At 35.0% G+C, this 57,536-nt stretch carries 55 protein-coding genes and 1 pseudogene; 48 read left to right on the forward strand and 8 right to left on the reverse strand.

What is annotated here, in order from left to right; translation table 11 throughout:
* The first annotated feature begins 230 nt into the window (after positions 1-230).
* Positions 231-1,637 (forward strand): APC family permease, encoded by a 1,407-nt coding sequence (locus EKM03_RS05850; RefSeq protein ID WP_126456055.1) that lies wholly within the window; start codon positions 231-233, stop codon positions 1,635-1,637.
* A gap of 350 nt (positions 1,638-1,987) precedes the next feature.
* Here the strand turns inward: EKM03_RS05850 and EKM03_RS05855 are convergent, their stop codons facing one another.
* Together EKM03_RS05855 and EKM03_RS05860 are read right to left on the reverse strand one after the other, a co-directional pair.
* Positions 1,988-3,436, reverse strand: coding sequence for a glyceraldehyde-3-phosphate dehydrogenase (locus EKM03_RS05855; RefSeq protein ID WP_126461404.1), 1,449 nt, complete (start codon positions 3,434-3,436; stop codon positions 1,988-1,990).
* Between the two features lie 160 nt (positions 3,437-3,596).
* The gene (locus EKM03_RS05860) at positions 3,597-4,997 is read right to left on the reverse strand and encodes a trypsin-like peptidase domain-containing protein (protein WP_126740014.1); all 1,401 of its coding nucleotides are present in this window, start codon (positions 4,995-4,997) and stop codon (positions 3,597-3,599) included.
* 225 nt (positions 4,998-5,222) lie between these two features.
* Between EKM03_RS05860 and dapF the strand changes: the two genes are divergently transcribed.
* The 6 genes from dapF to EKM03_RS05890 all read left to right on the forward strand — a co-directional run bounded on the left by dapF (position 5,223) and on the right by EKM03_RS05890 (position 9,937).
* Positions 5,223-6,026, forward strand: coding sequence for a diaminopimelate epimerase (gene dapF / locus EKM03_RS05865; RefSeq protein ID WP_126740015.1), 804 nt, complete (start codon positions 5,223-5,225; stop codon positions 6,024-6,026).
* 66 nt (positions 6,027-6,092) lie between these two features.
* Positions 6,093-6,617: an ORF6N domain-containing protein gene (locus tag EKM03_RS05870; RefSeq protein WP_126461395.1), complete on the forward strand. Its 525-nt coding sequence runs from the start codon at positions 6,093-6,095 to the stop codon at positions 6,615-6,617.
* Positions 6,618-6,636: 19 nt separating this feature from the next.
* A complete protein-coding gene (locus EKM03_RS05875) occupies positions 6,637-7,170 on the forward strand; it encodes a GNAT family N-acetyltransferase (RefSeq protein ID WP_126456048.1) in 534 nt (177 codons plus the stop codon).
* A gap of 73 nt (positions 7,171-7,243) precedes the next feature.
* Positions 7,244-8,284, forward strand: a complete 1,041-nt coding sequence (mltG, locus tag EKM03_RS05880) for an endolytic transglycosylase MltG (RefSeq protein ID WP_126740016.1) — start codon at positions 7,244-7,246, stop codon at positions 8,282-8,284.
* Entirely contained in the window at positions 8,254-9,198 is a 945-nt protein-coding gene (locus EKM03_RS05885) for a DUF2279 domain-containing protein (RefSeq protein ID WP_370273048.1), read from the forward strand. The genes mltG and EKM03_RS05885 overlap by 31 nt, the downstream gene beginning before the upstream one ends.
* A gap of 97 nt (positions 9,199-9,295) precedes the next feature.
* Positions 9,296-9,937, forward strand: a complete 642-nt coding sequence (locus EKM03_RS05890; protein ID WP_126740018.1) for a peptidoglycan-binding protein LysM — start codon at positions 9,296-9,298, stop codon at positions 9,935-9,937.
* A 326-nt stretch (positions 9,938-10,263) separates the two neighbouring features.
* Here the strand turns inward: EKM03_RS05890 and scpA are convergent, their stop codons facing one another.
* From scpA to udk, 6 genes are all read right to left on the reverse strand, one after another.
* Complete coding sequence (gene scpA / locus EKM03_RS05895; protein ID WP_126461387.1) at positions 10,264-12,402, reverse strand: methylmalonyl-CoA mutase; 2,139 nt, start codon at positions 12,400-12,402, stop codon at positions 10,264-10,266.
* A 34-nt stretch (positions 12,403-12,436) separates the two neighbouring features.
* Entirely contained in the window at positions 12,437-12,733 is a 297-nt protein-coding gene (locus tag EKM03_RS05900) for a type II toxin-antitoxin system RelE/ParE family toxin (RefSeq protein WP_126461385.1), read from the reverse strand.
* Entirely contained in the window at positions 12,723-12,956 is a 234-nt protein-coding gene (locus EKM03_RS05905) for a hypothetical protein (protein ID WP_126461382.1), read from the reverse strand. The genes EKM03_RS05900 and EKM03_RS05905 overlap by 11 nt, the downstream gene beginning before the upstream one ends.
* Positions 12,957-13,028: 72 nt before the next feature.
* Positions 13,029-14,393, reverse strand: a complete 1,365-nt coding sequence (locus EKM03_RS05910) for a methylmalonyl-CoA mutase subunit beta (RefSeq protein WP_126740019.1) — start codon at positions 14,391-14,393, stop codon at positions 13,029-13,031.
* 127 nt (positions 14,394-14,520) lie between these two features.
* The gene (locus EKM03_RS05915; RefSeq protein WP_126456033.1) at positions 14,521-14,841 is read right to left on the reverse strand and encodes a septum formation initiator family protein; all 321 of its coding nucleotides are present in this window, start codon (positions 14,839-14,841) and stop codon (positions 14,521-14,523) included.
* Between the two features lie 142 nt (positions 14,842-14,983).
* Entirely contained in the window at positions 14,984-15,592 is a 609-nt protein-coding gene (gene udk / locus EKM03_RS05920) for a uridine kinase (RefSeq protein WP_126461373.1), read from the reverse strand.
* 149 nt (positions 15,593-15,741) lie between these two features.
* Here udk and EKM03_RS05925 point away from each other — a divergent pair, with 149 nt between their 5' ends.
* The 41 genes and pseudogenes from EKM03_RS05925 (at position 15,742) to rfbA (ending at position 57,230) form a co-directional block, all read left to right on the forward strand.
* Positions 15,742-16,323 carry a Crp/Fnr family transcriptional regulator gene (locus EKM03_RS05925; protein ID WP_126740020.1) on the forward strand — a complete coding sequence of 194 codons (582 nt, stop codon included), beginning with the start codon at positions 15,742-15,744 and terminating at the stop codon, positions 16,321-16,323.
* 90 nt (positions 16,324-16,413) lie between these two features.
* Positions 16,414-17,166 (forward strand): pirin family protein, encoded by a 753-nt coding sequence (locus EKM03_RS05930; RefSeq protein ID WP_126461367.1) that lies wholly within the window; start codon positions 16,414-16,416, stop codon positions 17,164-17,166.
* 238 nt (positions 17,167-17,404) lie between these two features.
* Positions 17,405-17,626 carry a hypothetical protein gene (locus EKM03_RS05935; protein ID WP_126555360.1) on the forward strand — a complete coding sequence of 74 codons (222 nt, stop codon included), beginning with the start codon at positions 17,405-17,407 and terminating at the stop codon, positions 17,624-17,626.
* A gap of 51 nt (positions 17,627-17,677) precedes the next feature.
* A complete protein-coding gene (locus EKM03_RS05940; protein ID WP_126461360.1) occupies positions 17,678-18,547 on the forward strand; it encodes an ABC transporter permease in 870 nt (289 codons plus the stop codon).
* Between the two features lie 678 nt (positions 18,548-19,225).
* Positions 19,226-20,554 (forward strand): nucleotide sugar dehydrogenase, encoded by a 1,329-nt coding sequence (locus EKM03_RS05945; protein WP_199741555.1) that lies wholly within the window; start codon positions 19,226-19,228, stop codon positions 20,552-20,554.
* Between the two features lie 38 nt (positions 20,555-20,592).
* Positions 20,593-21,018, forward strand: coding sequence for an adenylyltransferase/cytidyltransferase family protein (locus tag EKM03_RS05950; RefSeq protein ID WP_126461356.1), 426 nt, complete (start codon positions 20,593-20,595; stop codon positions 21,016-21,018).
* A gap of 327 nt (positions 21,019-21,345) precedes the next feature.
* The gene (locus EKM03_RS05955) at positions 21,346-22,353 is read left to right on the forward strand and encodes a mannose-1-phosphate guanylyltransferase (protein WP_126568169.1); all 1,008 of its coding nucleotides are present in this window, start codon (positions 21,346-21,348) and stop codon (positions 22,351-22,353) included.
* A 141-nt stretch (positions 22,354-22,494) separates the two neighbouring features.
* Positions 22,495-22,629, forward strand: a pseudogene (locus EKM03_RS15235) (GDP-L-fucose synthase); the annotation flags it as partial.
* Between the two features lie 289 nt (positions 22,630-22,918).
* A complete protein-coding gene (locus EKM03_RS05970; RefSeq protein WP_126555351.1) occupies positions 22,919-23,527 on the forward strand; it encodes a virulence RhuM family protein in 609 nt (202 codons plus the stop codon).
* A 96-nt stretch (positions 23,528-23,623) separates the two neighbouring features.
* Positions 23,624-24,463, forward strand: coding sequence for a RhuM family protein (gene rhuM, locus EKM03_RS05975; RefSeq protein ID WP_199741556.1), 840 nt, complete (start codon positions 23,624-23,626; stop codon positions 24,461-24,463).
* 289 nt (positions 24,464-24,752) lie between these two features.
* Positions 24,753-25,091 (forward strand): type II toxin-antitoxin system RelE/ParE family toxin, encoded by a 339-nt coding sequence (locus tag EKM03_RS05980; RefSeq protein WP_126461342.1) that lies wholly within the window; start codon positions 24,753-24,755, stop codon positions 25,089-25,091.
* A gap of 2 nt (positions 25,092-25,093) precedes the next feature.
* A complete protein-coding gene (locus EKM03_RS05985; RefSeq protein ID WP_126461339.1) occupies positions 25,094-25,393 on the forward strand; it encodes a helix-turn-helix domain-containing protein in 300 nt (99 codons plus the stop codon).
* Between the two features lie 32 nt (positions 25,394-25,425).
* Entirely contained in the window at positions 25,426-25,911 is a 486-nt protein-coding gene (locus tag EKM03_RS05990; RefSeq protein WP_126740022.1) for an ATP-binding protein, read from the forward strand.
* A gap of 139 nt (positions 25,912-26,050) precedes the next feature.
* Complete coding sequence (locus EKM03_RS05995; protein ID WP_126555345.1) at positions 26,051-26,578, forward strand: ORF6N domain-containing protein; 528 nt, start codon at positions 26,051-26,053, stop codon at positions 26,576-26,578.
* Positions 26,579-28,043: 1,465 nt separating this feature from the next.
* Positions 28,044-30,455 (forward strand): SLBB domain-containing protein, encoded by a 2,412-nt coding sequence (locus EKM03_RS06000; RefSeq protein ID WP_126740023.1) that lies wholly within the window; start codon positions 28,044-28,046, stop codon positions 30,453-30,455.
* Positions 30,456-30,671: 216 nt separating this feature from the next.
* Positions 30,672-31,742, forward strand: coding sequence for a Wzz/FepE/Etk N-terminal domain-containing protein (locus tag EKM03_RS06005; RefSeq protein WP_126576446.1), 1,071 nt, complete (start codon positions 30,672-30,674; stop codon positions 31,740-31,742).
* Between the two features lie 106 nt (positions 31,743-31,848).
* Entirely contained in the window at positions 31,849-32,871 is a 1,023-nt protein-coding gene (locus EKM03_RS06010) for a polysaccharide biosynthesis protein (RefSeq protein WP_304983878.1), read from the forward strand.
* A 34-nt stretch (positions 32,872-32,905) separates the two neighbouring features.
* The gene (locus tag EKM03_RS06015) at positions 32,906-33,754 is read left to right on the forward strand and encodes a sugar nucleotide-binding protein (protein WP_126576444.1); all 849 of its coding nucleotides are present in this window, start codon (positions 32,906-32,908) and stop codon (positions 33,752-33,754) included.
* Between the two features lie 75 nt (positions 33,755-33,829).
* Complete coding sequence (locus EKM03_RS06020; protein WP_126576443.1) at positions 33,830-35,341, forward strand: oligosaccharide flippase family protein; 1,512 nt, start codon at positions 33,830-33,832, stop codon at positions 35,339-35,341.
* 222 nt (positions 35,342-35,563) lie between these two features.
* Complete coding sequence (locus EKM03_RS06025; RefSeq protein ID WP_126576442.1) at positions 35,564-36,871, forward strand: glycosyltransferase family A protein; 1,308 nt, start codon at positions 35,564-35,566, stop codon at positions 36,869-36,871.
* A gap of 99 nt (positions 36,872-36,970) precedes the next feature.
* Positions 36,971-38,224, forward strand: coding sequence for an O-antigen polymerase (locus EKM03_RS06030; protein WP_126576441.1), 1,254 nt, complete (start codon positions 36,971-36,973; stop codon positions 38,222-38,224).
* 13 nt (positions 38,225-38,237) lie between these two features.
* Positions 38,238-39,362, forward strand: coding sequence for a non-hydrolyzing UDP-N-acetylglucosamine 2-epimerase (gene wecB / locus EKM03_RS06035; protein WP_126576440.1), 1,125 nt, complete (start codon positions 38,238-38,240; stop codon positions 39,360-39,362).
* 63 nt (positions 39,363-39,425) lie between these two features.
* Positions 39,426-40,505, forward strand: coding sequence for a glycosyltransferase family 1 protein (locus EKM03_RS06040; RefSeq protein ID WP_126576439.1), 1,080 nt, complete (start codon positions 39,426-39,428; stop codon positions 40,503-40,505).
* 33 nt (positions 40,506-40,538) lie between these two features.
* Complete coding sequence (locus EKM03_RS06045; protein ID WP_126576438.1) at positions 40,539-41,555, forward strand: NAD-dependent epimerase/dehydratase family protein; 1,017 nt, start codon at positions 40,539-40,541, stop codon at positions 41,553-41,555.
* A 91-nt stretch (positions 41,556-41,646) separates the two neighbouring features.
* Entirely contained in the window at positions 41,647-42,870 is a 1,224-nt protein-coding gene (locus EKM03_RS06050) for a glycosyltransferase family 4 protein (RefSeq protein ID WP_126576437.1), read from the forward strand.
* A gap of 33 nt (positions 42,871-42,903) precedes the next feature.
* Positions 42,904-43,797 (forward strand): NAD(P)-dependent oxidoreductase, encoded by an 894-nt coding sequence (locus EKM03_RS06055; RefSeq protein ID WP_126576436.1) that lies wholly within the window; start codon positions 42,904-42,906, stop codon positions 43,795-43,797.
* 98 nt (positions 43,798-43,895) lie between these two features.
* Positions 43,896-44,984 carry a mannose-1-phosphate guanylyltransferase gene (locus EKM03_RS06060; RefSeq protein ID WP_199741557.1) on the forward strand — a complete coding sequence of 363 codons (1,089 nt, stop codon included), beginning with the start codon at positions 43,896-43,898 and terminating at the stop codon, positions 44,982-44,984.
* Positions 44,985-45,015: 31 nt separating this feature from the next.
* A complete protein-coding gene (locus EKM03_RS06065) occupies positions 45,016-45,504 on the forward strand; it encodes a phosphoheptose isomerase (RefSeq protein ID WP_126740024.1) in 489 nt (162 codons plus the stop codon).
* A gap of 347 nt (positions 45,505-45,851) precedes the next feature.
* Positions 45,852-46,817, forward strand: a complete 966-nt coding sequence (locus tag EKM03_RS06070; RefSeq protein ID WP_126740025.1) for a glycosyltransferase family 4 protein — start codon at positions 45,852-45,854, stop codon at positions 46,815-46,817.
* A 362-nt stretch (positions 46,818-47,179) separates the two neighbouring features.
* Positions 47,180-47,605 carry a WxcM-like domain-containing protein gene (locus EKM03_RS06075; RefSeq protein ID WP_126740026.1) on the forward strand — a complete coding sequence of 142 codons (426 nt, stop codon included), beginning with the start codon at positions 47,180-47,182 and terminating at the stop codon, positions 47,603-47,605.
* Positions 47,598-48,746, forward strand: coding sequence for a DegT/DnrJ/EryC1/StrS aminotransferase family protein (locus tag EKM03_RS06080; protein ID WP_126740027.1), 1,149 nt, complete (start codon positions 47,598-47,600; stop codon positions 48,744-48,746). The genes EKM03_RS06075 and EKM03_RS06080 overlap by 8 nt, the downstream gene beginning before the upstream one ends.
* 193 nt (positions 48,747-48,939) lie before the next feature.
* Positions 48,940-49,191, forward strand: coding sequence for a type II toxin-antitoxin system Phd/YefM family antitoxin (locus tag EKM03_RS06085; RefSeq protein WP_126461271.1), 252 nt, complete (start codon positions 48,940-48,942; stop codon positions 49,189-49,191).
* 112 nt (positions 49,192-49,303) lie between these two features.
* Positions 49,304-49,582, forward strand: coding sequence for a Txe/YoeB family addiction module toxin (locus EKM03_RS06090; RefSeq protein ID WP_126461268.1), 279 nt, complete (start codon positions 49,304-49,306; stop codon positions 49,580-49,582).
* 551 nt (positions 49,583-50,133) lie between these two features.
* Positions 50,134-51,294 carry an ATP-binding protein gene (locus tag EKM03_RS06100; RefSeq protein WP_126555279.1) on the forward strand — a complete coding sequence of 387 codons (1,161 nt, stop codon included), beginning with the start codon at positions 50,134-50,136 and terminating at the stop codon, positions 51,292-51,294.
* Between the two features lie 57 nt (positions 51,295-51,351).
* Positions 51,352-51,876, forward strand: coding sequence for a hypothetical protein (locus EKM03_RS06105; RefSeq protein WP_126740028.1), 525 nt, complete (start codon positions 51,352-51,354; stop codon positions 51,874-51,876).
* 164 nt (positions 51,877-52,040) lie between these two features.
* Complete coding sequence (rfbC, locus tag EKM03_RS06110; protein WP_126561819.1) at positions 52,041-52,589, forward strand: dTDP-4-dehydrorhamnose 3,5-epimerase; 549 nt, start codon at positions 52,041-52,043, stop codon at positions 52,587-52,589.
* A 207-nt stretch (positions 52,590-52,796) separates the two neighbouring features.
* The gene (locus tag EKM03_RS06115) at positions 52,797-53,192 is read left to right on the forward strand and encodes a nucleotidyltransferase substrate binding protein (RefSeq protein WP_126561820.1); all 396 of its coding nucleotides are present in this window, start codon (positions 52,797-52,799) and stop codon (positions 53,190-53,192) included.
* Position 53,193: 1 nt separating this feature from the next.
* Positions 53,194-53,514, forward strand: a complete 321-nt coding sequence (locus tag EKM03_RS06120) for a nucleotidyltransferase domain-containing protein (protein ID WP_126555269.1) — start codon at positions 53,194-53,196, stop codon at positions 53,512-53,514.
* Positions 53,515-53,762: 248 nt separating this feature from the next.
* Positions 53,763-54,617: a dTDP-4-dehydrorhamnose reductase gene (gene rfbD, locus EKM03_RS06125; protein WP_126740029.1), complete on the forward strand. Its 855-nt coding sequence runs from the start codon at positions 53,763-53,765 to the stop codon at positions 54,615-54,617.
* Positions 54,618-55,130: 513 nt separating this feature from the next.
* The gene (rfbB, locus tag EKM03_RS06130) at positions 55,131-56,177 is read left to right on the forward strand and encodes a dTDP-glucose 4,6-dehydratase (RefSeq protein WP_126461250.1); all 1,047 of its coding nucleotides are present in this window, start codon (positions 55,131-55,133) and stop codon (positions 56,175-56,177) included.
* A gap of 183 nt (positions 56,178-56,360) precedes the next feature.
* Positions 56,361-57,230: a glucose-1-phosphate thymidylyltransferase RfbA gene (gene rfbA, locus EKM03_RS06135; protein ID WP_126461242.1), complete on the forward strand. Its 870-nt coding sequence runs from the start codon at positions 56,361-56,363 to the stop codon at positions 57,228-57,230.
* The last annotated feature ends 306 nt before the right edge of the window (positions 57,231-57,536 follow it).

Here is a 57,536-nt window from a genome sequence, read left to right on the forward strand (position 1 = left end):
AAAACCTAATTTTAAATACAATAAATAGCTGTAAATCAAAACAATAAAACCTTAACTTAATGACATTGGGGTCACGCCCAAAGGAACAACTTCAATCTTGACCACTCACCACTCACTTTTCACGATTCACTTTGTTGTCACTTTCTCTGTCCTTTTTATGAAATTTCCAAAAAAAGTATATCTTTAGCCAATTAAAAACCCAAAACCCAAAACCCAAAACCCAAAAAAACATGGAAGACCATAAACCAGACGATTTTAAAAGAGAATTAGGATTACTCGACGGAACCATGCTTGTGGTGGGTTCTATGATAGGTTCCGGGATATTTATTGTGAGCTCGGATATGGTGCGACAGCTGGGTTCTGCGGGTTGGTTGATTGCCATGTGGGTGCTTACAGGAACGATTACCGTGATTGCTGCCGTGAGTTATGGTGAGTTGAGCGCGATGTTTCCTAAAGCGGGCGGGCAGTATGTGTACATCAAGGAAGCCTACGGGAAACTCGTGGGTTTTTTGTACGGTTGGAGTTTCTTTGCGGTGATACAAACCGGTACCATTGCTGCCGTGGGTGTGGCTTTTGCCAAATTTGCCGCCTATTTATACGCGCCTTTAAGTGATAAGAATATTTTATATGAGATAGGGGATTTTAAACTCAATGCGGCTCAGATTGTGTCTATTTTCACGATAATTTTGTTGAGTTACATCAACAGCCGTGGGGTAAAAAACTCTAAGATTTTACAGACGGTTCTGACGGTTATCAAAATTCTGTCGTTGGCAGGTTTGATTATTTTTGGTTTTATGGCTGCCAAAGCAGAAGTTTGGGACGCGAACTGGAACAATGTCTGGACGTCACAAGCCCTGAATGTGGAAACGGGTTCGTGGTTGCCTATTAGCGGAACGGCGTTGATATCAGGAATTTCGGCAGCACTAGTAGGTTCAATGTTCTCTAGTGTGGCTTGGGAAGGAGTAACTTTTATAGCTGGAGAAATAAAAAATCCAAAACGCAACGTGGGATTGAGTTTGTTTTTAGGAACCTTAATCGTGAGTGTGATTTATATTTTGGCTAACTTGATGTACTTGGCTGTTGTGCCTTTGTATGAAATTGCTACGGCCGAATCAGATCGTGTGGCTGTTGTGGCTTCGCAACGTATTTTTGGTTCGGTGGGAACATTAATAATCGCGGTGATGATTATGATTTCGACTTTTGCCTGTAACAACGGATTGATTATGGCCGGTGCCAGAGTGTATTATACGATGGCGCAAGATGGTGTTTTCTTCAAGAAAGCTGCTGAATTGAATCATGCCAGCGTTCCGGCTTGGTCTATCTGGGCGCAGTGTATCTGGGCTTCGGCGTTGTGTTTGACAGGAAAATATGGGGATTTATTGGATTTTGTGGTCATCATCGTTTTGATATTTTATATTCTGACTATTCTCGGAATATTTATTCTGCGCAAGAAAATGCCAGATGCCGAAAGACCGTATAAAGCTTTTGGATATCCATTTTTACCGGCACTGTATTTAATTATCGCGACAGCAATTTGTATCGCCTTGTTGTATACCAAAACCAGTACAAGCGGTTGGGGTGTTTTGATTATGCTGATTGGTATTCCGGTGTATTATTTGACAAAAGCGAAGGAGTAGTATCTTTTTAGTGAAAAGCGAAAAGTGAATAGTAAGTGGTTTTTAGTGCCTGGTAGGAGGAATGATATATTGATTTTAAGTTTGACTATTTTAAAATCAGTGAAAATCTGCTTAATCCGCGTGATCTGCGTGCTAATTCTTACTTAACAATAATCCTACGTCATCTGCGTTTCAATTCGGGACAATAAAAAAAAACTTAAATAAAAAAATCCGTCTCGTTTTTCCTAACGGGACGGATTTTCTATTGAATTCAGGCTGGGTTGCGGTTGTTCCAAATTTAAAACTAAGGGGACTAAAACTAAAACTAAAAAAAAATTACAATCGCAAATCCACAACCTGTAAACGGCAGGCTAGTAATACGTAAAACGCCTTACTTTGGCAATGTATTTAGCCAATCTAATAACTTGATGGCTGTAGCCGTATTCGTTGTCGTACCAAATGTACAACACAATATTTTTTCCGTCTTTTGAAACAATGGTGGCGTTGCTGTCATAAATGGCAGGCTGCGATGTGCCGACGATATCCGATGAAACCAATTCGTTATTCATCGAATATTTGATTTGCTCGACTAATTCGCCTTCCAATGCATATTTTTTCATGATAGCATTGATTTCTAACAGCGATGTTTCTCTGGATACTTCCAGATTCAAGACGACCAAAGAGCCATTAGGAACCGGTACCCGAATGGCATTCGACGTTAATTTTCCCTCTAATGAAGGCAATGCTTTTGCAACAGCACTTCCGGCCCCCGTTTCGGTAATCACCATATTCAAAGCGGCGGCTCTTCCACGACGGTATTTTTTGTGCATGTTGTCCACAAGATTCTGGTCGTTTGTGTACGCATGGATGGTCTCCAGATGTCCTTTGACAACGCCCAAAGTATCCTCAACAGCTTTCAAGATTGGCGTGATAGCGTTCGTAGTGCACGATGCCGCCGAAAAGATATTGATTTCATCCGGGTTGTATTCGTTGTGGTTTACGCCATGAACAATATTAGGAACTCCTTTTCCTGGAGCGGTAAGTAATACTTTTTCCACACCTTTGGAAACCAAATGGCGGCTTAGTGCTTCGTGCGTGGTAAAAGCACCCGTGTTGTCAATAACCAATGCATTATCGATTCCAAAAAGCGTATAATCAATTTCTTCAGGTCCGTTTGCCGTAATAATGTGTACAGTGGTTCCGTTGATAATCAAAGCATTATTTTCAGGATCAGCCGTTACGGAGCCTTGAAAATCACCATGAATCGAATCGTAACGCAATAAAGAAGCTCTTTTTTCAAGAGAATTAGCATCATTTTTATCGCGTGTTACGATGGCACGCAATCGCAATTGACTTCCTTTTCCGGTTTTCGACATTAATTCTCTGGCTAATAAACGACCAATGCGACCAAAACCATACAGCACCACATCTTTTGGTTGAATCTCCTCTGAGTTTTTGGCATTTTTTAATTTGTCAATGACAAAATACTTGGCGTCAGGATATGTATCTTCTTCTAAACCATATTCGTACGTCAGTTTTCCAATGTCTAATTTTGCAGGCGGTAAATTCAATTCTAAAATCGCTTTTGCAATTTTAACCGAATCAAATACTGAAATGGGTTTGCCTACAAATTCAGCCGCATATTCATGCAGGTTGATAATATCACTAACATTCCTGTCGATTAGCGGGTTTCTAAATAAAACCATCTCAATGGATTTATCATACCATAAATCGCTGATAATTTTAATCAGTTTTACTCCTGCACGTCGCCTGTCGGCTTGAAAAGAAACTTCCTTTTCGTATAAAGTTGTAGTTGCCATGTTGAAAATTTAATGAAAATAAAGGATTGTATTTTTTAAAATTTGGCGCAAAAATACCCATTTCAATCGATTTCGTAAGCTATTTTTGGATTTATTTTAAAAATAAAAAAGCCACCTTGAAATATCAAGATGGCTTTGGTTTTTTTAAAACAGGAATGCGCTAGAGAATTACACGCATGACTTCTCCCTTTTTAGTAATCATTTCGATGCGTATGGTTTGGTTTTCCTCTTTTTTACTTAAAAGTTGGGATACCGTTGCAACATCCGTAGCTTTGACATTGTCAATACTCAAGATAATATTTCCCACCAGCTCGTCTTCGTATTGCTTCAGATTTTGACTGCTTATGGATTTGATTCGCACGCCATAATCGATTTTGAATTTCTGCTTGTCAGCAGCCTCAATATTTTCTAATTCGATGCCTTTAAACTCGGCGCTGAAAAATTCATTTTTGCTAAGCACTACAGGAGCTACTCTTGTTTTTCCATCTCTGATATAGGTAACCTGTATTTTGTCATTGGGTCTTTTCGTATTGATGTATCCGGAAAGATCCGCAAAAGTAGCCACATTTAATTCGTCTAATTTGATGATGACATCTCCTTTTTCAAGTCCTGATTTTTCAGCACCAGAATTTTTGGTGACTTTATTAATGTAAAAGCCTTGTGTTTGATTGATTCCCAGTTCTTTAGAAGTCACGCTATTTAGTTCGCCTCCTTCAACACCAAGAATTCCGCGTTGTACATTCCCGTATTCCATGAGATCCTCAATGATTTTTCGGGCAATATTCGAAGGAACTGCAAACGAATAGCCTACATAAGAACCGGTCATGGAGGAAATCATCGTGTTGATTCCGATCAGTTCACCACGCGTGTTCACTAAGGCACCACCACTATTTCCGGGGTTTACCGCAGCATCTGTTTGTATGAAAGACTGAATTCCGCTGGTGCCTAAATCTCTGGCTTTCGCCGAAACAATTCCGGCTGTTACCGTAGAGGTTAAATTATACGGATTTCCGACAGCCAAAACCCATTCACCCACTTTCACCGAATCAGAATTGGCAAAAACAGTATACGGTAATTTTTCATTCGCATCAATTTTCAATAAAGCAATATCCATTTTAGAGTCGGTTCCAATAAGTTTTGCCATGTATGATTTTTTGTTGTTTAAGGTAATTTCAATTTCTGATGCGCCTTTGATGACGTGATTATTGGTCACTATATAACCGTCCTCAGAAATGATTACTCCGGAACCCGTTCCTACTTGTTCCTGGGATTGTCCGCCTTTATACCCATAAAAATATTCTAAAATGGGATTGGTAATCGTTCTGCGGGAGACGTTTTTTACGTGTACCACCGTATGAATTGTTTTTTCTGCAGCCTCGGTAAAATCAAGAATCTCGGGAGACAGTCCTACTTTCGTTTCATACGAATCAGATGCAGCTGTTACCAAGGCATTTTTTTCACTGGAAAAATACCCATTGGTGTCAAATAATAATTTGTAAGCGCCAAGTGTGACTCCCCCACTCAACAACGAAACCAAAAAAAGAGTTGAAATTTTTTTCATATGTAGATAATATTTGTTTTTTATAGGAATATGGTATCGCCAGATCTTCATTGGTGTTTGCGACAGCTTCTGTCATGGCGATTTCATAATTAAATTCGTTTATTAAGATATTTACTTGTAAAATTAAAAATAAAATAGCTTCCTAAAATACAGTTTAACGCTCTTTAACAATGATTAACATTTCATTAATAGTTCGTACTTTTGTAGCACACAATAGAAATTAAAATGCAACTACAATTTTATAAATACCAAGGAACAGGAAATGATTTTGTCCTGATTGATAATCGTTCGAATTTTTTCCCAAAAGAGAATACACAACACATTGCGCACTTGTGCGACAGACGTTTTGGAATAGGTGGTGATGGTCTTATTTTATTGGAAAACGACACGATTGCTTCGAATCTCGCAACGACCACCGATTTCAAAATGGTTTATTACAATTCCGATGGAAACCAAAGTTCCATGTGTGGCAATGGTGGACGCTGTTTAGTGGCTTTCGCCAAAAAGCTGCAGGTAATTGAGAATAAAGCTACTTTCATAGCCACAGATGGTTTGCATCACGCCACAATTGACGATGACGGATTGGTATCATTACAAATGATTGATGTTGATGCCGTAAAAGTCAGTACAGATCATGTGTTTCTAAATACGGGATCGCCGCATCATGTACAACTGGTAGACGATCTGGAAAATTACAATATCAAGGAAAACGGAGCTGCTATTCGATACGGAGATTTGTACGGGAAAGCAGGAAGTAACATCAATTTTGTCAAACAAATTGACCAGGCCACTTTCTCTATGCGAACGTATGAAAGAGGCGTAGAGGATGAAACACTTTCTTGCGGAACAGGCGCAACAGCAGTAGCAATTGCAATGAACGTTATTGGAAAAACAAATGCTACTTCGATCGATTTAAATGTAGAAGGTGGAAAATTAGTCGTTTCTTTCGAAAAAAAGGAAGGACAATTTTCCAAAGTCTTCCTTAAAGGGCCAGCTGAATTTGTATTTAAAGGAACAATTATTATTTAATTAGGAAGCTAAAGGATTTAATTTTTATTCAGTTAAAAAATAATTTTCACGAACAAAGTAGAAAATATGGTTAAAGCAATTATGATTCCGGATGATATTATCAGCAGTAAAATTTATTTGATAAGAGATCAAAAAGTTATGTTAGATAAAGATTTGTCGGAACTTTATGCGGTAGAAAACAAACAACTCAAGCGGCAGGTTCGTAGGAACATAGAACGCTTTCCAGAAGATTTTATGTTTGAACTTAATCAGTTAGAATTCGATAATTTGAGGAGCCAAATTGGCACCTCAAGTTGGGGAGGAACAAGGTATATGCCTATGGCATTCACAGAACAAGGTGTCGCAATGTTGTCAAGTGTACTTAACAGCACTACTGCTATAAAAGTAAATATTCAAATTATACGTGTTTTCACAAAAATAAGAGCGATGCTTACCGATACTATGAGTATGAAATTAGAAATTGAAGAAATTAAAAAGAAACTCTCCAATCACACTAAAAATATAGAACTTGTGTTTAATTATCTTGATGAACTAATTGACAAAAAAGATAATACCGAACCTAGAAAAAAAATAGGGTATAAAAATAATTAAGTAAAATCTTAATTTTAAAATGAAAACATTAAAAGGAGACAATATCTACATTCGGGCATTAGAGCCCAATGATCTGGAGTTTGTATATGCCATAGAAAACGACCAGAGCATTTGGGAAGTCAGCAATACGCATACGCCATTCAGCCGGTTTTTAGTCAAGCAATATTTAGAAAATGCTCATCAGGATATTTATGAAGCCAAGCAATTGCGATTGGCTATTTGTCAGGATCAGGATTTCCCGGCCCTAGGTTTGATCGATTTATTTGATTTTGATCCAAAGAATAACAGGGCGGGAGTAGGTATTGTCATTCAAAAAAGCAAAAATCGAAAACAGAATATTGGTTCGGAAGCTTTGGAATTATTAATTGAATATGCTTTTTATAATCTAAATTTACACCAGTTATATGCAAATATTGGAACCGAAAATGAAGCTAGTAAAGCACTTTTTACTAAATTTGGATTCAAAATGACAGGCGTCAAAAAGGAGTGGACTTTTGTAAATGGTATTTATAAAGACGAAGCTGTTTTTCAATTGATCAATACTAAATTTTAAAAAATGTAGTTTTAATTCATCATAATTTCAAACTAAAGTTAAAAATACTACTTTTCCAATAAAAATACCATATATGAAATTAAAGAAAATTATTACCATTACCGCTGTTGTTTTAATAGGAATACTGATGCTATACGGATTGGTTATTTTGCGCCAAATTTTTTCTTCTAACACCAAATTCTCAGAGAACGAAGTGTACGTATACGTGCCAACGGATTCCAATTACGAAGAGGTCAAAAAAATAATTGCTCCGTATGTCGAAAACTTGGATCGTTTTGAGATGGTGGCCAATAAACGAGGCTATTCTGATAATGTAATTCCGGGGCGTTTTTTATTCAAAAAGGGAATGAACAGTTATGAACTGGTAAAAACATTGCGTCTTAATTCAGCAGTAAAGTTGGCTTTTAATAATCAGGAACGTATTGAGAATTTAGCCGGGCGTGTAGGTTCACAAATTGAAGCGGATAGCTTGTCATTACTGACTTCCTTCAAAGATTCTATTTTCTTGAAAGAAAACGGGTTCAATGAAGAGACTGTTTTGGTACTGTTTATTCCAAATACATACGAGATTTATTGGAACACTACCGCTGAAAAGTTCCGTGATAAAATGATTAAGGAATACCGTAATTTTTGGAACAAGGAAAGAGTTGCCAAAGCGCAAAAACAGGGACTCACACCCATCGAAGCGACTATTCTGGCTTCAATTGTTCACAAAGAATCCGTAAAAAAAGACGAGAGACCAAGAATAGCCGGCGTGTATCTCAATCGGTTGCGAACGGGAATGCCATTGCAGGCAGATCCAACGGTAATATTTGCGATAAAGAAGAAAGCAAACGATTTTGATCAGGTTATCAAAAGGGTTTTCTACAAAGATTTGACAATGGCACATCCGTATAATACCTATATGAACGTAGGACTGCCTCCTGGACCTATCGCTATGCCTGATATTACAGCCATGGAAGCGGTTTTGGATCCTGAGAAAAACAAGTTTATTTATTTTTGTGCCAGCGTGGAACGTTTTGGATACCATGAGTTTGCTGCCACATTAGAGGAACATAATAAAAATGCCAAAAAATATTCGGATTGGATCAACAGCCAAGGCGTAAAAAGATAGTTTTGGGATTAAAAAAAGGGATTTTATTTTTATTTTTAGTGGGTTTCCAAATTGTATTTGCCCAAGAGCGTGCGGAATCTTTTTTTAAACCCTCCGATTCTTTGAATAGGAAAAAGCAAAAAGGGGTGTTTGTTGCTGAAGGTGCTTTGACCGCAGGAACGCTGATCGGTTTAAACCAACTTTGGTACGCTGATTATCCCAAATCTGATTTTCATTTTATAAATGACAATACTGATTGGCTGCAGATGGACAAATCTGGGCATGTATTTTCTTCGTATCATCTGGGACGTCTTGGTGCCCAAATGCTGCAGTGGAGTGGGGCTTCTAAAAAAAATCAGCTACTATACGGAGCCGGATTGGGCTTTGCATTTCTTACCGCCGTTGAGGTTCTGGATGGATATTCTGCTGCGTGGGGTGCCTCCTATGGCGATATAATTGCCAATGCTTCCGGGACAGCTTTATACGTTTCTCAGGAATTAATCTGGAATGAACAGCGTATTACCCCTAAATTCTCTTTTCATACCACCCAATATGCCAATTACAGACCGGAAGTTTTGGGCAGTTCTTTTACAGAGCAAATTCTAAAAGACTATAATGGACAAACCTATTGGCTTTCTGTTAATTTGCACTCTTTTGCAAAACGCTCCAGGATTCCAAAATGGCTAAATGTAGCTTTGGGTTACGGAGCCGAAGGAATGCTGACCGGAAATAGCGATAATAACGCTTTTTCAACCACAAATCCACAAAGATTCCGACAGTTTTATTTGAGTATTGATGTTGATCTGACGAAAATAAAGACGCAGTCCCATTTTTTAAAGACTGTTTTTTCCGTTCTGAACACGGTTAAAATTCCGGCACCTACAATTGAATTCGTGCGTTTTAACGATATAAAATACCACTTAATTTATTTTTAGAAAAGTTTAAATACTTGATTATCAGACTTGTTATTTTTGTTGTATCTTTGCGCATAGAAATTTCTTAACGGGACAGCGTTTTGAAGAAAAACAATTTATGATTAAGAAGTGGTCTTTTTACACAGGTCTGACTGTGATTACAGTTTTTTTAAGCTCAGGTTTTAAACCGTTTAACCTAGAAACCAGTCCTTGGTTTCTTATTAATGAAGATGAGGGAGCACACTACTTATTTCCTTCTGAAGAACAAAATGAATACACCAAATTAAACATTCCTTTTACCGGAAATTTCTTTATCGGTTTTAAAGAAGCTATTGGATATAGAGAATCCGAAAGTAAATACAAAAAAGTGAACTCCCTCGGGTATATGGGGAAATATCAGTTTGGTATTGAGACACTTAATTCGGTTGGAGTCTATAATCGGTCTGCCTTTTTGAATAGTCCTGAATTACAGGAAAAAGCATTTCTAGCGCTACTGGCGAAAAACAAATGGGAGCTGAAAAGAGAAATTGAAAAATACGAAGGCACTATATTAAACGGAATATTCGTTACCGAATCCGGGATATTAGCGGCAGCTCACCTTGGCGGAGCGGGTTCTGTAAAAAAATATTTTAAAAATAAAGGAAAACGAAATTTTAGAGACGCATATGGTAGCTCTATAAAAAGCTATATGAAAATGTTTGGCGGGTATGATACTTCGTGTATTATTGCGGATAATAATGCAAAGGCAAAAAACATTTAATTCCTTTTTTATCTTAAAAAAAGAGGCTGTCATTATTTGACGGCCTCTTTTCTTTTATCCCATAGTCGAATTATTTAGCCTTAAGGATTTCTCTATTGGGACGCACCACTAAATTGATGGTTTCCTTCTATTTTTGATTTTTGCTTTCTCCGTTTCTTGAACATTTGATACGATTGCAATGCTTAAAAGAATCAAAATAATAAGTGTTTTTTGTTCCGTTTTATAAACGTAGTCCGTTTAGCGGGTAGGCATCTGATTTAAAACAAAAAACACCAACCTTTCGATTGATGTTCTTAAATTTTGAGTCAAAATAATAGGCTGTAGTTTTAGTCGAAACTGTCCATTAAAATGTCTAATATCTTAATAGCCGCTTCACTGATTTTTGTGCCAGGGCCAAAAACGGCAACCGCACCGGCATCAAATAGAAACTGATAATCTTGTGCCGGAATTACGCCACCTACCACGACCATAATATCTTCTCGATCGTATTTTTTAAGTTCTGCAATAACTTGTGGTACCAGCGTTTTGTGTCCTGCCGCCAGTGAGGAAACTCCCAGGATGTGCACATCATTCTCTATCGCTTGTTTGGCCGCTTCAGCTGGTGTTTGAAAAAGGGGGCCAATGTCAACATCAAAACCAACATCAGCATACCCGGTAGCCACCACTTTAGCGCCACGATCGTGCCCGTCTTGTCCCATTTTGGCAATCATGATTCTAGGGCGACGTCCTTCTTTTTTTGCAAATTCATCTGCCAGTTGTTTTGCTTTTTCAAAGCTTTTGTCGTCTTTTATTTCTTTGCTATACACACCGCTAAAGGATTTAATTTGTGCTTTGTATCTTCCAAAAACTGTTTCCAGCGCATCGCTGATTTCACCCAGCGTAGTTCTGTTTCGAGCGGCTTCAACCGCTATTTCCAGTAAATTTCCTTCACCAGTTTGCGCACAAAGGATTAATTTTTTCAGCGATTCCTGCACTTTTTCAGTAGCTCTGGTCGCTTTGATTCGGTCTAATTGTTCCAATTGTTGCTTGCGGACCATTTGATTGTCCACATCCAAAATCTGTAAAGGGTCTTCTTTTTCTAATCTATATTTGTTAACGCCCACAATAATATCCTGCCCGCTGTCTATTCTCGCTTGTTTTCTGGCTGCTGCTTCCTCGATTCTAAGTTTCGGAATTCCGGATTCAATAGCTTTGGTCATACCGCCCAGTTCTTCTACCTCTTGAATGAGTTTCCAGGCACTTTCAGCAATTTCATTTGTCAGACTTTCTACATAATAACTGCCTGCCCAAGGATCAACCGTTTTAGTAATTTTAGTTTCGTCTTGTAAATAAAGTTGCGTGTTTCTGGCAATTCTGGCCGAGAAATCTGTTGGTAACGCAATTGCTTCATCTAAGGCGTTGGTATGCAAAGATTGTGTGCCTCCAAAAGCTGCTGCTGCTGCTTCAATACAGGTTCTTGCCACATTGTTAAAGGGATCTTGCTCGGTTAAACTCCATCCCGAAGTTTGACAATGGGTTCGTAACGCTAATGATTTATCGTCTTTTGGTTCAAATTGCTTTACTAATTTTGCCCAGATCATTCTTCCTGCGCGCATTTTGGCAATTTCCATAAAATGGTTCATTCCAATCGCCCAGAAAAAGGACAGTCGTGGGGCGAATTCATCAATTTTCATTCCGGTTGCTAATCCAGTTCTGATGTATTCCAATCCATCGGCCAGCGTGTACGCCAGTTCAATATCAGCCGTGGCTCCCGCTTCTTGCATGTGGTAGCCAGAAATGGAAATCGAGTTGAATTTGGGCATTTTTTTGCTGGTAAATTCAAAAATATCAGCAATGATTTTCATCGAAGGCGTTGGCGGATAAATATAGGTATTACGGACCATAAACTCTTTGAGAATGTCATTTTGTATCGTACCGGAAAGCAACTCGGGTGCTACGCCTTGTTCTTCGGCGGCGACAATATAGAAAGCCATAATAGGTAAAACAGCGCCATTCATTGTCATAGAAACGGACATTTCATTAAGCGGAATTTGGTCAAATAATACTTTCATGTCTTCCACGGAGTCAATGGCAACTCCTGCTTTCCCCACATCGCCCACTACGCGCTCATGATCGGAATCATAGCCGCGGTGTGTGGGTAAATCAAAAGCAATGGATAGTCCTTTTTGACCCGCAGCCAGATTCCTCCTGTAAAAAGCATTGCTTTCTTCGGCAGTTGAAAATCCGGCATATTGACGCACCGTCCATGGTCGGCGGACGTACATTGTGGTGTATGGGCCGCGTAAATTGGGAGCAAAACCAGCCCCAAAATCAAGATGAGTAAGATTCTTAATATCTTGTTCTGAATACGTAGGTTTTACTTCTATTCCTTCTGCAGTTAGAAATGCATCAGCCACAGCATTTTCATGCCCGACTTTTAGCGCTGTACTTTTTAATTGTATGTGTTGTAAATCTTTTCTTTTCATTTGTTTAGTACAAAGATTATAGTTTTTTGAAATTTTAATTCCTTTCAGTCCATATTTCAGTATTTCTTGAAGTATGAAAAATAGCTGTAATGACAATTGTGTTCTCGTAGCTGTTGAAATGAATTAAGTATGGAAAATTTTCAATTAAAGCTACTCTGGTCTTATCATATATTATTTGAAAAAGTAATGGATTTGACTTAATTATTTTTAAACTTTCCTTGAACGAATTGGAGAACGTATCGCCCAATTTAGGGTGAATGCCTTTGTACCAATCCAAAGCTGTTTTGAAATCAAGTTTAGCTTCCTCTACAATTACAATTTTATAACCCACCGTCAATATCTTTTAGAAAATCATCAATATCTTGAGCTGAAGATGGATTCTTAAGATATTTCTCAGTTCTTTCTCTAACTTGGTCCATTTGCCATTGAGGGATTTCTAAAGTATTCGACTTTGGAAGAATAATCACTTCAACTTCATCAGCATTAAAATCATTCGGCAGTGTGATGCTTATTTTGTGATTTTTCACCTTAACGATTTGTCTTATGGGTTCCATTATTTTATGTTTTTAGCAAAGTAAATATACTCTTTTCCAATGGTATTAAATTAAATAACAGCGTCGGGCTTACTATTCAAGATCCAATCGTTCCTGTTCCGTTTTTTCTGCCAGACGTTTTTCGATTATGGGTGTGATCAAGGTTTTTCTTGGTTTGACTTTTACAAAAGGAAACAATTCTAAATCATGTTTCATTTTATCCTGTTTGTTAGGATGTTTGTTTGTTCCCAATAAAATTTCTTTCCCAGAATCAAATAGTTCCTGCGCGGTATCCGCACTTTCCTGAATTTTTCTTTTGATGATTCCGTCATTAAGTTGTTTCAGGAAACCGCCATTTGCCTCTATGTCTTTGAATAAAGCCAATGCTTTTTCCGCTAGTTGATTGGTTAGGTTTTCGATATAATAACTGCCGTCTGCTGGATTATTGACTTTGTCAAAATAACTTTCATTTTTGAGGATCAACAATTGGTTTCTCGCTATGCGGTCGCCAAATTCGTTGTCTTTGTGGTACAAAGCATCATAAGGTAAATTGGCAATAGCATCCGCTCCTCCAATAATGGCACTCATACATTCAGTTGTGGTGCGCAACATATTTATATTGTAATCGTATAATGTTTTGTTACGTTTGGTAGGCGAAACGATGATGTTGCACGCTAAAGTATGGTTGTATTCCTTGGCGATGAGATTAAAAAGCAACCGCAACGCACGCAGTTTTGCAATTTCAAAAAAGTAATTTGTTCCTACGGCCACTTCAAAAACAATGGGTGTATTTATGGCGTCAATTCTATTGAAATACTCATTGGCTTGTCCTACACTATAAGCAATTTGCTGTACGATAGTGGCACCGGCATTTTGATACAACGCAGCGTTGATACTAAGTAGCGATACCGATGTTGTTGCTGCCGAAAGCAAATTCAGGGTGTCAAAATTGCTTTTTTCTTTCGTTGTAAACCAGTTTCCATCTTTAGCTAATTGTCCTATAGGATCCAGATTACAGAAAATTACAGTGTTGCTTTTCTTGGCGAAAACATCAATTTTTTTGACGAAATCGATTGAAATAAATCCCAGGTTAAAATAAACGGTAACGTTCTCTAAAGGCAATTTTTCCAATAGATCGGTAACGTTAATTGATTCGTTTTCTATTGTAAAGCGCAGGCTGTCTGCCCCGCGATTCAATGTGTCTAATGCCCGTTCTATTGATTTTTCAAGGTCGTAGACAAATATATTTTGGCAAATTCTAAATTCTGTTGCTTTTGTGGAAACGGGGAATACTTTTGTAAACTCCTCTTTGTGGTAAAAAGGTTTTACCTGAATGTCTTCCGGAGAATTCCAAACTACGGTTTCATTGTAATCCGCTCCATTGAGTTCAAATTGGATTTTTTGTTTCCATTGTTTGGAGGAAATGGGGTTGAAATCATCGAAAAGGTTTGTATCCATTTTGTTAGTCATTTTCCTCACTCCAGTCCTCTTCATAGGAGAGGGAACCGAAACTTGGTGTTCTGTTTTTAATAATTACTATAAATTGTACACTCTCTTCCCTTTGGGAATGGTTGGGAATGGGATTTTATTTTTGAATCGTGTCGCCTTCAAATTCGATGATGTAAATGTCTTCACTATCTTTTTTCATATAGTATTTTTCTCGGGCGTATTTTTCTATTTGTTCGGAATTGTTTAATTGTTTGATATTCTCTTTGTCTTTTTTTATTTCGTCTTTGTAATATTCTGCATTGTCTTCCAGATCTTCAATTTGTTTGTCTAAAATGCGATGATCAAAATACGAATAGTTGTCCAGAAAAATCATCCAAGACGAAAAGAACAACAGGACCCAGACATATTTGTTGCTCAGGAATTTAAACCAAGGTTTGTCTTTATATGGATTTGTCATTTTTTTTATTTTTTTTAGCCCCGATTATAGTGGAAATCCTTTTAGTAGGTGATACTGACGAAGGAAGATTCACCTACTAAAAGATTGCAACGGAAAGCGGGAAATAGCTCCTAATACTTATTCTGTTAAAATTACAACTAAATCACAGAATTTTTTGATTTATTACTGCGCGCACCACATCAATGGCTACCGTGTTGTATTTGTCATTTGGAATAATGATGTCCGCAAATGCCTTGGTTGGTTCAATGAACTGCTCGTGCATTGGCTTTAATGTGGTTTGGTATCTGTTAAGGACTTCATTCATATCACGGCCACGTTCCATTATATCGCGTTTCATGCGTCGGATTAATCGTTCGTCAGAATCGGCATGAACGTATATTTTTACATCAAATAATTCTCTTAATTCGGGATTGGCCAAGATTAAAATTCCTTCTACAATCATCACTTTTCTGGGATGAGTAAAAACGGTATCGTCAGACCGGTTGTGGGTTACAAAGGAATAAACGGGTTGGTGAATGTTATTTCCTTCCTTTAATTCTTTGAGGTGGGCCACTAGCAATTCAAAATCAATGGCTCGGGGATGATCAAAATTGATCAATGCTCTTTCATCAAAGGAGAGTCCGTGATTTTCTTTGTAATATGAATCTTGTGAAATAATACCAACTTCTGTCTGTGGTAATTCATTCATAATCTGATGTACAACGGTTGTTTTTCCGCTTCCTGTACCACCTGCAATTCCTATAATGAGCATAAATTTTTTTATTATGTTTTTATTGGAACAAAAATAGGAATTTAATCGAGAGCAGATTTTGTTTTTTGAGGAAATCTTGCTAATTTAATATATTTACGAGTCATTTTTTAAGGGTATTTAGCTATCTTTAAATTCTAAACGAGAAACTATTGTATTCCCAAATTAATAAAAACATAAGTCGTTATGTCACTTTTGAACCCAAAGAATTAGAAATTTTCAATTCTTTGCTGGAATATAAAACCGTTGCTAAGAAAACGGTTTTACTTCAGGAAGGCGAAATGTGTCATTTTGAAGCTTTTGTCATCAAAGGTTGTGTCCGGAAATATTATATTGACGACAATGGTTTTGAAGTTATTCTGCAATTTGCCCTCGAGAATGCGTGGGTGAGCGATATTTCTTTTAGTATATACGAAGATGCACCAAGCCGTGTGTATATCGAAACATTGGAAGATTGTGATTTTTTGCTGTTCAGTCCGGAAGCAAAAGAAGAATTATTTGCCAAAGCACCAAAGTTTGAACGCGCGTTCCGCATCCTGATGCAGCGCAGTCTGGCCGTTACGCAAGACCGTTTGTTTCATACTATTTCTAAAACAGCGACCCAAAAATACATAGAGTTTCTGGAACATTATCCCACACTATCGCAGCGCGTTGCCCAGCATTACATTGCTTCTTATCTAGGGATTTCGGCTGAGTTTTTAAGTAAAGTGAGAGCCAAAATGACAAAACTTTAAAGTCTCATAATTTTTAATTTCTTGTCCTGGTTCAATGCAGCTGCCTTTTTTTTGACGCACCTTTGCATTATATTTTTAAAGAATAGAACAATGGAAAATACAGATAAAAATACAGAAGGAGTACTTACGCATTTTGTTTTGCACAAAGGAAACACGCGGGGTCATGCCAATCACGGTTGGCTGGAATCCTATCATACGTTTAGTTTTGCGAATTATCAAAATCCGGAGCGAATGAATTTTGGCGTATTGCGCGTGCTCAATGATGACAGAGTCAATCAGGGGATGGGTTTTGGGAAACATCCGCATGACAATATGGAAATCATTTCTATTCCGCTCGAAGGCGATTTAGAACACCATGACAGTATGGGCAATACTACCGTAATCAAGGAAGGGGATATTCAGGCCATGAGTGCCGGTACCGGAATTTTTCACAGCGAATACAATAAAAATAAAGACCAGCTGGTTAAATTTTTGCAGATTTGGATTTATCCAAATAAAAAAAATGTAACGCCTCGTTATGATCAAGTTACTTTAGATTTAAACGACCGTCACAATAAACTCCAACAAATTCTATCCCCAAATCCTGAGGATGAAGGTGTTTGGATTCATCAAGATGCGTGGTTTCATATAGGGAAATTCGAAAAGGATTTTGCTGCCACGTATGCATTAAAAAAAACCGGAAACGGAATCTACGCTTTTGTTTTGAAAGGCGATTTTGCCATAGGAAACATTGCTTTAAACGAGCGAGACGGAGTAGGAATCTGGGATACCAATGCTATTAAAATTACCGCTAATTCCGCTAGTGCCGAAATCCTGTTGATGGAAGTACCCATGCAATTGTAATTGATTTTTGATGATCATATTCGTCAGTTCGAGTGATCCCGATTTTGGGCGGGATCGTATCGAGAACAAGAAAATTTTGAATTAAAAACGGTTCTCGATACGCTTCGCACTCGAACTGACGTTTGGTATAATTTAAAACGGTTCTCGATACGCTTCGCACTCGAACTGACGTTTGGTATAATTACACATGATGTTTTCAAACGTTTCTGGTCAATAAATTGCCACCACCGTAATCCGATTGATAAATGCCGTTCCTGCATGGAATGGCGTGGGTGTGTTGCAGGATTCGCAAGCAAAGAAAGTGTTTCTGGAGAACCATTTAAGTGGCGCTACTGTTCCGCACGATTCTGACGCAGCAAAAAAGAATTATGTGAACAAGTTGTTTTTTAAACAATACTTAATGCAAATTATTTATATTTGCTTCGTAAGAATTCAATTGAGTTTAGCAGTAGAAAATTGAGCTTTTTTCGCACGGAAAGAACAACAAAAAGTAGCATTTTAGCATGAACCAATGAACCATTCCGAACAAAAAAACACCACTTGGCTGTTTGAAATAACACCTAAAAATAAATTTTTCTCCCTTAACCTGAAGGAAGTGTGGCAGTATAGAGATTTGCTGCTGCTTTTTGTAAAAAGGGATGTGGTGACCGTCTATAAGCAAACGGTTTTAGGGCCACTTTGGTACCTTATACAACCGCTGTTTACCTCCATTACTTTTACTATTATTTTCAATAATGTTGCGGGCATCAATACCGGAACCGTGCCGCCTTTTTTGTTTAATTTGGCCGGGATTACCGTTTGGAATTACTTCACGGCCTGTCTCAATGGTACCTCGAATACCTTTGGCAGTAATGCAGGTATCTTTGGGAAAGTATATTTCCCTCGCATTATTGTACCGCTGTCTATTGTTGTTTCCAACTTATTGAAGTTTGGAATTCAATTTTTTATATTCATTTGTTTTTACGGCTATTATTATGCCCAAGGAGCTGCCATAGGGATGAATACAGCGACTTTGTTTTTTCCACTACTGATCGTTATGATGGGAGTTTTAGGATTGGGACTGGGAATGTTTATCTCTTCCTTAGTCACTAAATACCGAGATTTTAGTAATTTGGTTGGTTTTGGAGTGCAATTATTGATGTATTTGTCCGCCGTGATGTACCCAATGGCACTAATCAAAGAAAAATTGCCGGATTACGGCTGGCTGATAACCTACAATCCCTTGGCGTATGTGATCGAAACGACACGATATATGCTGCTGGATGTTGGACACATATCTGTTTTGGGATTGGGATATACCTTTTTGATTACGGTACTGGTGTTCTTAGTGGGAGTTTTGATTTTTAACAGAACCGAAAAAAGTTTTATCGATACAGTGTAAAGAACACGGTCCTGATGAAAGGGTTCATTTTAGGATTGATTTTTTAGCCAGTAAGAAAAGTAAGAAAGTTAAGCTGTTGGGTATAATTAATTTTTGATGATAATTTTCCGTCAGTTCGAGTGATCCTGCTTTTGGGCGGGATCGTATCGAGAACAAGAAAATTTTAAATTAAAAACGGTTCTCGATACGCTTCGCACTCGAACTGACGTTTGGTATAATTAAAAACGATTCTCGATACGCTTTGCACTCGAACTGACGTTTGGTATAATTACACGCAACGGGAATAAAAGTAAGTTTTTAAGGGTAACAAACCGTAATGCCTTACTGGTTCAAAAGGAAATATCCGTTCTTATCAAAAAACAAAAAGACGATACATTTATAGTATGGTACGGTATAGTTAAAGTCGGTTTGGTAGGGCGTCTTTTTTTAGTCACTGATTTAGGTGATTTTTCATCTGGGTTTAAATGGATTTCGCAAATGGTTTGTATTGATTGCTAGTTATTTGTGTCTTTTTTTATGTTTTCTTGTGTTTCAGAGGAGAAATAAAAAATAAAACGGCAACATATTCTAGTTATATTTGCCTCTATTATCTATGACTTTTTCAGCTCATTCTTGTGAGTTGGAGTCGCGAAGCGGTAGGTTAAAATGTACAATTCAATTGTAATTGTTTAAAAAAAAATGAATTCAAGTATAAAAATAGCGGTAATTGGATTAGGGTATGTCGGACTTCCATTGGCTCGATTATTTGCAACTCAATATGCTGTTGTGGGATTTGATATCAATGCCTCTCGGGTAGCATCCTTACAATCAGGCACGGATACTACACTGGAGATTTCGGATGAAGTATTACGCAAGGTATTAGTCTCAAGTTTTGTCGACTCGAGCGCAGTCGAGAGGCAGAGCGCAGTCGAAAAATCGTCAGCTACAAACGGATTAATAGTATCTTCAGAAAGCACTGCTATTGCGGATTGCAATTATTACATCATCACGGTGCCAACTCCGGTAGACAAAAATAATCGTCCAGACTTAACGCCTTTGTACAAATCCTCTGAAACGGTGGGAAAGGTTTTAAAAAAAGGCGATATCGTTATCTACGAATCCACTGTTTATCCTGGTGTAACTGAGGAAGAATGTGTGCCTGTATTAGAAAAATTTTCAGGATTAAAATTCAATGTTGATTTTTTTGCCGGCTATTCCCCGGAACGAATTAATCCCGGAGACAAAGAACATACGGTCGAGAAAATTCTGAAAGTGACTTCTGGTTCCACGCCGGAGATCGGAATAAAAGTGAATGAATTATACCAATCTGTTATTACGGCAGGAACACATCTGGCTCCTTGTATAAAAGTAGCCGAAGCCGCCAAAGTAATTGAAAACTCACAGCGTGATATCAATATAGCGTTTGTAAACGAATTGGCCAAGATATTTAATTTAATGAATATTGACACGCATGCCGTTTTGGAAGCAGCGAGCACCAAATGGAATTTTCTGCCTTTCAAACCCGGATTAGTGGGCGGACATTGTATTGGGGTAGATCCCTATTATTTGGCACAACGCGCACAAGAATTTGGATATCATCCTGAAATTATATTAGCAGGAAGACGCCTAAATGACAGTATGGGAGAATATGTAGCGTCTCAAATTGTAAAATTGATGATCAAAAAGGGCATTTCTATAAATGGTGCGGCACTTTTAATGCTGGGCATCACCTTTAAAGAAAACTGTCCCGACGTGCGCAATACCAAAATTGTGGATGTAATCACTGCGTTAGCGGATTATGGCATTGTCATCACCATTTATGATCCCTTGGCAAATCCATCAGAAGTACAACACGAATACCAATTAGAAACAACCGCTACAGTGCCCAATAATAAATTTGATGCCATTGTGTTAGGAGTGGCGCATGCTGCCTTTTTAGCGATAGATTTGTCACAGTTACAAAAAGAAACTAGTGTGTTGTATGATGTAAAAGGAGTTTTAGGGGATGCAGTCGATGGGAGATTGTAAATAGTACCGTTCGGACTCAAACCATAATAGTAGAAAACATGAAAATAGGGATAACATTCAGTGCTTTTGATTTGTTGCATGCCGGACATATCAAAATGTTAGAGGAAGCAAAAGGACAGTGTGACTATTTAATTGCGGGACTGCAAACAGATCCTACTATCGATCGTCCTGAAAAAAACAGGCCTACCCAATCTGTGGTTGAACGCTATATTCAACTCAAAGGCTGTAAGCATGTAGATGAAATAGTTCCTTATGCAACAGAGCAAGATCTGGAGGATATTTTACGTGCGTTCAAAATTGATGTCCGCATCGTAGGAGATGAATATAAAGACAAGAATTTTACGGGACGAAACTACTGTGAAGAAAAAGGGATCGTGCTTTTTTTTAATATACGAGACCATCGCTTTTCAAGTAGCAGCTTGCGAAAAGAAGTCACAGAGAAAGAACTGATGAAAGAGAAGTAGTGTTTTTAGTGAATGGTGAAAAGTAAAAAGTGGAGCTATAGAGGTTAGGGGCGTGTTTCTGTTCTAAAATTCAAACATTTCATCCTCTCACTGTACTCTAAAGTATTCAAGTCATTACAGCAAAGAAGTTTGCGTTTAGTAGTCTTCATACTAAGTTTTTAAGTCATTAACTCGAAACTTTAAAAAAGAAGCGAAAGAAAAAAAGGGAATTTAATTTGATTCCTGTCTAAATAAAAATATAATTAGAATAGTCGCCAATAGGCTGTTTTGTAAACCCCAAATCGAGGCGTCAAATCACTTATAAGCACTAATTGCATAAAAAACACTATGAAAAAACAGCCTGCAGTAACACATGTAATCCTTACCGGAGGAGTGGGAAGCCGATTGTGGCCGCTATCTCGCAAAAGTCAACCCAAACAATATTTAGATTTATTTGAAGGTAAATCGTTATTTGCAATGACCGTGGAGCGCAATCGTACTTTGGTGGACCAGATTATGGTTGTGGGAAATAGTGATAACTGTCATTTAAGTCGGCACGTTCTAGAAAAATCCAATACTCCATATATCGATATTGTTGAATCTACTCCGCGAAATACGGCTGCAGCCATCGCTTTTGCTGCACTAGCTTCTGATCCGGAGGCTGTTTTAATCGTGACGCCCTCGGATCATATTATAGGCGATATGGAACACTATAATAAGGCGATTCAGGAAGCAGTAGAAAAGGCTTCTAACGGTTTTATTGTTACTTTCGGTATTATTCCGACGAAACCAGAAACGGGATACGGGTATATTGAGCGCAAGGGTGAGGATGTGGTTTCCTTCCGGGAAAAACCAAACCAAGTTACCGCGAGGGAATTTATCTCTAAAGGCAATTTTTTATGGAACAGCGGGATGTTTTGTTTCAAAGCAGGCATTTTTCTGGAGGAATTAAAGACCTATAATCCGGAAGTCTATGAAAAATCTAAAATTGCATGGGACAACAACAGCAATGGAAATCTAGATTTGGCTTTATCCATGGATATACCATCCATCAGTATTGATTATGCGGTAATGGAGCGCAGTAAAAAGATAAAAGTGGTCGTGTCTGAATTTTCATGGTCGGACTTGGGTTCTTTCGAATCGGTGTACGACTATTTAGTGGCAACGGGGCATCCTGTTGATCCCAATGGAAATATGGTGATTGGCAATACAAATTATACGGCGTTTGTGGGAATGAAAAACACTATTTTCGTCTATACGGATACTGCTAATTTGATTCTTCAAAAAAATAGTTCTCAAGATGTTAAGAATGTATACAATGCATTGGAACAGGAAAAACCGGAATTATTACAGTAATGGACACCGCCTCAAAAATATATATCGCAGGACACAATGGAATGGTGGGAAGTTCGTGCATCTATCCTAAATTGGCACCACAGCCCTTGAAAGAGGAATACTTGCTCACAGGTCCCTTGGAACCAGCAAACTGGACGGTACCCCAGAAAACTAATGGACATCTCCAAAATGCACGCACTAGGATGGAAACATCAGGTGCAGCTGGAAGAAGGAATCCAGAGAACCTACAATTGGTTTTTGGAGAATGTAAATGCATTTAAGCAAGTTAAGATGTAGGGAAAAGTTTAATCGGTTAAGAAAAGTTTAATCGGTTAGGAAAGGGTTAATCGCTTAATCGGTTAGGAAAGGGTTAATCGGTTAAGAAAAGGTTAATCGTTTAATCTATGAGAAAAAAGTTTAATCGATTAAGAAAGGTTTAATCGATTAACGAAATAGTAAACAATTAACCAGTTAAACACTTAACCCATTAACCATTTAAAGAAAAAAGTATAATCGGTTAACGAAATAGTAAACGATTAAGCAGTTAAACGATTAACCATTTAAAAAACCAAGCAAGCAGAAAATAATGCACAACGAAATAGTTATCTATCAGGCAGAAATGCTGTCAAGCCATATTGAGGTTCGCATAGAAGATGAGACTGTGTGGCTAACTCAATTACAAATGGTAGATTTATTTCAATCAACAAAACAAAATATTAGTCTCCATATTAATAATGTTTTCAAAGAAGGGGAACTAGACGAATTTTCAACTATCAAGGAATACTTGACAGTTCAACAAGAAGGTTCTAGAAAGATAAAGCGAAGAGTTAAGCTATACAATCTCGATGTGATTATTTCCGTCGGTTATAGAGTGAAGTCAAAAACGGGGACACAATTCAGGATATGGGCAACTAATACTTTGAAATCCTATTTGTTAAAAGGCTATGCGATTCAGAATAGAATTGAAAATATCGAGAAAAAGATTTTCGAGCATGACCAGAAAATTGAAATTTTGTTAAATACCTCTCTTCCCCTAAATCAAGGGATTTTCTATGATGGACAAATTTTCGATGCACATTCCTTTGTTTCCAGACTGATAAAATCTGCAAAAAAATCGATCCTTCTTATTGATAATTTCGTAGACGAAACTGTTTTAATACAGTTGTCAAAGAGAGAAAAAAGGTTAATCGGTTAAAAAAAAGGTTAATCGGTTAACGAAATAGTAAACGATTAACCAGTTAAACGATTAACCCATTAACCATTTAAAAAACAACCAAGCAAGCAGAAAATAATGAACAACGAAATCATCATTTATCAATCTGAAATTCTGACAAGCCAAATTGAGGTTCGTATTGAAGATGATACGGTGTGGTTAAATCGAATTCAACTCGCTGATTTGTTTGATCGTGATATTAAAACTATAGGCAAGCATATTTCTAATGCACTCAAAGAAGAACTTGAAGGAGTTCAAGTTGTCGCAAAATTTGCGACAACTGCTAGTGATGGTAAAACGTATCAAGTAGAGTTTTATAATTTGGACATGATTATGTCTTTAGGTTATAGAGTGAAATCAAATAGAGGGGTTCAGTTTCGTATTTGGGCAAATAAAATTCTGAAAAACTATCTGCTCAAAGGCTATGCTATTCATCATCGAATGGATGTTTTAGAAAAAAAAGTAGGTTCTTTGGAAAATAAAAACAATGAATTTGATTTGATTTTAAAAACAAATTTGTCTCCTAATCAAGGGATTTTCTATGATGGACAAATTTTCGATGCACATTCCTTTGTTTCCAGACTGATAAAATCTGCAAAAAAATCGATCCTTCTTATTGATAATTTCGTAGACGAAACTGTTTTAATACAGTTGTCAAAGAGAGAAAAAGGAGTTGGCGTTATTATTTACACAAAAGACATTACTAAACAGTTAAAACTCGATTTAGAGCGGTTCAATTCCCAATACGAACTTGTCGAAATTAAGCAATTTTCCAAATCACATGATCGTTTTTTGATAATCGATGAAACGGAAGTGTATCATATAGGAGCATCACTTAAAGACTTAGGCAAAAAATGGTTTGCTTTCTCAAAATTGAATATTGACCCTGCAACATTGCTTGGAAAATTATACGAGTAGTAGGAAAGGGTTAATCGTTTAAGAAAGGTTTAATCGGTTAAGAAAAGATTAATCGTTTAATCGATGAGAAAAGTTTAATCGTTTAAGAAAGGTTTAATCGGTTAATCGATGAGGAAAAAGTTTAATCGGTTAACGAAATAGTAAACTATTAACCAATTAAACTATCAGTCGTTCCTGCTAAAAAAAAACAGCCTTTTAGGGTAACTATAGTGTGATAAAAATTTGTGTAGAAAGAAAAATAGACGTTAAATAAGTTGAAATAAGTTATCTTTTAAATTAACTTTGCAAGATGAGTAGACAGATAATCTTTTACGAGAATCACTTTCTTGACTTTTATAAAATTCAAGAAGATAAAGTAAAAGCTAAGATTAAAAATATTCTTGAACTGGTAATGCAAGTTGACAGAGTTCCTGAAAAATTTTTAAAACATTTGTCCGGAAGCGATGGAGTTTATGAAATAAGAGTTGAATATCAATCCAATATTTACAGAATATTTTGTTGTTTCGACAAAGGAAACGTAGTTGTATTATTCAATGCCTTTCAAAAGAAAACTCAGAAAACTCCCAATAGCGAATTAGAAAAAGCAATACGATTGAGAAAAGAATATTTTTCAACTAAAACAAATTAGACATGGACAAATATAGCCACATAACTAATTTTGATCAACTTATTGAAGTTGAACACGGAAAAATTGGAACAGAAAGCAGAAATAAATATGAGGAACACACTCAAATGTTTATTATCAGCGAAATGCTGAAGCAAGCAAGAAAAGAAGCAAAAATGACACAGGAACAGCTTGCCGAAAAGACAGGGACTAAAAAAAGTTATATTTCTAAAATTGAAAATGGAAAAGGAAATATTCAAATTTCAACACTGATTCGACTTTTTGAATTAGGATTAAACAAACGAATAGGATTGACATTTTTATAAATCAGTACATCTCACTACAATTTGTTCAGGTCATGCTTTTTAAAGACCGGCTCGAAATTTGGAATCCGGGAAGTTTACCTTATGGATTAACTACTGCCAAACTTAGAAAGCCGCACAGTTCCATTCCAGCCAATCCTTTACTGGCCGAGCCTATGTATCTTGCGGGTTTTATCGAAAGGATGGGAACAGGAACAGGCGACATTATTCGACTTTGTGAAGAGGCAGGTTTGAAAAAAGCTCCCGAGTTTCTACAGGAAGAAATTTTCAAGACCATTCTTTGGCGCAAAAATACTGAGGATAAATATGCCGTTGGAGTAAATGGCGGAGTAAGTGGCGGAGTAAAAGACATTCTGGTACTTATTGAAAGCAATCCCGGCATCAATGTTTCAAACATAAAGTCCCTTTTGAACGTTCCCCAAAGGACTATTGAAAGAGGAATTAATCAATTAAAGAAAGAAAATAAAATCGAATTTAAAGGAGCACCGAAAACAGGAGGCTATTATAGGATAATCGGTTAGGGGAAGCTTAACTGTTTAATCGGTTAAGAAAAGGTTAATCGTTTAATCGATGAGAAAAAAGTTTAATCGATTAAGAAAGGTTTAATCGATCAACGAAATAGTAAACGATTAACCAATTAACCAATGAAAAGAACTAGATATGGATTTAAGTTTATTTCAATCAAAAATTTATGAATTTCGTGGAGTAAAAGTTATGCTTGACTTTGATTTAGCATCACTATATGAAGTGGAAACAAGAAGTTTAAAACAATCAGTGCGTAGAAACGATTATCGATTTCCTGATGATTTTATGTTTCAACTCAATAAAATAGAATGGCAGGAGCTTATCACAAATTGTGATAACCTACCAGAATCAATAAAGTTTAGCCCTCAAACTCCATTTGCTTTCAGTGAACAAGGAGTTGCAATGCTTAGTACGGTTTTAAAATCTAAAAAAGCAGTTGAAACTAATATCGCCATTATGCGTGCCTTTGTAGAAATCAGAAAAACAATTAGTTTGCAAAGTCATCTTTCTGAACAAATCATGGAATTGAAAAATGATTTGGAACAACGCCTTGGAGAACACGATGTACAATTGATGGAAATTTATACTGTAATGGATCAATTTATTGAAGAGAAAATAGAGCAAAAGAAATGGGAAAATCGAAAAAAACTGGGATATAAATAAACGTTAAAGGAAAAAGGTTTAATCGATGAGAAAAGTTTAATCGGTTAATCGATGAGAAAAAAGGTTTAATCGATGAGAAAAGTTTAATCGGTTAGGAAAGGTTTAATCGGTTAAGAAAAGGTTAATCGTTTAATCGATGAGAAAAAGGTTTAATCGGTTAACGAAATAGTAAACGATTAACCAATTAACCATTTAAAGGAAAAGATTTAATCGGTTAAGAAAAGATTAATTGTAAACCTTTTTATTTCTAATGCTATAAAAATTGCTACTTTTGCGCAAGCCGCACAAAATAACTGTAAAATGGGATTTTGAGCAGCGAAGCTTTTATAAAAATAAAGAATTGGGTGCAGCGTTTCGTTTCGTTATTAGGTAATAGTGTTCTCCTTTAGAATTTAAAATACTTGAAAAACAATTATGGAAATAATAGGTACTGCCGTAGTGTCCTTTTAATCCTCTTTCATTCTGTCCAGATAAGCGCTCAGGATATATTAAAAACTGCCGATTGGAGTACTCCGTCAGTAGACAATTTATCGGGTGCTGCTCTCAAAAAGAGTAGAGTTTAGTTGAAAAGCAACAATATGACTATTCATCAGGCCGAACCTCTAGCGTTATCGACAGGAATGCCCGCTTCAGAATTTACTAAATTACGCGTTTGCTTAATCGTACCGCTTTCAAAAAAAATCGAAAAAAGCTCCCTTAACAACGGATACCACTAATTTGATTTTGCAAAAAGAAAGGTCTCAGGATATTAATAATTTTATAGTCAATTGGAGAGAGAATTCCGATTTATTGTATTAAAAAAATACAAATCGAGATAATTTTAGGATTTAATAAACTAATAATTAAAACTTTTGACACAGATTTGTGGTACAGAATAAAATTAAGATAGAGAAAATAGAACTTCCTACAATAAAAACGATAAAGAGTTGTTTGTTTTATTCTAGTTAACCCCTTGGGTGTAATTCAATTTGTTTAATTTTTTAACCACATAGAAACATAAGTAAGTCGAAAGTTTAAAAGTCGTAAAGTCAAAAGAATTAACTTTAAGTAAAACAGCTTTAAATTATATTGTTACATAATTTTATCCTGATTTTAAAATACGACATTATACCATGGTTATTACTTATATTTTAAAATTACGTGCTGTGCATCAATTTTTTCTTTAAGATTAATGGAAATTTATTCATTACGCCCAACGGGTTTCTTGTTATTTAAAAAATAGTATAAGTAGCACGAAAAATATATTGTCGCAATTATTAAAAAGAGTTTTCTGCCACAGATTGGATGAATTAAAACGATTTTTAAAGCTGCGTGGCGAATTAATCTGTGCCAATCTTTGAAATTTATGGCAAAGAAATTTAGAATTTTAGTAAAACACGACATTAAATTTTAGTTATTACTTATTTAAAAAAATAGTACTTAAAATATTTCGAATTAAAAAAATACACATTTTTACACATTACTTATGAGAAAAATAATTGTTGCTCTTTTATTGTTGTTTGCTTTTTTCCAATCTTCCAATGTACTTGCACAGGACTTGTTAAAAAGTACTGATTTGAGTACTTTAAAAGTGGATAATTTGATCGATAGCGACATCGCAAAAATAAAAACTCAGCTGCAAACAAACAATATGACGATTGAACAAGCAGAACCTATGGCTCTAGCCAAAGGAATGCCCGCTTCGGAGTTTGCTAAATTAAGAACTCGAATTGCTGGTCTGTCCTTGCAAACAGGCGTTTCAAACACTAGTAATTCCAGTGATACGGAAGATAGAAAACAAGAAAAAATCGTCAATACGAAAGTAAAAGATACCCTAAATGCTTTAATTTTTGGTTCGGAGCTTTTCGATAATCCTACCTTAAATTTTGAACCTAATTTAAAATTGGCTACGCCTGTAAATTACGTGTTGGGACCCGGCGATGAAGTGCAGGTTAGTGTGTATGGAGTACAAGAATTTAATGCTAGTATTCCCGTATCTACAGAGGGTAAAATAACCATTCAATATGTAGGTCAGATTTCCGTTTCCGGAATGACGATTGAGGCTGCTACCCAAAAAATAAAAGGTGCAATCGCAAGAGTGTATAGCACAGTGGGATCTGGACAATCTCAAGTCGCAGTGACTTTAAGTCGCATCAGAACTATTAGAGTAACGATAATTGGCAGTAAACAACCGGGTAATTATTCGATATCTTCCTTGGCAACCGTTTATAATGCGTTATTTTTAGGTGGTGGCCCGGGAAAAAACGGCAGTTACAGAAATATTGAATTGTTAAGGGATAATAAAGTATACAAAAACATTGATATTTACCGCTTCCTTGTCAATGGAAATCAATCGGATAATGTGGGATTAAAGGATAATGACGTCATTCGAATTCCGGCCTACAATCAAAGGGTTACCGTCGAGGGACAGGTAAAACGTCCTGGTATTTTTGAAATGAAAAAAGGGGAGACATTTGCAGATTTACTGTCTTTTGCATCAGGATTCAATGAATTGGCGTATACTGCTTCGGTAAATGTATTGCAAAAAACAGCTAAAGAATTTAAAGTTCGAGATGTAAAATTCGCAGAATTTAATACTTATAAACCGTTGTCCGGGGATGTGTTTAGAGTGACTAAAATTCTGAATCGTTTTGAAAACCGTATCAAAATTGACGGTGCCGTTTTTAGACCGGATACCTATTCTTTTTATGAAGGAATGCGTGTTTCCGATTTGATTGCAAAGGCGGAAGGTCTAAAAGAAGATGCGTATAGCAACAGAGCGAGAATCATTCGACTACAATCGGATTTGACCACGGAAATAGTCAATGTAAATTTAGCCAAAGCCTTAGCAGGGGATCTAGAAGCGGATGTCGCATTATTTAAAGAAGACATCGTAACGGTGTATTCAATTTTAGATTTTGTTGAAGACTTTAAAATAACCATTGATGGTGAGATTAAAAAACCAGGTGTTTATCAGTATCATGAAAACTTAACCTTAAATGATCTATTGGTTCAAGCTGGTGGATTAACAGGATCGGCTTCTAAGAGAGTTGAGGTAGCAAGAATGATTCAATCGGAAGAAATAGACGATGCCAATCCGAATAAAGCGGAACTATTTAATATCGAAATTACGGCTGATAACAATGAACAGTTAAAGAACTTTGATTTGAAGCCTTTTGATGTGGTGAATATCCGTAAAATGGCGGTGTATGATAAACCAGAGATGGTCACTATTAGCGGAGCGGTCCATTATTCCGGGAAATATGTTTTGGCAACTAAAAAAGACAAAGTCTATGATATTGTTGCACGAGCAGGTGGCTTGACATCAGTTGCCAATATAGAGGGAGTTAAGATCAAGAGACCCATTCAAGCCGAACAAATAGAAGCATTGGAAAATGTAAATATGAATTTGGGTAAAAAAGACAGTATCCAAAACAAGCTCACTAAAAAACTAAAAGAAGATTTAAAATTTGCCACCATACCAGTGGATTGGAAAGCCATTGTTGAAAATCCAAAAAGCAACACCAATGTAACTTTGTTTCCCGGAGATGAGATTGAAGTGGCTACTTACAATGAAGGGGTTAAAGTGGCAGGTAATGTATTGTTAACTTCGGAGATTCCTTATACAAAAGGAAAAGGATTTAATTATTACTTAGATGCTGTTGGTGGTATCGATGCCAAGGGCTGGAAGAAAAAAGCCTATATTATTTATCCAAATGGTAAAGCAGATGTAGTAAGTTCTTTCTTATTCATAAAAACGTATCCTAAAGTGACTGCAGGTTCTCAAATTATAGTGCCAGAAAAACCGGAAGTTAAAAAAATGAGTGCCGGGGAATGGGTAGGAATAGGAAGTGTAATGTCAAGTTTAGCGTTACTTATTTTGACCGCTTTTAAGTAGGTATCTTTAGTTTTTGCTCTAGTCCTAAAGGGAATCGAAAATTCAGCACTTTATATTTTTGAACCAGATCCAAAGGAAATGAAAAATCAATAATCTACTTCTCGATACAATTTTATGCAACTGCTGTCGCTATTTTATAAATTCACTCGAAGTGACCCCTCGATAAAAACTCGGGGCAGGCTGATTAACAGACAACGGATAACAGAAAACCGAAAAATGAACGAACAAATACCAAACGATGAAATATCGTTAAAAGAACTTATTGAAAAAGGAAGAGAATGGTTTTCGTATTTGCTTGGGCAATGGAAAATTATTGTTTTAGCAGGAGTTATAGGGGCAGCTTTAGGGTTAGCTTATTCTTTTGTAAAAAAACCGGTTTATACCGCAACACTATCCTTCGCACTAGAAGATGAGAAGACAGGCGGTGGCTTGGGAGGTGCTTTAGGTTTGGCGAGTTCGCTTGGCTTAGATCTTGGCGGCGGTGGAGGAAGTATTTTTACCGGATCTAATTTGACCGAGTTGTTCAAGTCCCGCGCTATGGTGGAGCAAACCTTGTTGAGCCCCGTTGTAGTGGATGGAAAAACCATTTCTTTGGCGGAGATGTACATACAAAATCAGGGCTGGAGGGAAAAGTGGAATGACAAACCAAAATTTGCAACCATCCAGTTTTTACCCGATACCAAGCGTACCCATTTTACCCGAGTACATGACAGTATCTTGGGTGTGGTATATCAAGATTTGTCTAAAACGGGATTATCCGTAGGACAAAAAGATAAAAAGATTGCTATTATTAACATAGATGTCTCTTCTACTAATGAATTGTTCTCCAAGTATTTTACGGAAGCCTTGGTCAAAGAAGTTTCTGATTTTTATGTGACTACTAAAAGTAAAAAGGCCCGGCTGAATATGGATATTTTGGAACGGCAAACGGACTCTATTCGTGGTGAACTCAACGGAGCGATTACCGGTGTGGCGGTTGCCAATGACAATACTTTTGGATTGAATCCTGCTATGAATGTGCGTCGCGCCCCTTCCGCTAGAAGACAGGTCGATGTACAAGCTAACACGGCTATTTTGACCGAATTGGTCAAACAAAGTGAATTGGCGAAAGTAACCTTGCGTAAGGAAACGCCATTAATCCAAGTAATTGATCGACCTATTTTGCCTTTAGAGAAAGAGAAATTTGGAAAATTTTTAGGAATTGTACTGGGTTTTTTTTTAGCAGGGATATTAACTATTATATATTTAGTGATTAGACGATATATAAAAGAAATGGGAATAAAATAAATTTAAAAAAATATCAATAATAATTTATGTATTAAAAAGTGAAAATATATAAATTTTATAATAGAATTTGTGTTAATAGATTAAAGAAAAATTGAAACAATCCAAAATTATGTTAAAAAATAAAATATTACTTATTACTGGAGGAACTGGTTCTTTTGGTAACGCAGTCCTTAAAAAATTTTTAAATACTGATATCAAAGAAATTCGCATTTTTAGCCGAGACGAAAAGAAACAGGATGATATGAGGCATCAAATACAGAATCCTAAAGTTAAGTTTTATATCGGTGATGTTCGGGATAAGCGTAGTGTAGATCTTGCAATGACAGGAGTTGATTATGTGTTTCATGCTGCTGCCTTAAAACAGGTTCCTTCGTGTGAATTTTTCCCTATGCAAGCTGTTCAAACTAATGTATTAGGGACAGATAATGTCCTGGATTCTGCTATTCATAATGGAGTTAAAAACGTTGTTGTGCTAAGTACGGATAAGGCTTGCTATCCAATTAATGCGATGGGTATAAGTAAAGCAATGATGGAAAAAGTGGCTATTGCAAAAGGGCGTTCTTTAGGTGAAAATAGCATAACAACAATTTGTTGTACAAGATATGGAAATGTTATGGCAAGTCGAGGGTCAGTAATACCTTTATGGGTTGAACAAATTAAATCTGGTAAAGATATTACGATTACTGACCCAAATATGACGCGATTCATGATGACCTTAGAGGATGCTGTTGATTTGGTTTTATATGCTTTTGAACATGGAAAAAATGGGGACTTATTCGTTCAGAAAGCTCCTGCAGCAACTCTAGATGTATTGTCTAAATCACTTATTGATTTATATAAAAGTAAAGTAAAAATTCGTGTTATAGGAACACGTCATGGGGAAAAATTGTATGAATCTTTGGTAACTAGAGAAGAAATGGCAAAGGCCGAAGACGTAGGTAATTATTATAGAATTCCGTGTGATGAGCGTGATTTAAATTATAATAAATACGTTATCGAAGGTGAAGAAAAAGTTTCTAAATATATTGATTATCATTCTCATAATACTGATCAATTAAATATAAGTGAAATGACAAACTTATTACTTAAGCTGCAAATGATAAAGAAAGAAGTAGATTCAATAAACTAGGAGTAAAAGATATAGAGGTAAATTATAGGTTATTATGAATATATTAGTTTTAGGAGCAACAGGAATGGCTGGACATACTGTAGCATTATATTTTAAAGAAAAAGGATATAATGTAGTCTCTTATTCCAGAACTCCATTTTTGTATTGTGATAATATTATCGGAGATGTCTTTGAAACTGAAAAGTTTAAATCGATGTTATTTGGAGAAAACTTTGATGTTGTGATTAATTGTATTGGTATATTAAATCAAGATGCAGAAAATTATCCTTCGAAGGCTGTATATTTAAATAGCTATTTACCGCATTTAATTGCAGATACTTTAAAAGACAGCAAGACAAAGTTAATTCAAATGAGTACAGACTGCGTTTTTGCTGGGAATTCTGGACCTTATTTTGAAAACAGCGTTTGTGATGGGACAAGTCTGTACGATCGCTCAAAGGCTTTAGGTGAAGTAAATGATTTAAAAAACTTAACCTTTAGAAATTCAATTATTGGACCTGATATGAATCATAATGGCATTGGTTTGTTTAATTGGTTTATGAAGCAGAAAGTTTCAATTAATGGTTTTTCGGGGGCGATATGGACTGGCGTAACAACGCTTACTCTGGCAAAGGCAATGGAAAAAGCAATTGCACAAAACTTATGTGGTTTGTATAATTTAGTGAATAATGAAAGTATATCGAAATACGATCTTCTTCAACTTTTTAATAGACATTTTTTCAATAATCAAGTCGTTATTGAAATCGAGGAAAAATTTCAATTGGATAAATCTCTTAGAAATACTCGTAATGACTTTTTGTTTGAAGTACCTTCTTATGATCAAATGGTAAAAGAAATGCATGATTGGATTATTAAGTACAAAGCGCTTTATCCAAATTATTAATTTTATGTTAGCCCTTGAAATTAAATTCCTGACTGGTACAGTTTAGAAAAGTAGTCGATTTTATAAAGAAAAAACATGAATTTTAGGTTATTATATTATAATAGAATAAAAAGTTGGAATTTTATTAAATTTAGTTCGATAAAAAATGTTTTTTGGAACTTTATAGGAGGTGTGTGGTTGGCGTTGTTGATTATTTTGTCAACACCATGGTATATCTCTAAACTTGGTTTGGAGTTGTACGGTATTTTAAGCATTTGGTTAGTTTTTCAAGCTATGATGAGCTTCTTTGATTTCGGACTAGGAGCCACTATCATTAAAGAATTTGCCGGTGCGAAATCAAATAACGAGGGTAATTCTTACAGGTTGGATCTGTTAAAGACAATTGAAATATTTTATTGGGGTATTGCGGCTATTATATTTGCTTTCTTAATCATATTTTCGATTTTTTTTTCAAACCATTGGTTTACATTTGATATTAGTAAGAATATTAATATAGTTCATATTATGTTATTGATGAGCTGTACTTTGTTCTTTCAGTTTCCCAATGTTTTGTACTTAAATGGATTAATAGGTTTGCAGAATCATAAACTTATGAATATTCTTCAGATTTCTGGAAATACTCTGAGATATGGTATGGGATCGTTGATTTTATTTTACCATGATGATTTAATTTGGTTCTTTTCAGTTCAAATTATGGTAGCTGTTTTGCAAACGTTTATAGCACGGTTTTTTCTGAGAAGAAGTATTAATTGTACAAATTTATACAAACCTATTTTTAATTTAGGGTTACTTCGCTATTCTGCCAAATTTTCTAGTGGAATGGCATTGACATCTATTGCGGCAGTACTTATTTCTAATATCGATAGAATCGCAATAAGTAAAATACTTCCTGCTTCAGAACTTGGAAAGTATGCAATTGCATTCACAGCAACAGGACTTTTGCAATTAGGTATACAACCTTTTTATAGAGCATTTTTTCCTCGATATTCAGAATTGTTTTCTTTTGGAGATCATGAAAAACTGAAAAATGAGTATTTTTTTAGCAATAAAATGATCGCAATAATCATAATATCTTTAGGAGTTATTTGCTTATTCTTTGCGGAAGATATCTTTCTATCATGGATGAATATTAATGATGGGATTATTCTTAAAACATTTAGGTTTCTAATCCTTGGGATTCTTTGTTCAGGTTTAGGTTGGTTACCTGCGGCTATGCAACAAGCACAAGGATGGACCAGCTTGCATGTGAAGATGATTTTTGGTTCAATTTTAATTGGCTTACCAATAATGCTTTTGGCTATTCATTTTTTCGGAATTATTGGTGGTACAGTAGTTTGGTTAATTCATGGTATTTCGGATATTACTTTAGGATTATGGTTAATGCATAGACGTATTTTTAAAGGAGAATTGACAAAGTGGTATCGGACAGTTATTGTACCTCCCGTTTTAATTACAGTTCCTATTACATATGCATCTTTTTTATTAAAACCGCATGACCTAGGTCGATTTGAGAATTTAACGTGGATTATTGTTACAGGAATTATCTTGATTTTTACCTCTTTTTGTTATAGTTTAAAAAGGGCGTAAATTTTTAGTGTTCTTTAGGTAATAAATCATAGTCAAATTCAAGTTTAGTTTTTAAAATTATTTAATTTTGAAGATTTTATTAGTTTTTCTGTTTATAATTAGTAAATGTTTGTATGTCTTAAACGTAACTTTAATGAAGTAAGTTGAAACGGCAGTATTAAAAAAATAAAAATACAAACTCATGTTTGTATAAAAACGTGTAGAAATAATAAAAAAAAATTTATGCCAGATAAAAAAGACAATATTCATTTTACAGTTATTATTCCAACTAAAGATAGAGCTCAATATTTGAAGCAGACACTTAAAACATGTACTAATCAAGATTATGAGAATCTTGAGATCATCATTTCCGATGATGGTAGTTTGGATAATAGTCGTGAAATTGTTGAAGAGATCGCAAAAAAGGATCCTAGAGTTCGTTTAATATCCCCAGGAGCAGGTGTTGGAATGTTGGATAATTTTGAATTTGCTTTGAATCATGTACAACCTGGTTTTGTTATCGCTTTAGGTGGCGATGATGGGCTAATGCCAAATAGTATTGTGCGAATGCGTGATATTATACTTGAAACTGGAACAGAATTATTGACTTGGCCTACTTCTACATATTTTTATCCTAAAACAAAAATGGAGAATGGTCAATTAATTCTGCATTTGAGAAAAGGTAAGTTTACTTCTGGTATAAAAATGATTAAATCGAAGGATTTTCTGGAAAGACAATCTAATAACTTATTTTATATTTCAGATATAGAATCACCAATGATTTATGTGAAAAGTGTTGTATCTACTAATTTAATTGAAAAAGTAAAGAGCCGTTCGAGCGAGGGAAGGTTTTATTCTTGCTCTACTCCTGACGGTTATTCTGGAATCGTATTAGCAGGGGAAGTTGAAGAGTATGTTTATTCTGGCGAACCTTTGTCAATTCATGGAGTGTCACCTACGTCTCAAGGACTAGGATATTTAACTAAGTCTGAAGAGGCAAAAAAAAATTCAGAAGATTTTTTTAAAAAAACAACACATAAGCCTATGCATGCTGAATTGGGTTCACAACCTTATTCTCCCTTAATTTCTCTTATGACAGCTGATTTTTTGTTGACGGCTCGTGATCTTCCAGGATGGAATGGAGAGTTTTCTCCGATCGATTATAAAAAGTTACTGTCTATAGCCTTAACAGAAATAGAAGATGGTTTATTTCCAGAAGATAGAGTTTTACGAGAGTTAAATATTTTATACAAAATTGCCGAATATCATAATTTGAAAGAATTTTTCACTGGAAAATTAAAAAAATCTAAAAAAAATCGTAGACGACCACTTGAAGGAAATGCCATTAGTCCAAGATTACTCTATCTTGATGCTCTTGAATATAAGGTTTATAATGTTTTTGAGGCTTCGTATGTCGCAAATTATATTCATCAGATTGTGCCAAGATTGAGTTTTAAGATGTTTCGAAAAATGCTAGTCAATTCGTTTAAATACAGGATATTGTCTTTTAGAAAAGGGGAGCGATTGCCTAGCGAATTTTTAAATGAATAAAGATATAATTTGTAGTTTATTTAAATTTAAATAGAATTAATGTTTTTACTCTTTATACCTATTTTTGTAACAATAATTTTTTACTTTTTTTACATTTCTATGTTAAAAAAAGTAAATGGCGAAGGTTTATTTTGTGATTTAGGTTTTGTGTATTGTTCATTGTTGGTGATCTATACAATTGTCCCCGGGCTTGTTTTGGTTTACGGATTAACCAAACCAGGAGATCCTATTGCTGTTATGTTGGACACTATGTCCATTACAGCAACCGACTTAAGTATTCATCTATGGAGACATTTTTTATTTTTATTTTGTTTTTCAATTGGGTATTTTACGTTTAGAGGCAAAGAAAAATTTAAGTGTGTAGAAATAAAGAGCTCTATGCATTTTTCAATAATAACTTTAATTGTTACTATTGTCACTTGTTTGTTTTTCTTGAGCGTATTATCTTCACCAGTTGAAACCTATTATGATAATTATACTCGTTACGATCATTTAGCGGTACCCTTGAGGAAAATTGTTTCAGTTTTAATTAGGTTTAAAGGTGGTTTTTATGTTATTGTGATTACGTTAATGTTCTTAAATTTTAAGAAATACAAATGGATCATATTTATATCTGTTATATTAATATGTATTTATGAATTACTCTATTCACATGGTTCAAGAATATATATTTTTATCATTTTATTGCAAGTTTTTTTCCTGTACAATTATATCGTTGAAGTAATAAGTATTAAAAAGTTAATTACTTATGCTTTTTTTTTACTAGCTTTTTTTTCGATTGTTGAAATAATACGTTTGTTGGACGGAAGTGTAGAAAACACCAAAGAAGTTATTTCTGGCGAGGGAATTAAACCTCCAGGGGAATTAGGCGCTTTATTTATAACCAGTTTTCATCTTTATTCTGAAAGAAAACAAGGAACGCTTCCTAAAGCGGAATGGTCAATGTTTTTTTACGATTTAATCTCTCCATTCAGTTTTAATTCTGATACTAGTTTAAACCCAATGTATTGGTATGCTAAGTATTATTTTCCGGAGTCTATAGTGCCCCCTTTTACTATTGGCCCCATAGCAGAGAGTGCTATCTGGGGAGGAGAAATTGATCTTTTTTTTCGAGGTTTAATAAATGGGGTATATTTTGCTTTTATTGTCAAATGGTTTTTAAGAAGAAGAGATAAGTGGTGGGCTATTGCAACATATGCTTTTCTGTTCTCGTATTCAATTATTACATTAAAGTATTCTGTGTTTTTCTATTTAACACCTGTCTTTAAGGATCTTTTACCTACTTTGGTTATTGTAGGGATTTTAATCAAGCTTTTTAAACGTGATCAAAATAAAAAATTGGAAATTAAATAATATAAATTTAAATATGAAAGTATTAACAATAGTAGGAACTCGTCCTGAAATAATTAAATTGAGTAGAGTGATATGTGAACTTGATAAATTTGTTGATCATGTTTTAGTACATACTGGACAAAATTATGATTATGAATTAAACGAAATTTTTTTTAAGGATTTGGAAATTCGCAAACCTGACTATTTTTTAAATTCTGTTGGAGATAGTCTGGCTCAAACTATTGGAAATATTATAACTAATATTGATGGAGTATTGTTGAAAGAGCAACCAGATGCAATTGTTCTTCTAGGAGATACTAATAGTTGTTTATCTGCAATAGCAGCAAAAAGAAGAAAGATTCCAATTTTTCATTTGGAAGCTGGTAATCGTTGTTTTGATCAGAGAGTTCCTGAGGAAATTAATAGAAAAATTGTCGACCATTTAAGTGATATTAATTTAGTATATACAGAACATGCTAGAAGGTATTTATTAGATGAAGGTTTTAAACCAGAAATGATTATCAAGACTGGCTCCCCTATGAAAGAAGTGTTGAGCTACTATAGAAAACAGATAGATAATTCTAATGTGCTGATAGATTTGAAGTTAAATAAAAATGAATATTTTATAGTTAGTTCACACAGAGAAGAAAACGTTGACAATGAAGTGAATTTTCTAAATTTTTTGAATTCGTTAAATGCAATTGCAATTAAATTTGGGAAGCCGGTAATTGTTTCAACTCATCCTAGAACAAGAAAAAGATTAAATGAAGTTAAAGATTTAAGCTTGAATGAGAATATTAAATTTCTTAATCCTTTAGGTTTTTTCGATTATATCAAAATTCAGCAAAATTCGGCATGCGTTATTTCGGATAGCGGAACAATTACGGAGGAATCTTCTATATTAAATTTTCCCGCTGTAACAATTAGACAAGCACATGAAAGACCTGAAGGAATGGATGTAGGGACTCTTGTAATGTGTGGTTTAGAATCTGATAAGGTAATAAATGCTATTAATTTAGTGACAAGTCAACATAAAGAGAATGCTGATAATATTAAATTAGTTGAAGATTATAATGTTGATAGTGTCTCTACAAAAGTTTTGAGAATAATATATAGTTATACTGATTACGTAAATAAAAAAGTTTGGTTTAAGTCTTAACAGCTTTTTTTTATTGTTCACAACTTTTCTTTTATCAATTATTAAACCCAAAATATCTTCATAATGAATGTAATTATTGACTTAATAGCTTTTTCTCTTCAAAAATCAGGAGGTGTTTCAGTTTATTGGTATGAAATAATTAACAGGATGTTAATCCAATCAGATAGTGAGCATTTATTTATTGAGGAAAATGGCAAGAAAGAAAATATTTTTAGAAAGGAATTAAAAATTCAAGAAAATCATTTTATTAATGAGAAAACTAAACTATCCAATTATTTTTCTAGATATCGAGAAATCAATTTAAAAATAAGTAATAAGGATTTTATTTTTCATTCTACATATTATAGAACTTTAACTAAAGTTGTAAAGAAGAGGAATAACGTTAAAGAGGTTGTAACTGTTCATGATTTTACTTATGAGTATTTTAGTAAAGGTCTAAAAAAATGGGTTCATTGCTATCAAAAGAAAAAAGCCATTAATGCAGCTGATGTTGTAATATGTATATCAGAAAACACCAAAAAAGATTTGTTGTATTTCTATCCACAATTTTCAAGTAAAGAAATAAGGGTTGTTTATAATGGTGTTTCTTTGGATTATTTTAAAATACCAGAATTAATAAGAGAAAATAATAATTCTTCTTTTTTTTTATTTGTTGGTTCAAGAGCTAAATATAAAAATTTTGATTTCACTGTAAAAGCCCTTGCTCAAACAAAAGATTTTTCGTTGAAGATTGTGGGTGGTGATTTAAATGATAGTGAAATATTGATGTTAAATGAATTAATTCCTGATCGTTGGGAATTACATATAAACATAGAGAATAAAGAGTTAAATGTGCTATATAATACCGCTTTTGCTTTACTTTATCCCTCATCCTATGAGGGTTTTGGTATTCCTTTATTAGAAGCTATGAAGGCGGGATGCCCGTTTATTGCATATAATAATTCTTCAATTCCTGAGGTTGCTGGTAATGCAGGTGTTTTAATAGATCAATTAAAAATTTCTCTTTTTAATGAAGCTGTATTACATATTGAAAAAAACAGAATAGCAATAATAAAAAAAGGCTTTGATCAAGTTGGTAATTTTTCTTGGGAAAAATGCTATCAAGAAACCTTGCAAGTTTATCTAGATTTAAATAGATCATAATATATAATTTAATATAAAATAAGAAAAAGCAAAATGAAAACAAAAAAAAGAGTTGTCATCTTAGGCGGTGGGGGCTTTATAGGTGGCCACCTTGGAAAAAGATTGAAAGATGAAGGTTGTTATGTGAGAATCGCAGATATCAAAAATCATGAGTATTTTGATCATCAAGAAATTTGTAATGAATTTATTTTAGCGGATTTACGTGATCCTAAAGCTGTTGAACTGGTTATAGGTGAAGGATATGACGTGGTTTATCAATTGGCTGCAGATATGGGGGGAGCAGGTTATATTTTTACAGGCGACAATGATGCTAATGTAATGCATAATTCAGCACTAATCAATCTGAATGTGGTTCATGAGTGTGTTAAGAAAAACATTAAAAAGGTGTTTTATTCATCTTCGGCCTGTATGTATCCAGAACACAATCAATTGGATCCAGAAAATCCGAATTGTGAAGAATCTTCGGCTTATCCAGCAAATCCAGATTCAGAGTATGGATGGGAAAAATTATTTAGTGAGCGTTTGTATTTTGCTTTTAATAGGAATTATAAATTAGATGTAAGAGTAGCTAGATTTCATAATATTTTTGGTCCACAGGGGACTTGGATGGGTGGAAAAGAAAAAGCACCTGCCGCAATGTCCAGAAAAGCGTCTGAAACAGCTGTAGGAAGTTCTTTTGAAGTATGGGGTGATGGACTACAAACTAGAAGTTTTCTTTATGTTGATGAATGTGTTGAGGCAGTTCTGAGGATGATGGAAAGTGATTTCTTAGGCCCCGTAAATATTGGGTCAGATGAAATGGTTACGATTAATCAATTAGCTGAAATGGCAATAAAAATTAGCGGTAAAAATATTGCAATTAAAAACATTGCAGGAGAAGAGTTTATTCAAAAATATGGATTTAAATGTCCTGAGGGAGTACGAGGTCGTAATTCTGACAATAAATTGTATGAAGAGAAAATTGGTTGGAGGGTATCAGAATCACTTGAAAAAGGAATGATAAAAACTTTTACATGGATCAATGAACAAGTTGAAAAGTCTAAAAAATAATAATAGTAAAAAGAAAGAATTCTAAATAAATTTATTTAGAATTCTTTCTTTTTTATAAATCAATACTTTTTTGGAAGTATAAAATTGAATAATGAATAATAAGATCTTAATTTTTAATCATATATTTTGGCCGGATAAAATTAATACAGCTAGACATATTTCTGAGCTTTCAGAAGAATTAGTTGCTAGAGGTTGGGACGTGACCGCAATGGTAGGTAACAGATATTATGTAGATCATAAAAATATAATTACGCCAAAACAAGGTGTTTGGAATGGGGTAAAATATAGAAGAATTTATATACCGCCTTTCAATCAAAAAAAGAATATTCAAAGATTACTTACTTCATTTTGGTTGATTTTATCTTGGATTGTTAAATTGCCCTTTATAGGACGTTATGATGCAATTATCATTGGTACGAATCCTCCTTTTGTTTATTTGTTAGTACCCTTTATTAAATTATTCAAAAGAAAGACTAAAATTTTAATGTGGGGCTTTGATTTATATCCAGAGGCAATTATTGTGTCAAAAGGAAAATCATTTAGTTTTTCGGGAAAAGTATTAAAAAGTATTGCGAAATTTTGCTATGGAAAGTTAGATGTAATTGTAGATATTGGTCCGTGTATGAGGGATATCTATAGACAGTATAATCATTCAGTAAAAGAAGAAACTTTGCCGCCTTGGTCTTTCGTAGAGCCAATTGAAATGTTACAACCCCACATTGAAACACGTAAAAAGTTGTTTAAAAATGCAAACCTGACTTTGTTGTATACTGGAACAATTGGTAATGCTCATGAATTTGACAATTTTTTGCAACTTGCAAGAGAATTAAACAAAAGGAATGCTTCTGTAGGTTTTTGTTTTGCTGGATTTGGAAACCGATTTGAAGATTTAAAGTCTCAAGTTGATGAAAATGATACAAATATAAGTTTTGGAGGTTTCGTTGAAACAGATCTAGAGCTAGAAGAAAGATTATCATCGGCAGATTTGATGTTAATCAGTTTAAAAGAGGATTGGACTGGTATTTCTGTTCCATCCAAATATTTTTCAGCATTGGCGATAGGAAAAGCAGTACTTTTTTCTGGGGCTCAGAATTCTGCTCTCTGTATTTGGACTAGCAAATACAATTTAGGTTTTCATTTAGAAAAATCTAATCTTAACGAGGTAGCTAATGTTTTATGTGATATCGCGAATAATCCGGAAATGATCTCCAAAATGAAAGAAAATTCATTTCGAATTTATCAAGATTGTTTTTCCAAAAAAGTAATTTGTGATAAATGGTCTGTTCTTTTAAAAAAGACTATCAACGATTTGTAATTTTTTTAAGAAAAAAGTTCTTTAGTGTTTATTATGGAGAAAGTATTAGTTACAGGAGCAAATGGCTTTTTGGGCAAATTGATTTTTATTAAGTTATCGATCGCGAATGATCTTTTTAGTTTGTCCAGAACATCTGGGGATTACTTGGTTTCTTTAGAAAATGATATCCCTATTTTTAATCAGAATTTTGGATTAGTTATTCATGCTGCAGGAAAAGCACATTCTGTGCCTAAAACGGATGCTGAGAAAAAACAGTTTCATGAAGTGAATGTCGTAGGTACTGAAAATTTATTGAAAGGATTAGAAAAAGTTGGTGCTCCAAAGCAATTCGTTTTTATCAGTTCAGTTTCCGTATATGGTCAAGAAAGTGGTGATAAAATCAACGAAGAATATCCGCTACAAGCTAAGGATCCTTATGGTTTTAGCAAAATAAAGGCAGAGAAATTAATAACAAAATGGTGTAAACAAAATAATGTGGTTTGCACTATTTTGCGTTTACCACTATTGGTAGGTGAAAACCCTCCAGGTAACCTAGGGGCAATGATAAAGGCAATTGATAAAGGATATTATTTTAATATTGGAGGTGGAAAAGCGAGGAAAAGTATGGTACTAGCGGAAGATGTAGCTTCCTTTATCCCTAAAGTTGCCCTTGTTGGGGGAATATATAATCTGACCGATGGACATCACCCTGATTTTGATGAACTAAGTAATGCAATTTCAAAACAAAAAAATAAAAAGAAACCTTATAATTTGCCTTTGTTTATTGCTAAAGTAATGGGACATGTAGGTGATTTATTGGGTAATAAAGTACCAATTAATTCCTTAAAAATTAAAAAAATAACTTCAGATTTGACGTTTGATGATGCAAAAGCAAGAGAAATTGCAGGATGGGAGTCACAAGAAGTTTTAGATTGGTTTAAGGTTTAAAATTGTTTAAAGTTTCAAGTCAATAGTCAGGTGTTTAAAGTTTTTTGGTATTTTAATAAGAATTGAGAATGTATAAGATATTATAATTAAAGATTACAATGATAGAAAATAACAAAAGCACCTACGTCCTAATCATGGCTGGTGGCGTGGGCAGTCGGTTTTGGCCTAAAAGCCGCAACCACTTTCCCAAGCAGTTTATTGATTTTCTGGGCACAGGAAAATCGTTATTGCAATTAACTTATGAGCGATTTGAGAAAATATGTCCTAAAGAAAATATTTTTATACTGAGTAATAAACAGTATTTGGGTTTGATACAAGAACAATTGGTGGGGATTCCTGTTGCTAATATTTTATTAGAGCCGAGTCGCAACAATACAGCACCTTGTATTGCCTATGCCTCCTACAAAATTTTGAAACAAAATCCAGATGCCAATATAGTGGTGGCACCATCGGATCATTTGATTTTGAAGGAAACTGAATTTTTGGATAAAATTTCGCAGGCTTTGCATTATACCGCAACAAACGATGCATTGGTGACTTTGGGAATTAGCCCAACACGAGCGGATACGGGTTATGAGTATATCAATTTCCAGAAAGAAGGGATTGATGGCGTTCATAAAGTAGCTTGTTTTCTTGAAAAACCTATTCTCGAAAAAGCCCAAGAATATATCGCTAGCGGAGCATATTTGTGGAATGCAGGAATTTTTATTTGGCGTGCCCAAAGTATTCAAAACGCTTTTAAACAACATGCAATCGAAATACATGAATTATTCATTCAAGGAAATGATGTCTATAATACCAATTCAGAAGTAGCATTTATAACGGAAAACTATCCTAAAAGCCCGAATATTTCTATAGATTATGCTATTTTAGAAAAGGCTACCAATGTTTACACCATTCCTGCTGATATCGGTTGGTCAGATCTGGGTACTTGGGCTTCCCTGCATGAAATAGCTGAGAAAGATGCTTTTAATAACTCGGTTACCGTTTCTCAAAAGCATCTAAGCAACACTACGAATTGCTTAATACAAGTGCCAAAAGGAAAAGGGGTTGTTATAGACGGGCTTGAAAATTATATTATTGTTGATGATGCCAATGTGTTATTAATTTATCCTAAAGAGAAAGAACAAGAAATTAAACAAGTATCAATGCAAATGACTGAAAATTTTGGTGTTGATTTTCAGTAAAAAAAGTGATAATTTGTAAAGTAAAATGTAAATGAAAACTACCATATTTAATCAAATAAATGAATCCTTAAAACAAGAGGGATTTACAATAGCATCCTATGATGACAATCGCCCTTGGGGCGGTTTTTTTGTTATTGACGAAAATCAAGCACAGCAATTTGCCAACCACTATTTTGAAGGATTGGATGTAGCATCTCTTAAGATATCCGGAAAATTGAGTCCAAAAATATTGTTAGTAGCGCCTCATCAACGATTATCCTGGCAATACCATCACCGGAGGGCTGAGATATGGCGGTTAATTGATGGAGAAGCAGGTGTTATTCGCAGTGAAGATGATGTACAAGGACAACTTGAAGTATTAAAAAAAGGCGATACGATTACTTTGCAGCAAGGAGAACGCCATCGTCTAGTAGGGCTTCAAGATTGGGGTGTTATTGCTGAAATTTGGCAACATACCGATGCGGAAAATCCATCTGATGAGAATGATATTGTGCGGGTTCAGGATGATTTTGGGCGATAGGAGATAAAATAACCACAAGAGTATTCATAGTGCTAAACCGTTAGGTGTAATTAGATATTGATAAAAATTTCCGTAAGTTCGAGTGATCCCGCATTTGGGCGGGATTATATCGATAATAAGAAAATTAGTACTAAAATCGGTTCTCGATACACGTCACTTCGAGTGCGAAGCGTATCGAGAAGCTTTGTTCCGTTTTACTTCACAAAAATACTCAAACTGAGGTTTTAAATAGTTGGACCCTACGGGTTATTATTATTATTATTATTATTATTATTATTGGCATTTAGATTATAATTATTGACAGCGGTTTTCCAAAAATAAATAAAAAATACTTTTTCACTATAAAAATGCAATACTTACTTATTACTGTTGTTCTATTCTTACTGGAATTGCTTTATTTCAAAGTAGCTGATCGGTACAACATCGTGGACAAACCCAATCATCGGTCAGCACATACTGAAATTACGCTTAGAGGAGGCGGTATCATTTTTTGGTTTGCGGCTTTACTTTATTTTGCACAGCACCTCCAAAATAATTGCTTTTTTTTTACAGGAATTACTTTGGTAACTGTCGTGAGTTTTTGGGATGACATTCAGAGTTTGTCTAATAAAATTAGAATTTCGGTTCATTTTCTCGCCATCAGCGTAATTTTTTACGATTTAGGTGTTTTTAATTCTGTTCCCGTTTTAGGAATTGTATTCGCTTATATTCTAGCCATAGGTTTGATTAATGCGTATAATTTCATGGATGGTATCAATGGAATAACGGGATTGTATACTTTGGTGGTGATGGGGTCATTGTTGTATGTGAATCAAAATATCCAGGTATTTATTGATGGTGCTTTTATACTATATGCGATGCTTGCTAGTTTGGTTTTTCTATTTTTTAATTATAGAAAAAAGGCCAAATGTTTTGCCGGAGATGTGGGCAGTATTGCGATTGCTTTTTGGGTAATTTATCTGGTTTTGAAACTTATTCTGGTCACAAATTCTTTGGTTTGGCTTTTATTTTTAGCGGTTTATGGAGTTGATGCTATTTGTACAATCCTGCACCGATTGTATTTAAAACACAATATTTTTGAGGCACATCGTTTGCATTTCTATCAGGTTTTGAGTAATGAATATAAAATTCAACACCGATTGATTGCGGCGTTTTATGGTATGGTTCAGATTATTGTTTCGGTAATGGTACTTGGTTTGTATCAAAACGTTTCGGATTTTATTTTGTTTGGGCTTGTTATTGTGCCATTGCTGCTTATTTATTGTATGAAATTTTATTTGTTGCATAAAAAATATAAAACAGTAAACTGTTAATTTGGTTAGAGAGAATGAGATGAGTTTTTACTTTTTATCTCACTTCACTTTAATTATAAGTGATCGTTGTTTAACTTTTTCTTTTGCCTTGAAGCAAAAAAAACAAAAAATCAAGCCTGCAAATCAAAAGCGTAAAAATGGTTGTATTTATTTACCTGACTGCCACTGGCAGTCCTCCTTTTAATTTTAAATGTTGTTTTTTTATGCTTTTTATTTAAGGACAATTAAGGAGTGGTAACAAGAGTGTTCAGGGTTCAGTTTGAAGGTATCGGCAGTCGAGTTAAGGAATTATGAAGTATTAGGTGATTGACTGCGCTCGAACTGATACCAGGACTATTTTATAATGACAAAATATTATATACATGAAACCTAAAATAATTGCAGGAGGAAATTTTTCGGATCACTGCGGTACGGTATCCTACGTCAATGATTTTAGTTTTAATGGAATTGAACGATTTTATATTATCAGCAATTCTGATGCGCATCCTGTGCGTGCATGGCAAGGACATAAATTAGACTCCAAAAATTTTTATTGTTTGAGTGGTTCTTTCAGGATTCATTATGTGAAAATTGATGATTGGGAGCAACCTTCTAAAGATTTAACAATTGAGACCGTTACTTTATTAGCGTCAGAAAGTAAAATGCTGCATATTCCGGCTGGTTACGCCAATGCTATTGAATCCTTAGAATCCCATTCGAAACTATTATCGTTTTCGACTTTACCATTGCACAATGTTAGTGATGATGATGTTCGTTACGAAGCCAATTATTGGAAACTCAATGAGTAAAAATCGAATTTTTTTATCATTGTCTCAGCGAAGTGGTTTTGAAGAACGGTATATCCAAGAAGCTTTAGCAACACATTGGATTACTACTGGAGGACCTCATGTTGATGCTTTTGAGCAGGCCCTTGAAAATTACTTAAGAAATGAAACTCATGTCGGAGCTTTAAGTTCGGGTACAGCAGCGATACATTTAGGTCTGATTTTATTAGGAGTTCAGGCAGGTGATGAAGTACTTTGTCAAAGCATGACTTTTTCGGCTTCGGCTAATCCTATATTGTATCAAGGGGCAATTCCTGTTTTTATTGACAGCGAAATTGATACTTGGAATTTATGCCCAATTGCATTAGAAGAAGCTATTGTAGACCGAATTGCTACAGGAAAAACGCCTAAAGCGATTATTGCAGTGCATTTGTATGGTGTGCCGTATCAAATTGATGAAATTAGAACAATAGCGGATAAATATGGTATTCCAATTCTAGAAGACAGTGCAGAGGCTTTGGGAAGTTCTTATAAAGGTCAGAAGTGCGGTACTTTTGGGGATATAGGGGTTTTATCTTTTAATGGGAATAAAATCATTACCACTTCCGGAGGTGGTGCTATTGTTACTCGAACAAAGGAGTTGAAAGACAGAGCTGTGTTTTTTGCGACCCAGTCGAGAGATGATGCTCCTCATTACCAGCACAGTGAAATAGGGTATAATTATAGAATGAGTAATATTTGTGCTGGTATCGGCCGCGGTCAAATGGAAGTTTTAGACGATCATGTGGCTTTGCGAAGAAAAATGCATGCTTTTTATGTCGATTTATTCAGTGATATTGCAGCAGTAACCGTTTTTGAAGCTCCAAATGATGATTATTTTGCTAATTACTGGCTGAGTTCCATTGTGGTGGAACCTAATGCAGTGAAAGGAATTAATAGAGAAGCTTTACGGTTGGCTTTCGAGCAAGCCAATATTGAATGTCGTCCTCTGTGGAAACCAATGCATTTACAGCCTATTTTTGAGAAGTACCCATACTATGGAAGTACAGTTGCTGAAACTTTATTTGAAAACGGATTGTGTTTGCCTTCCGGTTCTAATTTGACGAATGAGGACAGGGAGCGGATTTCGGCAGTTGTCCATGCTTTTTTTAAACAACGTAACTAATTTCTAAATAAAAATTTCACGCAGATTGGCGCAGATTAAAAAAGTGCAGAGTAGCGCCTATTTTTTAAAGATTTTAAAGAATCTGCGAAAATCGGCGTGTAAAAATATCCAGATATCCCCGTAAATAAAACATTGTTAAGTGGTACAATATTAAGTACATTTTTTTGTACATTTGTAAAAAAAATAATAAATTATGAAAGCGATAACAATTTCAGCATTAAGAAAAGGGATGAAAGAATACTTTGATTATGTTTCTCAATCGATGGAAGTAATTGTAGTTCCTAGAAATAAAGAGAATGAAGCGGTTGTCATTATGTCAATTCAAGAATATAATTCACTTTTGGAAACAGAGCATCTGTTATCCACCAAGAGTAATAGGAATAGACTTCAAGAATCTATTGGTCAACTAAAGGAAGGAGAAACAATTCCCTATTCATTAGATTAATAGAATTTACAAAATCATGAAATCGCAATGATTCTAAATCACAAACTGGAATGAAGAATGGCGATTCCTCCCGACAGCTATCGAGAAAGACAAAAACAAATATTATCTTCATATGAATATCGAATTTACAAGTCATGGTTGGGAAGATTTTACCTATTGGATAGAAAATGATGCTGATGTACTTGATAAAATTAAAGAGTTAATAAAATCAATTAAGCAAAATTGTTTTAAAGGGATTGGAAAACCAGAACCTTTAAAGTTTGGGTTAAAAGGATTTTGGTCAAGAAGAATTACAGGTGAACATAGATTAGTTTATTCCATAAAAGGAACAAAAGGGATTGATCAAAAATGTATTATTATTCAATGTAGATTTCATTATGATGACAAATAATACGTTCTATTTGCAACTGCCAATAAAATAATTTCAAAAATAATTATAGGAGGAAATCATTCTGATACTAGAGGTACCCTTCGATTTAATAATTCTTTTGATGCAACGGCTATAAAAAGAATTTATCTCATAGAAAATAGCGAAACCACATTTGTTCGTGGGTGGTAAGGACACCGCACAGAGCAACGGTGGTTTTCTGTTGTACAAGGTAGTTTTAAAATTGAATTGATTGCCATTGATAATTGGGAGAATCCTTCCAAAAGGTTAAAATCACTCTCTTTTATTATAAATAAATGCTGAAACACTTGATATTCTCTATATTCCTCAAGGGTACGTAAGTAGTATTCAAGCACTCAAGAAAGGAGCAAAATTATTAGTCATGGGAGATTATTTGTTAGGAGAAATTCAAGATGAATATCGATTTGATATTGATTGTTTTAAATAGAAAAGTTTCACGCCGATGCGTTAAAAAAATTTCACGCAGATTGGCGCAGATTAAAAAAATCTATACAATTATGGAATTTGATTCCGTAATTGTATAGATTTGTAGAATGATACGTAGAGAAGCAGAAAAAGAAATTATAGCTTTGGCAAAGCAGTTTAAAGCAGTTGCCGTGGTTGGACCGAGACAGTCTGGTAAGACTACCTTGGTACGGTGGATTTTTAAAGACAAGGAGTATGTGAGTTTTGAAAATCCCGACATTCGTTTGTTTGCTATTGAAGACCCAAGAGGCTTTTTGTCAAACTATCCCAATGGAGCAATATTTGATGAGGCGCAAAGAGTTCCAGATATTTTTTCCTATTTGCAACAAATCCTTGATGAATCAGTTGTAAAAGGTTTATTTATTATAACGGGTTCAAATAATTTTTTGTTGCAGGAAAGCATATCTCAGAGCTTAGCAGGAAGAGTGGGTTATCTTAATCTGTTACCACTGACTTTGCACGAAATAGGTGATAAGGAGCGTACTATTAGCCAGACTATTTTTAAAGGTTGCTATCCTTCGTTATATAATGACACTGTTGATACTACGCAGTGGTATTCAAATTATATTAGAACATATATTGAGCGAGACGTTAGGCTGATTAAGAATATAACCAATTTGGTGGTTTTTGAAAAATTCTTGCGATTATGTGCTGGTAGAATTGGTCAGTTGTTGAATATGAATAGTTTGGCGGTAGAAATAGGTGTTGATACAAAGACGATTAGTTCTTGGATTAGTGTTTTGGAAGCTAGTTTTGTAGTGTTCCGTTTACAACCGTATCACTCTAATTTTAACAAAAGAGTTGTAAAAATGCCTAAATTATATTTCTATGATACGGGATTAGCGTCTGCCTTATTGGGAATTCAAAATAGTGAGCAAATTGACGTTCATCCATTTAGAGGTGCGCTTTTTGAAAATTTGATTATTGTTGATTTTCTTAAAAGTAGATTTAATAAAGCCAAGACCAATAACCTTTATTTTTGGAGAGATAATTTAGGGAAAGAAATAGACTTGATTATTGATAATGGGATGGATATAATTCCTATTGAGATAAAATCAGGGCAAACAATAACCATTGATTATTTTAAAGGAGTTGTTTATTGGAATAAACTAGCTCAGAAAGAAGGGGGATATGTGATTTATGGGGGTGACTTGGTTCAAAAAAGGAGCAATTCTATTACGGCAATTCCATTTAGTGCAATAAATTCGATTGAAAATAAACTACTGTAATCTTTTATTGGTTTTAGTAGGATTCGTAATGATATAAAAGAATATCCCACAATGAAAATGGAGTTACCTTTATTGCGAGGTGTTGATTTGGGCTTTGTTCCAAAAATCAAACAATTGTTGGCTATAATCTCTGAATCGGTTCCTTTTATACCTAATGTGAGTAATTTAAGTGATAAAATTGGTATAAATAGAACTACTTTAATGACTTATCTACATTATTTGGAAGAAGTAGGTTTGACCATTAACTTGCAAAAAGAAGCTAAAGGAAGTGTGAAATTGCAAAAACCAGCTAAGATTTATTTAGAAAACACAAATTTAATGTTTACACTTTCTCCTTCAAAAGCTACTATTGGTAACGCTAGAGGGACCTTTTTTGCAAATCAATTGGGGTATAAAAATAAGTTGAGCCATCACGAAAAAACTGATTTTTTTGTAAATGATTTATATTCTTTTGAAATTGGAGGAAAGGATAAGTCGATGAAACAAATTGAAGGTATCGAAAATTCCTATATCGCCGCAGACGATATTGAGTATGGTTTTCAAAATAAAATTCCATTGTGGTTGTTTGGCTTTCTGTATTAAGTAATAACCCTGGTATAATGTCGTATTTTAAAATCAGGATAAAATCATGTAAAAATTTGATTTAAAGCTGTTTTACTTAAAGTTAATTCTTTTGACTTTACGACTTTTAAACTTTCGACTTACTTATAATTAAATGATAGAATAAATAAAATTACAATTACAAGATGACCATTGAAAAAACAAATATAAAAGATTTAGTACTTATTACCCCAACAGTTTTTGAAGACTCGAGGGGTTATTTTTTTGAGGCCTACAATCAGGCTCAATTTCATGAACATGGGATGTCCTATCAATTTATACAAGACAATCAGTCTTTCTCCAAACGCGGGGTGATTCGGGGATTGCATTTGCAGATTAATCCTTTTGCACAAGCTAAATTGGTGCGTGTGCTTGAAGGAGAAATCCTTGATGTGGCGGTCGATTTACGCAAAAACTCATCTACTTATGGACAGCATTTTAGTGTGATTTTAAGTGCAGCCAATAAAAAACAATTGATGGTTCCCCACGGTTTTGCCCATGGTTTTTCGGTTTTGAGTGAAACTGCTTCGGTGCTATACAAAGTAGATCAATTGTATCATAAGGAGAGCGAAAGAGGGATTCGGTATGATGATCCTACTTTGGCCATTGATTGGCAAGTGAGTCCTGATGAAGTTATTGTTTCTCAAAAGGATTTGGTTTTGCCGAGTTTTGAGGATATTGATTGGGAGTTTTGAAATTGGTGTTAGGTTTTGGGCGCTAGGTTTTAGGTTTAAAGTTGTGGTTATATCAAAATTTGGTTTTACATGTAAAGTTTGCAAAGGAGACGTTAAGGGCATTACGATTGTTGGTTTAACCAGCGGCAGTGCTCCGGAAAAGTTTTTGTTACAGAGTTAAAATATTTTTGGCGATTAAAGTAAAAAAAATTTAAATGGAACTAAAATATGGAAGAAGATATTCGATGTAAACAACGTTTTGGAAATTATCTGAAAGCACTGGGACAGTTGCAGAAATTCATAGCGAAAGGTAATTTGAATGAATTGGAAGAACTAGGGCTTATTCAAGCTTTTGAATTTACACATGAGTTGGCTTGGAATGTAATGAAAGATTATTTTGAATACCAGGGAAATACGACTATCACGGGGTCTAGAGATGCTACAAGAGAAGCCTTTCAAAAAGGATTGATTCAGGATGGGGCACAATGGATGGAAATGATAAAAAGTAGAAACCAATCTACGCTTACTTATAACGTAAGTACAGCAAACGATATTAGAGACAGAATATTAAATCAGTATTACGATTTGTTTGTCTCTTTTAAAGAAAAAATGAAAGAATTTTAGAATGATACAATTTGGCTTAAAACAGAAAGATATAGACAAAATAAATCAGGTTTTTGCAAGCTATGAAGGAATTGATAGCGTTGTTATTTATGGTTCTAGAGCTAAAGGGAATTTTAAAGCAGGTTCTGATATTGATTTGACGATCATCGAGAATTCATTAACTTTTCCAGAGTTTTTAGAAATAGAGAATGCATTAGATGATTTATTACTCCCTTATAAAATAGATTTGTCTCTAAAACGAAAAATATCAAATGTTGATTTGCTTTCGCATATTAACAAAATTGGGAAATTGTTTTACAAAAGTGAGAATAGTCTAGGGTAACGATCGATTCCATTTAAGACTGCCTAAAGTCTTAAAAAATGTTTCATTGTTTAAAAATTTACCGTTAAAAGTTGTCAATTAGATTTTGAGTTAATTTTAATCATTACGTTTGAAAGCCAGATTAGCAAGGTAAATTTCTGAAGCTTTAGCTAAAAAATAAAGTTAGTTTGTAGATCAGTGGTTTATTAAATATAAAAGGGTAACCGGAATCTTTTATGCCAAATGTTTTTGGCGTTGAAAAAATAAAAATGAAAAAAATACTAGTTATTGGTGCCAAAGGGCAATTGGGTTCGGAATTAAAGGTATTGTCTAATAATTACTCCCAATTCGAATGGGTTTTTGCAGACAGAACGCAAGTGTCCTTGGATAATTTGTCGATTTTACAAAGTCAATTAGAGGCAATTTCTCCAAATATCATTTTAAATTGTGGTGCCTATACAGCCGTTGATAAAGCAGAAACAGAACACGAATTAGCGGATATTGTTAATCATTTAGCGGTCGCCATTATTGCTCAATATACGAAAGATCATTCTGTAAAACTAATTCATATTTCTACTGATTACGTTTTTGATGGGACATCAGCTGTCGCATTGAGCGAGGAGGCCCTAACGCAACCTGTTAATGTGTATGGAGTAACCAAAAGAGCGGGAGAGTTGGCTTGTTTGAAATTAAATCCCGATGCAATTATCATTAGAACTTCATGGGTGTATAGCAGATTTGGGAACAATTTTGTAAAAACCATGCAACGATTATTACAAGAACGAGATACGATCAGTGTGGTTAACGATCAGATTGGTTCGCCTACTTATGCTGCCGATTTAGCTCAGGCCATGATGACTATTGTAACAGCACCAGAGTGGATTTCAGGGATCTATAATTATTCGAATGAAGGAGAAATCAGCTGGTATGACTTTGTCCTGGCAATCCAGGAAATTGGTGGGTATACTTGTGAAGTGAAAGGAATTCCCTCAGCGGCTTATCCTACACCTGCCAAACGTCCAGCTTTTTCTTTATTGGATAAAAGCAAGATTAAACGAGTTTATGGTATTGTTGTTCCGGATTATAAAGAGAGTTTAGCTGTTTGTATGAAAGGTGGGTTATGAGTTAGGGGTTGTGTAAAATTTCCGTTTTGTCCCACCCCTAAAGAGAGCCGAAAATCCAAAACGTAATTTAAATAAAGCCTGTTAATTTTAAATCGGATTTTGTGTTTCTTTTTTGCTCCCTTTAGGGCCAGGGGGAAACAAAAAAGAAACTAACTAAATTTTATTTTTCGCACGCTCTAGGCCAGGGGGAAACAAAAAAGAAACTAACTAAATTTTATTTTCCGCACGCTCTAGGCCGGGGGAACAAAAAAGAAACTAACTAAATTTTATTTTTCGCACGCTCTAGGACAGGGGAAACAAAAAAGAAACTAACTAAATTTTATTTTTCGCACGCTCTAGGCCAGGGGGAAACAAAAAAGAAACTAACTAAATTTTATTTTTCGCACGCTCTAGGCCAGGGGAAACAAAAAAGAAACTGACTAAATTTTATTTTTCGCACGCTCTGGGCCAGGGGGAAACAAAAAATAAATTTAGGGAAGTTTTGTTAAAACGAATTAAAAATAAAATCTAAAAATGAAAAAAATACTAATCACCGGTGGGGCCGGTTTTATTGGGTCCCATGTCGTACGGCTTTTTGTAAAGAAGTATCCGCAATATCAAATTGTTAATTTGGATGCACTCACGTATGCTGGGAATCTCGAAAATATTGTTGATATTGAAAAAGCGCCTAACTATACTTTTATAAAAGGAGATATCGTTGATGCGCCATTCATTGATCAATTGTTTGCGGAGCATCAATTTGATGGTGTTTTGCATTTAGCTGCCGAATCTCACGTGGATCGTTCTATAACCGATCCGTTGTCTTTTGTGAAAACAAATGTTATCGGAACGATGAATTTATTGAATGCGGCTAAGGCTACTTGGCAAGGCAATTACGAAGGAAAACGTTTTTACCACATCAGTACCGATGAGGTTTATGGCAGTTTAGGTGCCGAAGGATTGTTTACGGAGACTACTGCGTATGATCCTAATTCTCCGTACTCGGCTTCAAAAGCCAGTTCGGATCATTTTGTCAGAGCGTATGGAGAAACGTATGGCTTGCCTTATGTGTTGACCAATTGTTCCAATAATTACGGGCCGTTTCATTTTCCTGAAAAATTGATTCCATTATTCATCAATAATATCATTCAAAACAAACCCTTACCCGTTTATGGTGACGGGAAATATACCCGCGATTGGCTTTTTGTAGAAGATCATGCGGTAGCTATTGATTTGGTTTTTCATGAAGGAGTTAACCATGATACGTATAATATTGGTGGATTTAACGAATGGCAAAATATTGATTTGGTTAAATTGCTTTGCAAAATAATGGATGAGAAATTAGGAAGGGCGTCCGGAACTTCGGAACAATTAATTTCGTACGTAAAAGACCGTCCCGGACATGATTTGCGTTATGCTATTGATGCCAGTAAGATAAACAGAGAATTGGGATGGAAACCATCGGTTACTTTTGAACAAGGATTGGAAAGGACCGTAAATTGGTATTTGGAAAATCCAACCTGGCTGAATAATATTACTTCGGGGGAGTATGCAAATTATTACGAGAAGCAGTATAATTAGTGGTCAGTGATCAGTGATCAGTGATCATTGTTTAGTGATCAGTTGTCCGTTTTTTTAATTGATGTAGATTTAACTATAGAAAAAACTTCCTTTGTAAGGTATTAGTTAAAAAAATAAATTATTTTAGATTAAAAATTATACCTGTGAAATTTAGTGCCTTTGTGGCAAAAAAATAAAGAATATATGAAAGGAATTATATTAGCCGGAGGTTCCGGGACCCGTTTACATCCGTTAACACTGGCCATGAGCAAACAAATGATGCCGGTTTATGACAAACCCATGATTTATTATCCATTGTCTACTTTGATGATGGCGGGAATCAATGAAATATTAATTATTTCAACTCCTCATGATTTGCCTAATTTTAAAAAATTATTAGGCGATGGGTCTTCAATTGGTTGTCAATTTAGTTATGCGGAGCAGGCCATTCCTAATGGATTAGCGCAAGCTTTTGTTATTGGAGAAGAATTTATAGGGAAAGACAGCGTAGCTTTGGTTTTAGGGGATAATATTTTCTTTGGATCCAATATGGATGAATTGTTGCAATCCAATACCAATCCTAAAGGTGGGGTCGTATTTGCGTATCATGTTTCAGACCCGGAACGATACGGTGTAGTCGAATTTGATGCTGATTTTAAAGCGCTTTCTATTGAAGAGAAACCGTTAGAACCCAAATCAAATTATGCGGTACCCGGTTTGTATTTTTATGATAATTCAGTAGTGGAAATTGCCAAGAATATCAAGCCAAGTGCTAGAGGGGAATATGAAATTACTGATGTAAATAAAGTGTACTTGGAAAAAGGGGCTTTGAAAGTAGGAATTTTAAGCAGAGGTACGGCCTGGCTAGATACCGGTACTTTTAATAGCTTAATGCAGGCGGGACAATTTGTTCAGGTTATTGAAGAGCGTCAAGGATTGAAAGTGGGCTGTATTGAAGAAATTGCGTGGAGACAGGGTTTCATTAGTGAGCAACAATTGAAAGATCTGGCCGAGCCTTTGAGGAAATCAGGTTACGGAGAATACCTGCTGGGATTGCTGAAGCATAAGTTGTAAGCATTTCGGGCGCAGTATTTAGACAAATGATGCAGTACGGGTAGTTATAGCTACAGTCCAAAAACAAAATTTCCGAATAATTTTGGCACAGCGAAAATAGATGAAATAAGGAAGTTGAAAGTTTAAACGTCATAAAGTCAAAAGGAGCATTATTGTAAAAAGTAATTTAATATCAATCTGTTGCGTCATTTTGTTTATTTTTAATACACGACAGTATATAATAGTTGTTACTGAGTTTCCTCTTCCCATTCAAAAAATAATCTGTGAAAATTGGTGTAATCTGTGTTAAAAAAGATTTCTTATGTG

It is taken from the genome of Flavobacterium sp. GSP6 (genome assembly GCF_003984855.1).
In the GTDB taxonomy this organism is placed as follows: Bacteria; Bacteroidota; Bacteroidia; order Flavobacteriales; family Flavobacteriaceae; genus Flavobacterium.

Bases quoted from the DNA above. Each gene is read 5' to 3' on its own strand.
- EKM03_RS05850 (WP_126456055.1), top strand. From the start codon at position 231: ATGGAAGACCATAAACCAGACGATTTTAAAAGAGAATTAGGATTACTC.
- EKM03_RS05855 (WP_126461404.1), bottom strand. From the start codon at position 3,436: ATGGCAACTACAACTTTATACGAAAAGGAAGTTTCTTTTCAAGCCGAC.
- EKM03_RS05860 (WP_126740014.1), bottom strand. From the start codon at position 4,997: ATGAAAAAAATTTCAACTCTTTTTTTGGTTTCGTTGTTGAGTGGGGGA.
- dapF (WP_126740015.1), top strand. From the start codon at position 5,223: ATGCAACTACAATTTTATAAATACCAAGGAACAGGAAATGATTTTGTC.
- EKM03_RS05870 (WP_126461395.1), top strand. From the start codon at position 6,093: ATGGTTAAAGCAATTATGATTCCGGATGATATTATCAGCAGTAAAATT.
- EKM03_RS05875 (WP_126456048.1), top strand. From the start codon at position 6,637: ATGAAAACATTAAAAGGAGACAATATCTACATTCGGGCATTAGAGCCC.
- mltG (WP_126740016.1), top strand. From the start codon at position 7,244: ATGAAATTAAAGAAAATTATTACCATTACCGCTGTTGTTTTAATAGGA.
- EKM03_RS05890 (WP_126740018.1), top strand. From the start codon at position 9,296: ATGATTAAGAAGTGGTCTTTTTACACAGGTCTGACTGTGATTACAGTT.
- scpA (WP_126461387.1), bottom strand. From the start codon at position 12,402: ATGAAAAGAAAAGATTTACAACACATACAATTAAAAAGTACAGCGCTA.
- EKM03_RS05905 (WP_126461382.1), bottom strand. From the start codon at position 12,956: ATGGAACCCATAAGACAAATCGTTAAGGTGAAAAATCACAAAATAAGC.
- EKM03_RS05910 (WP_126740019.1), bottom strand. From the start codon at position 14,393: ATGGATACAAACCTTTTCGATGATTTCAACCCCATTTCCTCCAAACAA.
- EKM03_RS05915 (WP_126456033.1), bottom strand. From the start codon at position 14,841: ATGACAAATCCATATAAAGACAAACCTTGGTTTAAATTCCTGAGCAAC.
- udk (WP_126461373.1), bottom strand. From the start codon at position 15,592: ATGCTCATTATAGGAATTGCAGGTGGTACAGGAAGCGGAAAAACAACC.
- EKM03_RS05930 (WP_126461367.1), top strand. From the start codon at position 16,414: ATGGAAAATACAGATAAAAATACAGAAGGAGTACTTACGCATTTTGTT.
- EKM03_RS05940 (WP_126461360.1), top strand. From the start codon at position 17,678: ATGAACCATTCCGAACAAAAAAACACCACTTGGCTGTTTGAAATAACA.
- EKM03_RS05945 (WP_199741555.1), top strand. From the start codon at position 19,226: ATGAATTCAAGTATAAAAATAGCGGTAATTGGATTAGGGTATGTCGGA.
- EKM03_RS05950 (WP_126461356.1), top strand. From the start codon at position 20,593: ATGAAAATAGGGATAACATTCAGTGCTTTTGATTTGTTGCATGCCGGA.
- EKM03_RS05955 (WP_126568169.1), top strand. From the start codon at position 21,346: ATGAAAAAACAGCCTGCAGTAACACATGTAATCCTTACCGGAGGAGTG.
- EKM03_RS05970 (WP_126555351.1), top strand. From the start codon at position 22,919: ATGCACAACGAAATAGTTATCTATCAGGCAGAAATGCTGTCAAGCCAT.
- rhuM (WP_199741556.1), top strand. From the start codon at position 23,624: ATGAACAACGAAATCATCATTTATCAATCTGAAATTCTGACAAGCCAA.
- EKM03_RS05980 (WP_126461342.1), top strand. From the start codon at position 24,753: ATGAGTAGACAGATAATCTTTTACGAGAATCACTTTCTTGACTTTTAT.
- EKM03_RS05985 (WP_126461339.1), top strand. From the start codon at position 25,094: ATGGACAAATATAGCCACATAACTAATTTTGATCAACTTATTGAAGTT.
- EKM03_RS05990 (WP_126740022.1), top strand. From the start codon at position 25,426: ATGCTTTTTAAAGACCGGCTCGAAATTTGGAATCCGGGAAGTTTACCT.
- EKM03_RS05995 (WP_126555345.1), top strand. From the start codon at position 26,051: ATGGATTTAAGTTTATTTCAATCAAAAATTTATGAATTTCGTGGAGTA.
- EKM03_RS06000 (WP_126740023.1), top strand. From the start codon at position 28,044: ATGAGAAAAATAATTGTTGCTCTTTTATTGTTGTTTGCTTTTTTCCAA.
- EKM03_RS06005 (WP_126576446.1), top strand. From the start codon at position 30,672: ATGAACGAACAAATACCAAACGATGAAATATCGTTAAAAGAACTTATT.
- EKM03_RS06015 (WP_126576444.1), top strand. From the start codon at position 32,906: ATGAATATATTAGTTTTAGGAGCAACAGGAATGGCTGGACATACTGTA.
- EKM03_RS06020 (WP_126576443.1), top strand. From the start codon at position 33,830: ATGAATTTTAGGTTATTATATTATAATAGAATAAAAAGTTGGAATTTT.
- EKM03_RS06025 (WP_126576442.1), top strand. From the start codon at position 35,564: ATGCCAGATAAAAAAGACAATATTCATTTTACAGTTATTATTCCAACT.
- EKM03_RS06030 (WP_126576441.1), top strand. From the start codon at position 36,971: ATGTTAAAAAAAGTAAATGGCGAAGGTTTATTTTGTGATTTAGGTTTT.
- wecB (WP_126576440.1), top strand. From the start codon at position 38,238: ATGAAAGTATTAACAATAGTAGGAACTCGTCCTGAAATAATTAAATTG.
- EKM03_RS06040 (WP_126576439.1), top strand. From the start codon at position 39,426: ATGAATGTAATTATTGACTTAATAGCTTTTTCTCTTCAAAAATCAGGA.
- EKM03_RS06045 (WP_126576438.1), top strand. From the start codon at position 40,539: ATGAAAACAAAAAAAAGAGTTGTCATCTTAGGCGGTGGGGGCTTTATA.
- EKM03_RS06050 (WP_126576437.1), top strand. From the start codon at position 41,647: ATGAATAATAAGATCTTAATTTTTAATCATATATTTTGGCCGGATAAA.
- EKM03_RS06055 (WP_126576436.1), top strand. From the start codon at position 42,904: ATGGAGAAAGTATTAGTTACAGGAGCAAATGGCTTTTTGGGCAAATTG.
- EKM03_RS06060 (WP_199741557.1), top strand. From the start codon at position 43,896: ATGATAGAAAATAACAAAAGCACCTACGTCCTAATCATGGCTGGTGGC.
- EKM03_RS06065 (WP_126740024.1), top strand. From the start codon at position 45,016: ATGAAAACTACCATATTTAATCAAATAAATGAATCCTTAAAACAAGAG.
- EKM03_RS06070 (WP_126740025.1), top strand. From the start codon at position 45,852: ATGCAATACTTACTTATTACTGTTGTTCTATTCTTACTGGAATTGCTT.
- EKM03_RS06075 (WP_126740026.1), top strand. From the start codon at position 47,180: ATGAAACCTAAAATAATTGCAGGAGGAAATTTTTCGGATCACTGCGGT.
- EKM03_RS06080 (WP_126740027.1), top strand. From the start codon at position 47,598: ATGAGTAAAAATCGAATTTTTTTATCATTGTCTCAGCGAAGTGGTTTT.
- EKM03_RS06085 (WP_126461271.1), top strand. From the start codon at position 48,940: ATGAAAGCGATAACAATTTCAGCATTAAGAAAAGGGATGAAAGAATAC.
- EKM03_RS06090 (WP_126461268.1), top strand. From the start codon at position 49,304: ATGAATATCGAATTTACAAGTCATGGTTGGGAAGATTTTACCTATTGG.
- EKM03_RS06100 (WP_126555279.1), top strand. From the start codon at position 50,134: ATGATACGTAGAGAAGCAGAAAAAGAAATTATAGCTTTGGCAAAGCAG.
- EKM03_RS06105 (WP_126740028.1), top strand. From the start codon at position 51,352: ATGGAGTTACCTTTATTGCGAGGTGTTGATTTGGGCTTTGTTCCAAAA.
- rfbC (WP_126561819.1), top strand. From the start codon at position 52,041: ATGACCATTGAAAAAACAAATATAAAAGATTTAGTACTTATTACCCCA.
- EKM03_RS06115 (WP_126561820.1), top strand. From the start codon at position 52,797: ATGGAAGAAGATATTCGATGTAAACAACGTTTTGGAAATTATCTGAAA.
- EKM03_RS06120 (WP_126555269.1), top strand. From the start codon at position 53,194: ATGATACAATTTGGCTTAAAACAGAAAGATATAGACAAAATAAATCAG.
- rfbD (WP_126740029.1), top strand. From the start codon at position 53,763: ATGAAAAAAATACTAGTTATTGGTGCCAAAGGGCAATTGGGTTCGGAA.
- rfbB (WP_126461250.1), top strand. From the start codon at position 55,131: ATGAAAAAAATACTAATCACCGGTGGGGCCGGTTTTATTGGGTCCCAT.
- rfbA (WP_126461242.1), top strand. From the start codon at position 56,361: ATGAAAGGAATTATATTAGCCGGAGGTTCCGGGACCCGTTTACATCCG.